The sequence below is a fragment of the Geodermatophilus africanus genome (assembly GCF_900107105.1).
Taxonomy (GTDB): Bacteria; Actinomycetota; Actinomycetes; order Mycobacteriales; family Geodermatophilaceae; genus Geodermatophilus; species Geodermatophilus africanus.
Genome location: NZ_FNOT01000007.1, coordinates 109,402 through 167,072, shown reverse-complemented (window position 1 = coordinate 167,072; position 57,671 = coordinate 109,402). Strand labels below are relative to the sequence as shown.

Annotated in this window: 50 protein-coding genes and 1 tRNA gene (2 of these 51 only partly in view); 26 read left to right on the top strand and 25 right to left on the bottom strand. The window is 75.3% G+C overall.

Annotated features, from left to right (window positions below):
- The 5 genes from BLW63_RS14720 to clpB all read right to left on the bottom strand — a co-directional run.
- A protein-coding gene (locus tag BLW63_RS14720; RefSeq protein WP_091157772.1) for a fasciclin domain-containing protein crosses the window boundary here: on the bottom strand, positions 1–627 show its 5' portion. Its footprint begins 30 nt before the window's first position; the window shows 627 of its 657 coding nt (coding positions 1–627); it begins with the start codon at positions 625–627; its stop codon lies beyond the left edge, outside the window.
- Positions 628–779: 152 nt separating this feature from the next.
- Positions 780–1,463, bottom strand: a complete 684-nt coding sequence (locus BLW63_RS14715) for a fasciclin domain-containing protein (protein WP_211517119.1) — start codon at positions 1,461–1,463, stop codon at positions 780–782.
- Positions 1,464–1,563: 100 nt separating this feature from the next.
- Entirely contained in the window at positions 1,564–3,225 is a 1,662-nt protein-coding gene (locus BLW63_RS14710; protein ID WP_091157766.1) for a molybdopterin-dependent oxidoreductase, read from the bottom strand.
- Between the two features lie 65 nt (positions 3,226–3,290).
- Positions 3,291–4,043, bottom strand: coding sequence for a hypothetical protein (locus BLW63_RS26865; RefSeq protein ID WP_091157763.1), 753 nt, complete (start codon positions 4,041–4,043; stop codon positions 3,291–3,293).
- 297 nt (positions 4,044–4,340) lie between these two features.
- Positions 4,341–6,926: an ATP-dependent chaperone ClpB gene (gene clpB, locus BLW63_RS14700; protein WP_091157761.1), complete on the bottom strand. Its 2,586-nt coding sequence runs from the start codon at positions 6,924–6,926 to the stop codon at positions 4,341–4,343.
- Between the two features lie 203 nt (positions 6,927–7,129).
- Here clpB and BLW63_RS14695 point away from each other — a divergent pair, with 203 nt between their 5' ends.
- Together BLW63_RS14695 and BLW63_RS14690 are read left to right on the top strand one after the other, a co-directional pair.
- On the top strand, positions 7,130–7,573 hold the full coding sequence (locus BLW63_RS14695; RefSeq protein ID WP_091157757.1) for a MarR family winged helix-turn-helix transcriptional regulator: 444 nt from the start codon (positions 7,130–7,132) through the stop codon (positions 7,571–7,573).
- Between the two features lie 72 nt (positions 7,574–7,645).
- The gene (locus tag BLW63_RS14690) at positions 7,646–8,083 is read left to right on the top strand and encodes an OsmC family peroxiredoxin (protein WP_091157752.1); all 438 of its coding nucleotides are present in this window, start codon (positions 7,646–7,648) and stop codon (positions 8,081–8,083) included.
- 114 nt (positions 8,084–8,197) lie between these two features.
- Here the strand turns inward: BLW63_RS14690 and BLW63_RS14685 are convergent, their stop codons facing one another.
- From BLW63_RS14685 to BLW63_RS14670, 4 genes are all read right to left on the bottom strand, one after another.
- On the bottom strand, positions 8,198–9,124 hold the full coding sequence (locus BLW63_RS14685; protein WP_091157748.1) for a diacylglycerol/lipid kinase family protein: 927 nt from the start codon (positions 9,122–9,124) through the stop codon (positions 8,198–8,200).
- Between the two features lie 58 nt (positions 9,125–9,182).
- Complete coding sequence (locus BLW63_RS14680; RefSeq protein WP_091157744.1) at positions 9,183–10,790, bottom strand: MDR family MFS transporter; 1,608 nt, start codon at positions 10,788–10,790, stop codon at positions 9,183–9,185.
- A gap of 53 nt (positions 10,791–10,843) precedes the next feature.
- Positions 10,844–11,305 carry a MarR family winged helix-turn-helix transcriptional regulator gene (locus BLW63_RS14675; protein ID WP_091157740.1) on the bottom strand — a complete coding sequence of 154 codons (462 nt, stop codon included), beginning with the start codon at positions 11,303–11,305 and terminating at the stop codon, positions 10,844–10,846.
- 93 nt (positions 11,306–11,398) lie between these two features.
- Positions 11,399–12,175: an IclR family transcriptional regulator gene (locus BLW63_RS14670; RefSeq protein WP_091157737.1), complete on the bottom strand. Its 777-nt coding sequence runs from the start codon at positions 12,173–12,175 to the stop codon at positions 11,399–11,401.
- 119 nt (positions 12,176–12,294) lie between these two features.
- Here BLW63_RS14670 and BLW63_RS14665 point away from each other — a divergent pair, with 119 nt between their 5' ends.
- The 5 genes from BLW63_RS14665 to BLW63_RS14645 all read left to right on the top strand — a co-directional run bounded on the left by BLW63_RS14665 (position 12,295) and on the right by BLW63_RS14645 (position 18,849).
- On the top strand, positions 12,295–12,513 hold the full coding sequence (locus BLW63_RS14665; RefSeq protein ID WP_091157733.1) for a hypothetical protein: 219 nt from the start codon (positions 12,295–12,297) through the stop codon (positions 12,511–12,513).
- A 40-nt stretch (positions 12,514–12,553) separates the two neighbouring features.
- Positions 12,554–14,041: an FAD-linked oxidase C-terminal domain-containing protein gene (locus tag BLW63_RS14660; protein WP_091157728.1), complete on the top strand. Its 1,488-nt coding sequence runs from the start codon at positions 12,554–12,556 to the stop codon at positions 14,039–14,041.
- A gap of 76 nt (positions 14,042–14,117) precedes the next feature.
- Positions 14,118–15,305, top strand: coding sequence for an FAD-binding oxidoreductase (locus tag BLW63_RS14655; protein ID WP_091157725.1), 1,188 nt, complete (start codon positions 14,118–14,120; stop codon positions 15,303–15,305).
- Entirely contained in the window at positions 15,306–16,937 is a 1,632-nt protein-coding gene (locus BLW63_RS14650) for a (Fe-S)-binding protein (protein WP_170856785.1), read from the top strand.
- 124 nt (positions 16,938–17,061) lie between these two features.
- Complete coding sequence (locus tag BLW63_RS14645; RefSeq protein WP_091157722.1) at positions 17,062–18,849, top strand: L-lactate permease; 1,788 nt, start codon at positions 17,062–17,064, stop codon at positions 18,847–18,849.
- A gap of 185 nt (positions 18,850–19,034) precedes the next feature.
- On the opposite strand, the gene BLW63_RS14640 is transcribed toward BLW63_RS14645, so the two are convergent.
- The 9 genes from BLW63_RS14640 to BLW63_RS14600 are packed head-to-tail and all read right to left on the bottom strand — an operon-like array spanning position 19,035 to position 28,734.
- On the bottom strand, positions 19,035–20,510 hold the full coding sequence (locus BLW63_RS14640; RefSeq protein WP_091157719.1) for a dihydroorotase: 1,476 nt from the start codon (positions 20,508–20,510) through the stop codon (positions 19,035–19,037).
- Positions 20,507–21,925 carry an FAD-dependent oxidoreductase gene (locus BLW63_RS14635; RefSeq protein ID WP_091157715.1) on the bottom strand — a complete coding sequence of 473 codons (1,419 nt, stop codon included), beginning with the start codon at positions 21,923–21,925 and terminating at the stop codon, positions 20,507–20,509. The genes BLW63_RS14640 and BLW63_RS14635 overlap by 4 nt, the downstream gene beginning before the upstream one ends.
- Positions 21,922–22,563 carry an aspartate/glutamate racemase family protein gene (locus tag BLW63_RS14630; protein ID WP_091157710.1) on the bottom strand — a complete coding sequence of 214 codons (642 nt, stop codon included), beginning with the start codon at positions 22,561–22,563 and terminating at the stop codon, positions 21,922–21,924. The genes BLW63_RS14635 and BLW63_RS14630 overlap by 4 nt, the downstream gene beginning before the upstream one ends.
- Positions 22,564–22,585: 22 nt before the next feature.
- Positions 22,586–23,950 (bottom strand): MmgE/PrpD family protein, encoded by a 1,365-nt coding sequence (locus BLW63_RS14625; RefSeq protein WP_091157707.1) that lies wholly within the window; start codon positions 23,948–23,950, stop codon positions 22,586–22,588.
- A 7-nt stretch (positions 23,951–23,957) separates the two neighbouring features.
- Complete coding sequence (locus BLW63_RS14620; RefSeq protein WP_091157704.1) at positions 23,958–24,662, bottom strand: ABC transporter ATP-binding protein; 705 nt, start codon at positions 24,660–24,662, stop codon at positions 23,958–23,960.
- A complete protein-coding gene (locus BLW63_RS14615; RefSeq protein ID WP_091157700.1) occupies positions 24,649–25,383 on the bottom strand; it encodes an ABC transporter ATP-binding protein in 735 nt (244 codons plus the stop codon). Before BLW63_RS14615 ends, BLW63_RS14620 begins: the two co-directional genes overlap by 14 nt.
- Complete coding sequence (locus tag BLW63_RS14610) at positions 25,380–26,438, bottom strand: branched-chain amino acid ABC transporter permease (protein ID WP_091157696.1); 1,059 nt, start codon at positions 26,436–26,438, stop codon at positions 25,380–25,382. The genes BLW63_RS14615 and BLW63_RS14610 overlap by 4 nt, the downstream gene beginning before the upstream one ends.
- Entirely contained in the window at positions 26,435–27,439 is a 1,005-nt protein-coding gene (locus BLW63_RS14605; protein ID WP_091157997.1) for a branched-chain amino acid ABC transporter permease, read from the bottom strand. The genes BLW63_RS14610 and BLW63_RS14605 overlap by 4 nt, the downstream gene beginning before the upstream one ends.
- Before the next feature lie 47 nt (positions 27,440–27,486).
- Entirely contained in the window at positions 27,487–28,734 is a 1,248-nt protein-coding gene (locus tag BLW63_RS14600; RefSeq protein ID WP_091157692.1) for an ABC transporter substrate-binding protein, read from the bottom strand.
- A gap of 222 nt (positions 28,735–28,956) precedes the next feature.
- Between BLW63_RS14600 and BLW63_RS14595 the strand changes: the two genes are divergently transcribed.
- From BLW63_RS14595 to BLW63_RS14545, 12 genes are all read left to right on the top strand, one after another.
- Entirely contained in the window at positions 28,957–29,754 is a 798-nt protein-coding gene (locus BLW63_RS14595; protein ID WP_091157688.1) for an IclR family transcriptional regulator, read from the top strand.
- The gene (locus BLW63_RS14590) at positions 29,751–30,935 is read left to right on the top strand and encodes a CaiB/BaiF CoA transferase family protein (RefSeq protein ID WP_091157685.1); all 1,185 of its coding nucleotides are present in this window, start codon (positions 29,751–29,753) and stop codon (positions 30,933–30,935) included. The genes BLW63_RS14595 and BLW63_RS14590 overlap by 4 nt, the downstream gene beginning before the upstream one ends.
- On the top strand, positions 30,932–31,819 hold the full coding sequence (locus BLW63_RS14585) for an HpcH/HpaI aldolase/citrate lyase family protein (protein WP_091157682.1): 888 nt from the start codon (positions 30,932–30,934) through the stop codon (positions 31,817–31,819). The genes BLW63_RS14590 and BLW63_RS14585 overlap by 4 nt, the downstream gene beginning before the upstream one ends.
- Positions 31,816–32,667 (top strand): cyclase family protein, encoded by an 852-nt coding sequence (locus BLW63_RS14580; RefSeq protein ID WP_091157678.1) that lies wholly within the window; start codon positions 31,816–31,818, stop codon positions 32,665–32,667. The genes BLW63_RS14585 and BLW63_RS14580 overlap by 4 nt, the downstream gene beginning before the upstream one ends.
- A 5-nt stretch (positions 32,668–32,672) precedes the next feature.
- The gene (locus BLW63_RS14575) at positions 32,673–34,079 is read left to right on the top strand and encodes an MmgE/PrpD family protein (RefSeq protein WP_211517117.1); all 1,407 of its coding nucleotides are present in this window, start codon (positions 32,673–32,675) and stop codon (positions 34,077–34,079) included.
- Positions 34,076–35,458: an MmgE/PrpD family protein gene (locus tag BLW63_RS14570; RefSeq protein ID WP_091157671.1), complete on the top strand. Its 1,383-nt coding sequence runs from the start codon at positions 34,076–34,078 to the stop codon at positions 35,456–35,458. The genes BLW63_RS14575 and BLW63_RS14570 overlap by 4 nt, the downstream gene beginning before the upstream one ends.
- Positions 35,455–36,336, top strand: a complete 882-nt coding sequence (locus BLW63_RS14565; RefSeq protein WP_091157667.1) for a DUF3891 family protein — start codon at positions 35,455–35,457, stop codon at positions 36,334–36,336. Before BLW63_RS14570 ends, BLW63_RS14565 begins: the two co-directional genes overlap by 4 nt.
- Positions 36,333–36,896 carry a hypothetical protein gene (locus BLW63_RS14560; RefSeq protein WP_091157663.1) on the top strand — a complete coding sequence of 188 codons (564 nt, stop codon included), beginning with the start codon at positions 36,333–36,335 and terminating at the stop codon, positions 36,894–36,896. The genes BLW63_RS14565 and BLW63_RS14560 overlap by 4 nt, the downstream gene beginning before the upstream one ends.
- On the top strand, positions 36,893–37,246 hold the full coding sequence (locus tag BLW63_RS14555) for an EthD domain-containing protein (protein ID WP_091157661.1): 354 nt from the start codon (positions 36,893–36,895) through the stop codon (positions 37,244–37,246). Before BLW63_RS14560 ends, BLW63_RS14555 begins: the two co-directional genes overlap by 4 nt.
- Before the next feature lie 86 nt (positions 37,247–37,332).
- On the top strand, positions 37,333–37,944 hold the full coding sequence (locus BLW63_RS26860) for a hypothetical protein (protein WP_170856784.1): 612 nt from the start codon (positions 37,333–37,335) through the stop codon (positions 37,942–37,944).
- Positions 37,941–38,906, top strand: coding sequence for an LLM class flavin-dependent oxidoreductase (locus BLW63_RS26855; protein ID WP_170856783.1), 966 nt, complete (start codon positions 37,941–37,943; stop codon positions 38,904–38,906). The genes BLW63_RS26860 and BLW63_RS26855 overlap by 4 nt, the downstream gene beginning before the upstream one ends.
- Entirely contained in the window at positions 38,903–40,273 is a 1,371-nt protein-coding gene (locus BLW63_RS14545; RefSeq protein WP_091157654.1) for an MmgE/PrpD family protein, read from the top strand. The genes BLW63_RS26855 and BLW63_RS14545 overlap by 4 nt, the downstream gene beginning before the upstream one ends.
- Before the next feature lie 33 nt (positions 40,274–40,306).
- Here the strand turns inward: BLW63_RS14545 and BLW63_RS14540 are convergent, their stop codons facing one another.
- From BLW63_RS14540 to BLW63_RS14515, 6 genes are all read right to left on the bottom strand, one after another.
- Entirely contained in the window at positions 40,307–40,801 is a 495-nt protein-coding gene (locus BLW63_RS14540; protein ID WP_244522586.1) for a MarR family winged helix-turn-helix transcriptional regulator, read from the bottom strand.
- Positions 40,798–41,256, bottom strand: coding sequence for a heat shock protein transcriptional repressor HspR (locus BLW63_RS14535; RefSeq protein WP_091157650.1), 459 nt, complete (start codon positions 41,254–41,256; stop codon positions 40,798–40,800). Before BLW63_RS14535 ends, BLW63_RS14540 begins: the two co-directional genes overlap by 4 nt.
- A complete protein-coding gene (dnaJ, locus tag BLW63_RS14530) occupies positions 41,253–42,467 on the bottom strand; it encodes a molecular chaperone DnaJ (RefSeq protein ID WP_091157646.1) in 1,215 nt (404 codons plus the stop codon). Before dnaJ ends, BLW63_RS14535 begins: the two co-directional genes overlap by 4 nt.
- A gap of 19 nt (positions 42,468–42,486) precedes the next feature.
- Positions 42,487–43,164 (bottom strand): nucleotide exchange factor GrpE, encoded by a 678-nt coding sequence (grpE, locus tag BLW63_RS14525; protein ID WP_091157642.1) that lies wholly within the window; start codon positions 43,162–43,164, stop codon positions 42,487–42,489.
- A complete protein-coding gene (dnaK, locus tag BLW63_RS14520; protein ID WP_091157639.1) occupies positions 43,161–45,044 on the bottom strand; it encodes a molecular chaperone DnaK in 1,884 nt (627 codons plus the stop codon). The genes grpE and dnaK overlap by 4 nt, the downstream gene beginning before the upstream one ends.
- A gap of 259 nt (positions 45,045–45,303) precedes the next feature.
- Positions 45,304–46,302, bottom strand: a complete 999-nt coding sequence (locus BLW63_RS14515; RefSeq protein WP_244522585.1) for a type IV toxin-antitoxin system AbiEi family antitoxin domain-containing protein — start codon at positions 46,300–46,302, stop codon at positions 45,304–45,306.
- Between the two features lie 338 nt (positions 46,303–46,640).
- On the opposite strand from BLW63_RS14515, the gene BLW63_RS14510 reads away from it, so the two are divergent.
- Both BLW63_RS14510 and BLW63_RS14505 read left to right on the top strand, forming a co-directional pair.
- Entirely contained in the window at positions 46,641–48,932 is a 2,292-nt protein-coding gene (locus tag BLW63_RS14510; protein WP_091157633.1) for a (Fe-S)-binding protein, read from the top strand.
- A 127-nt stretch (positions 48,933–49,059) separates the two neighbouring features.
- Positions 49,060–50,328 carry an MFS transporter gene (locus BLW63_RS14505; RefSeq protein ID WP_091157628.1) on the top strand — a complete coding sequence of 423 codons (1,269 nt, stop codon included), beginning with the start codon at positions 49,060–49,062 and terminating at the stop codon, positions 50,326–50,328.
- Here the strand turns inward: BLW63_RS14505 and dcd are convergent.
- Positions 50,294–50,884: a dCTP deaminase gene (dcd, locus tag BLW63_RS14500; RefSeq protein WP_091157623.1), complete on the bottom strand. Its 591-nt coding sequence runs from the start codon at positions 50,882–50,884 to the stop codon at positions 50,294–50,296. The genes BLW63_RS14505 and dcd overlap by 35 nt on opposite strands.
- Positions 50,885–51,078: 194 nt before the next feature.
- Here dcd and BLW63_RS14495 point away from each other — a divergent pair, with 194 nt between their 5' ends.
- The 5 genes from BLW63_RS14495 to BLW63_RS14480 form a co-directional block, all read left to right on the top strand.
- Positions 51,079–53,841 (top strand): S8 family serine peptidase, encoded by a 2,763-nt coding sequence (locus BLW63_RS14495; RefSeq protein WP_139263545.1) that lies wholly within the window; start codon positions 51,079–51,081, stop codon positions 53,839–53,841.
- 66 nt (positions 53,842–53,907) lie between these two features.
- The gene (locus BLW63_RS26850) at positions 53,908–54,045 is read left to right on the top strand and encodes a hypothetical protein (protein WP_170856782.1); all 138 of its coding nucleotides are present in this window, start codon (positions 53,908–53,910) and stop codon (positions 54,043–54,045) included.
- A gap of 116 nt (positions 54,046–54,161) precedes the next feature.
- On the top strand, positions 54,162–56,885 hold the full coding sequence (locus BLW63_RS14490; RefSeq protein ID WP_244522584.1) for an ATP-binding protein: 2,724 nt from the start codon (positions 54,162–54,164) through the stop codon (positions 56,883–56,885).
- A 16-nt stretch (positions 56,886–56,901) separates the two neighbouring features.
- Positions 56,902–56,972: transfer RNA gene (locus BLW63_RS14485), tRNA-Gly, on the top strand.
- A 261-nt stretch (positions 56,973–57,233) separates the two neighbouring features.
- On the top strand, positions 57,234–57,671 hold the 5' portion of the coding sequence (locus BLW63_RS14480) for a hypothetical protein (RefSeq protein WP_091157613.1). Its footprint extends 210 nt past the window's final position; 438 of the gene's 648 nt are visible here — the first part of the coding sequence; it begins with the start codon at positions 57,234–57,236; the stop codon falls past the right edge of the window.

Here is a 57,671-nt window from a genome sequence, read left to right as displayed (position 1 = left end):
GACGTACACGGTGGCGTTGAGAGTCGGCAGGTTGCCGCAGATCACGGTCGCGTCCGCGGCGCCCAGCAGGGTCTGGTCGGCGCTGATCGTGTAGGCCTCGCCGGCGCCGTCGATGGTCACCTGGCCGCCGTGGAGCGTGGTGTGCGTGCCGGCCAGCTCGCCGGGCGCCAGGCGGCCGGCGATCACGTGGTGGGTGACCAGGGCGGTCAGCCGCGGGGTGTCGGCCAGCAGCGGGTCGAGCGTGGCGGGCGGGACGGCGGCGAAGGCCTCGTTGACCGGGGCCAGCACGGTGAGGTCCGGAGTCGCGTCGAGGGAGGCGGCGAGCGCGGCCGCGTGCACGGTGACCACCGTGTTGGTCAGACCGGGGATCGTCGACATCGCGGTCGCCGCGGGGGCGGCGGCGAGGGCGGCCGGGCTGCCGGGGCCCTCGGCCGGAAGGGCGGCGCAGCCGGCGCCGAACGGGCCGGTCGGCGCCGGCGGGGCGGCCGCGCTCGCTGCGGTCGTCGCTGGAGCGCTGCTCGCCGCGGCGACGTCGTCCGCCGGCTCGTCGGCACCGCAGCCGGCCAGCGGCAGCGCCAGCACGGCTGCGGCGCCGAGCAGGGCGCGTCGGGTCGGGGTGCGGGTCACGGGGTGGGGGCTCCTTCGTCGGGGGCACCGCCATCATCCCCGGCGCGAGCCGCGACTGCACGTAACCGCGCGGCTGCCGTCCGACACACGGCTGCGGGCCGCCGTCCGGTCGGACGACGGCCCGCAGCCCACCCCTGGAAGGGGGTCCTCGCTCAAGCGCCGGCCGGGGCGAGCACCTGGTCGACGATGTAGACGGTGGCGTTCGCCGTCTGGACGTTGCCGCAGATGACCGAGGCCGGGGTGCCGGTCACGGTCTGGGCGACGGTGAAGTCCTCGCCGGAGCCCTCGATGGTGATCTCGTCGCCGCCCAGGGTGGTGTGCGTGCCGGCCAGCTCGTCGGGGGCCAGGCGGCCCTCGATGACGTGGTGGCTGAGGATGGCGGTCAGCTGGGCGTTGTCGGCCAGCACCGCCTGCAGCGCGTCCGGCGGGACGGCCTCGAAGGCCGGGTTGGCCGGGGCGATGACGGTGATGTCCTGGGCGCTGTTGAGGGTGTCCACCAGGTTGGCCTGCAGAACGACCTGCACCAGCGTCGACAGCACCGGGTTGTTGCTGGCGGCGGTGGCGACGGGGTCGTCGGTCATGCCGGTGAAGGAGCCCTCGCCGTCGGCGGGGACGGCGGTGCAGCCCTCGCCGAAGGGCTCCTCGGTGGACGTGGCGCTGTCGCCGGAGGGCGCCGACGAGCCGCCGTCCATGGCGTCCTCGGCGGCGCTGCTGGCCGCGCTGCCGGCGCTGTCGGCGGCGTCGGACGCGGTGTCCTCGGCGCCGCAGGCGGTGATGCTCAGCGCTAGGGCCGAGGCGCCGGTCAGCAGGGCGGTGCGGGTGAGGGTGCGCTTCACGGGGATCTCCTTGGTCGTCGTCGTGCGGGGTTGCCGGCCCCGCCCTGGCTGGGACGGGGGCGCGCCTGCGGCCGGCGGCCGAGACGAGTCCTGGGGTGGGTCAGGTCGCGGTTACCCGGATGGAGTGCAGGCCGCTCGACCCGGCGGGGAACGGAGCGGCCCGCTCCTCGGTCTGCGCCTCGCCGTCGGCGCTGGTCGCGCGGACGGTCAGCTGGTACGAGCCGGGAGCGAAGTCGTGGGGCAGCACCCACTGCCGCCACAGGTCGGCGTCCACCTGCGGCGAGAGCTCCGCGGGCAGCCACGGGCCGTCGTCGACCCGGACCTCGACCGCACCGATGCCGCGGGTCTGCGCCCAGGCCACGCCGGCGATCGGACGGCGGCCGGCCGGGAACCGACGCAGCGGGGCGGGGGTGTCGATGCGGGAGGCGAGCTTGATCGGCGCCTGGGCGGCCCAGTCGCGCTCGGTCCAGTAGGCGTCGTAGGCGTCGTAGGTGGCGGCCTCGATGCCGGTCACCCACTTGCAGGCCGAGACGTAGCCGTAGAGGCCGGGGATCAGCATGCGGACCGGGAAGCCGTGCTCCACGGGGAGCGGCTCGCCGTTCATGCCGAAGGCGAGCATCGCGTCCTCGACCTCGAGCGCCGACCGGGTCGGGGCGCCGATGGTCATCCCGTCGACCGAGCGGCACACGAGCTGGTCGGAACCGGGCTGGATCCCGTTGTCGCGGAGCAGGGCGCCCAGCGGCACGCCGAGCCAGCGCGCCGTCCCGGCCAGCCGGCCGCCGACCTCGTTGGAGACGCAGGTCAGGGTGACGTCGCGCTCGATCACGTCGTCGCGGCCGAGCAGGTCGTCGAGCGTGTAGGTGCGGGGGGCGTCGAACATCCCGCGGAGGGTCAGCCGGTACTCCGCCGGGTCGACCTGCGGCACGGTGATCGCGGTGTCCACCCGGTAGAACTCGCGGTTCGGGGTGAACAGCGGGGTCAGACCCTCGACCCGCTCGGCGAGGTCGGCGCCGGCCGGCAGCGGCGCGGCCGGGGAGGCAGGCGCCGGGAGGGTGAGGGCCGCCCGGGCGCCGCCGACGTCGAAGCGGCTCAGGAGCAGTCGTCCGCCGCCCCCCGTGACGAGGGCGGCGCCCAGGGCGGCCCCGCTCGTGAGGAAGAAGCGCCGGCGATCGAGGCCGACGCCCTTGCGATCGCCGGAGCCGAGGGCGGTGCGCAGCCGCTCGGCGAGTGGGGCCCCGTCGGCGGGGGCGTGCGGGCTGCCGGTGGCCGGCGCGGTGAGCGGGGCCAGCAGCGCGAGCAGCGCCGCGGCGCCCATGAGCGCGCCGGCCAGGGCCGGCAACGCGTCGAGCGGCCCGCCGGCGGGGCCGGTGACCGCCGCGGCCGCGCCGACCAGGCCGAACAGCGCGATCCCGCCGATCCCGACCGCCCGGCGGCGCAGCGCCAGGACGCCGAGGACCGCGGCGTACACCGCGACGAGCACCAGCGTGCCGCCGACGAGGGCGGTCTTGTCGTCCTCGCCGAAGGTCTCGATCGCGAAGGCCTTGACCGGCTCCGGGACGAGGGTGATGACCGTGTCGCCCACGGCGACGACCGGCGAGGACTGCGGACCGATGAGCCCGGCGACGATCTCGGCCCCGCCCAGCGCGACGCCGGCGGAGAGCAACCCGGCCACGGCGGCGAGCGGACGGCGGCCTCGCCGCCGCCCGCCGCCCTGCCCGTCCGGCGCGCTCGCCGCGGCCGGGGCCTGCTCGGTGGTGGTCACGACTGGTCTTCGCGACCAGCCGCCCTACGGGTTCACCACCTCGGTAACAGTTCCGTAACGGATGGTCAGCGGAGCCCGGCCTGCCTGCGGGCGGTCATCGCCCGGTACCACTCGGTGGAGGGCCGCAGCGCCAGCGCGACGACCCCCACGATGGTCAGCAGCAGGGAGAAGACCGACAGCGAGTCGAGGAAACCGGACCCCGCGACGCCGCCACCGGCGCCGGCCAGGGCGCTGAGACCAAAGAGCACCGAGATGCCGCCGAGCACCAGGAGCACGATGCGCGCCCAGTTGCGCCCCTTCCAGGCGAACCAGATGAACAGCGCCTGGAGGGCGGTCAGCAGCAGGCCGATGACCGCGCCGACGACGATCCCCGCTCGGATCACGTCCTGCGTGACCGCCGGGTCGTTCGCGACCGCCACGGCCTGTGCGACCAGGCCGTCGATGTCGGAGAACTGCACGAGGGAGGAGATGATCCCGAGGATCAGCGTGGCCATGAAGGCCCCGACCCCCACACGCACCGTCGTCGGCCGCTCGGGTGCCTCCGAGGGGAACTGGTAGCCGGGCGCCGAGGGCGCGGCGCCGTAGCCGTAGGGCGGCTGACCCTGCCAGCCCTGCTGCGGGTCCTGCCAACCCTGTTGCGGGTCCTGCCAGCCTTGCTGCGGCCCCTGCCAGCCGCCCTGCTGCGGGGCCGGCGGGTTCTGCCAGCCCTGCTGCGGCGGCGGGTTCTGCCAGCCCTGCCCCGGCGGGCCCTGCCCGCCCGGCTGGCCCTGCGGCGGCTGGCCCTGCTGGGGCTCCTGCCCGCCCTGTCCTGACGTCATGCCACGCTCCCTCGTCGTCCCGCGGGTTCCTGGCCCCGATGATCACGGACCCGCGCGAGGCGGGCCAGTACCGGTGGGCGATCGAGACCGGATCGATGACACCGCGGCCGCGGCGTCCGCGTCGCCGAGGTGCGGCCGGCGGCTGTTCCGGACCCCACGGGACGCACCCACGGCGGTCCCCGTCGCACGAGGGCCCGCCGTCCCGGGTGGGACGGCGGGCCCGGTGACGCACGGGAACGGCCACCCTCCAGGGACCCGCGCCGAGCCTGCGAGGCGTGGGGAAAGGGTGGTCCCCCTTCAGCCGCGGCGGACGCTCAGGCCCGCCTCGGCGAGGTCCTCCGGCGCGTCGACGACGACCTCGTCGCCGTCCCGGATCTCGCCGGCCAGCAGCGCCCTGGCCAGCTGGTCGCCGATCGCCGACTGCACCAGCCGGCGCAGCGGGCGGGCGCCGTACACCGGGTCGAACCCGTTGAGCGCCAGCCACTCGCGGGCGGCGTCGGTGACCTGCAGCGTCAGCCGGCGGGCGGCCAGCCGGCGGGCGAGGACGCCGACCTGGATGTCGACGATGCCGGCCAGCTCCTCGCTGCCCAGGGCGTGGAACACCACGACGTCGTCCAGCCGGTTGAGGAACTCCGGCTTGAAGTGCTGCCGGACCACGTCCATGACCGCCTGGCGGCGACGCTCCTCCGGGATCGACTGGTCGGCGATCAGGTGCGAGCCGAGGTTCGACGTCAGGATCAGGATGGTGTTCCGGAAGTCCACCGTCCGGCCCTGGCCGTCGGTCAGCCGGCCGTCGTCCAGCACCTGCAGCAGGACGTCGAACACGTCCTGGTGGGCCTTCTCCACCTCGTCGAACAGCACGACGGTGTAGGGCCTCCGCCGCACCGCCTCGGTGAGCTGGCCGCCGGACTCGTAGCCGACGTAGCCGGGCGGCGCGCCGACCAGGCGGGCCACCGAATGCTTCTCGGAGTACTCGCTCATGTCGATGCGGACCATCGCCCGCTCGTCGTCGAACAGGAACTCCGCCAGCGCCTTCGCCAGCTCGGTCTTGCCGACGCCGGTCGGGCCGAGGAAGAGGAACGACCCCGTCGGCCGGTTCGGGTCGGCCACCCCGGAGCGCGCGCGGCGGACGGCGTCGGACACCGCCCGCACGGCGTCGGGCTGGCCGACGACGCGCCGGCCGAGCTCGTCCTCCATCCGCAGCAGCTTCTGGGTCTCCCCCTCGAGCAGCCGCCCGGCGGGGATCCCGGTCCAGGCCTGGACGACCTCGGCGATGTCGTCGGGGCCGACCTCCTCCTTGAGCATGGAGTCCCCGGTCTCGACCGAGGCCTCGGCGTCGGCGAGCGCCTTCTCCAGCTGCGGGATCCGGCCGTAGCGGAGCTCGGCCACACGGGCGAGCTCGCCGTCGCGCTCGAAGCGCTCGGCCTCCTGGCGCACCCGCTCCAGCTCCTCCTTGATCTGCTGGATGCGGACGATCGCGCTCTTGTCCTGCTGCCAGCGGGCGGTCAGCTCGTCGAGCTGCTGGCGCTTGTCGGCCAGGTCCGCGCGCAGCGCGGCCAGCCGCTCGACCGAGGAGGGGTCGTCCTCCTTGGCCAGCGCCATCTCCTCGATCTCCAGCCGGCGGACGGCGCGCTCGACCTCGTCGACCTCGACCGGCCGGCTGTCGATCTCCATCCGCAGCCGGCTGGCCGCCTCGTCGACCAGGTCGATCGCCTTGTCCGGCAGGAACCGGGCGGTGACGTATCGGTCCGACAGCGTGGCGGCGGCGACGATGGCCGCGTCGGTGATCCGGACGCCGTGGTGGACCTCGTAGCGCTCCTTGAGGCCGCGCAGGATGCCGATCGTGTCCTCGACCGAGGGCTCGCCGACGAAGACCTGCTGGAAGCGGCGCTCGAGCGCCGGGTCCTTCTCGATGTGCTCGCGGTACTCGTCGAGGGTGGTCGCGCCGACCATCCGCAGCTCGCCGCGGGCCAGCATCGGCTTGATCATGTTGCCGGCGTCCATGGCCGAGTCGCCGGTGGCACCGGCGCCGACGATGGTGTGCAGCTCGTCGATGAAGGTGACGACCTCGCCCTCGGACTCGGCGATCTCCTGCAGGACGGCCTTGAGCCGCTCCTCGAACTCACCGCGGTACTTGGCGCCGGCGACCATGCTGGCCAGGTCGAGCGCCATGAGCCGCTTGCCCTTGAGGCTCTCGGGGACGTCGCCGGCCACGATGCGCTGGGCCAGGCCCTCGACGATCGCCGTCTTGCCGACGCCGGGCTCGCCGATCAGCACCGGGTTGTTCTTGGTGCGGCGGGACAGCACCTGGACGACGCGGCGGATCTCGGTGTCCCGGCCGACGACCGGGTCGATCTTGCCCTCGCGGGCGCGCTCGGTCAGGTCGACGGCGTACTTCTGCAGCGCCTGGAAGGTGGCCTCGGGGTCGGCGGTGGTCACCTTCCGGTTGCCCCGCACGGTGCGGAAGGCCGCCAGCAGCGCGTCGCGGGTCGCGCCGGCGCTGGTGAGCACAGCCGCCGACTCGCCGTCGGCGCTGGCCAGGCCGACCAGCAGGTGCTCGGTGGACACGAACTCGTCACCCAGCGCGCTGGCCTGCTCCCCGGCGGCGTTCAGCACACGGAGCAGCTCACGTGACGGGGAGGGGGCGGGCACGGTCGCGCCGCTCACGCTCGGCATCCGCCGCATCGCGGCCTCGGTCTTGGCCCGGACGTCGGTGACGTCGGCTCCCACGGCCTTGAGCAGCGGGCCGGCGATGCCGTCGGTCTGCTCGAGCAGCGCGGCGAGCAGGTGCAGGGGCTCGAGCGCGGCCTGGCCGCGGTCGACCGCCAGCCGCTGGGCGGCCGTGATCGCCTCCTGCGAGCGGGTGGTCAGCTTGCTCTGCATGGTCTGTGGGGTCGGTCCTCTCGGGTGGGGCCGGCGTTCCGGCCGGGTGTCGTCCTCGCGAGGTCCAACGACGACAGGGTTGAGTCTGTTCCACTCAACCTGACCTCGTCCAGCCGCCGGGGGAAGGTGCCGCGCCACCACTGTGGTGCACGTCCGGGCGCAAGCCCCGGTACCGCCCCGCACGGGGGCCCTAGAATCGGAGAATGACGCGTCTACCGGCTCCGAGCGCAGTCCTCGAGGACCAGTTGTGCTTCGCGCTCTACGCCGCCTCGCGGGCGATGACCGCGCGGTACCGTCCGCTGCTCGACGCCATCGGACTCACGTATCCCCAGTACCTGGTGATGATGCTGCTGTGGGAGGAGGACAACCAGACCGTCGGCCAGCTGGGGTCCCGCCTCTCGCTGGACAGCGGCACCCTCTCCCCGCTGCTCAAGCGGCTCACGACCGCCGGCCTGGTCAGCCGGCACCGTCGCGTGGAGGACGAGCGCTCGGTCGCCATCTCGCTGACCGACGCCGGCCGGGCGCTGCGCGACAAGGCCGACGCGATCTCCGAGGAGATCATCTGCGCGCTGGACCTCGACCGCGCGGAGTTCGCCGACCTCAAGGCCAAGCTGAACCTGGTCGCGGAGCGCGTCACCACCAACTGAGCCACAGTCCGGTTGTCCACGACGGACCGGGGTAGCGAACCCGCGACACACCCCGTCCGACGAGGAGGACCCATGCCCACCCGTACCGCCCGCACCGCCTGGAACGGCACCCTGCAGGAGGGCTCGGGACAGGTCGAGCTGTCCAGCTCGAAGGTCGGCACCTACGAGGTGTCGTTCCCGAAGCGCGCGGCCGAGGAAGCCGACGGCACGACCAGCCCGGAGGAGCTCATCGCGGCGGCGCACTCGTCGTGCTTCGCGATGGCGCTGTCCAGCGAGATCGCCAAGGCCGGCGGCACCCCGCAGTCCCTCGAGGTCTCGGCCGACGTCACGCTCGGCCAGAAGGACGGCGGGCCGCACATCACGAAGATCGCGATCACCGTCCGCGGCGAGGTCGAGGGCCTCGACGCCGCCGGGTTCGAGCAGGCCGCGCAGGCGGCCAAGGCCGGCTGCCCGGTGAGCAAGGCGCTGGCCGGCGTCGACGAGATCAGCCTGGACGCCGCCCTCGAGTAGGAGGGCCTCCTCCCCATCCCTCGTGGGAGGAGACCCCCCGCCCCCCACTGCTCGCAGGCCGCGCGGCGGGACCCTGCAGGGGGCCAGCGGGCCCCTGGAGGCCGTTCCCGTTGGTCACCGGGACGGCGGCACGAGCACCGACCAGCCGTGCCGCCGCACCCGCCAGGTCCGGGCGGGGACGCCCTCCTCGACCTCGCCGTCCGCGTCGAGGTCGACCGGGCCCCCGGTGACCACCACCCGGCGGCCGCGCAGCACCAGGACGTCGGGCCGGTCGACGTGCTCGCCGGCCGTCAGCGCCGTGGCGAAGGCGGCGCGGGCGACCGGGCCGGTCGCGACCGAGACCACCACGTCGGCCAGCCCGTCGTCGGGCTCGGCGCCCGGGGCCAGCGGCGTCCCGCCGCCGATCGACCGGCCCGTGCAGACGCCCAGCATCAGGACCTCGCGCGTGCCGTCGGCCGCCCAGCCCTCCCCCGGGTGGGTCGCGACGCGCCCGTCGACCTCGACCCGCAGCGGCCAGCCCGCGCTGCTCACCCCGGCCAGCGCCGCACCCACCGGGTAGGCGACCACGCCCAGCCGCTCCTTGAGCCGGTCGGCCTGTGCGCCGGCCCGGGCGCCGACCCCGGCGTGCACCGCGTTGACCACCAGGCCGCCGACGTCGTCCTCGAGGAGGTCCAGCGGCCGCGGTCGCCCGGCGAGGACGGCGGCCGCCCCCGCGTCCGGCTCCAGCGGCAGGCCCAGGGTCCGCGCCAGGTCGTTGCCCGTGCCCCGGGCGATGACGCCCACCGGCTCGGCGGCGTCCAGCGCACCGACGCGGTCCAGAGCCCGCGCCACGGCGTGCACCGACCCGTCACCGCCCAGCACCACGACGCGGCGACCGTCCCGGCCGGCGAGGGCGTCGTCCAGCTCGGCCGGCGACCCGGTGGCGACCACCGCGACGTCGGCCGCGGCGCGCAGCGTCCGCAGCGCGACCTCGACCTCGCCGTCGCCCGCCGAGCCGGCGGCCCGGTTGACGACCAGCAGCAGCCGAGGTGTCCCGCTCACCGCCGCACCGTAGCCCGCGGCCCCCTCAGCGCCGCCCGGCCGAGCAGGGCGTCACCCCTCAGTGGGACTCGGCGCGCAGCCGCTCGTCGCCGCTCTCGGTCCGCAGCGCCACCTCGCGGATGAGGACGACGGCCACCACGGCGATCGCGGCCACCACGGCCGAGACCGCGAAGACCCGCCCGGTCGCGTCCCCGTAGGCGGCCGCGATCAGCGCCCGCACCGCGGGCGGCGCCTCCGCCAGGTCGGCCAGCCCGGCCCCACCGGCGCCCGGCACGCCGGCCAGGCCCTGCGCGACGAGTTCGCCGACGCGCGAGTCGAGCACCGCGCCGAGGACGGCGACGCCGATGGTGCCGCCCAGGCTGCGGAAGAACGCGACCGCCGAGCTGGCCGCGCCGAGGTCGCGGGCGGCGACGGTGTTCTGCACGGCCAGGACGAGGTTCTGCATCGTCATGCCGATGCCCACGCCGAGCACGAACAGGAAGGCGCTCAGCAGCACCATGTCCGTCTCGTGGTCGACCGTGCCGAGCAGCGCGAAGCCCAGGACGACGAGCAGCGAGCCCGCGACCAGGTAGCCCTTCCACCGGCCGGAGCGGGTGATCAGGATGCCCGACACGGTCGACGACAGCAGCAGCCCGCCGACCATCGGCAGGGTCAGCAGGCCGGCCGCGGTCGGCGAGTAGCCGCGCGAAATCTGCAGGTACTGGCCCAGGAAGACCGACGAGCCGAACATCGCCACACCGATCGCGATGCTGGCCAGGACCGCCAGCGTCGTCGTCCGGTCGCGGAACAGCCGCAGCGGGACGACCGGCTCGGCGGCGCGCAGCTCGGTGACGACGAACGCGGCCACGGCCAGCAGCCCGCCCCCGACGAACAGCGCCGTCTCGGCCGACGCCCAGGCGAAGGTGTCGCCGGCCAGGGTGACCCAGATGAGCAGCGCCGAGACGCCGGCGGCCAGGAAGGCCGCCCCCAGGTAGTCGATGCGGACGGCGCGCCGGGTCACCGGCAGGTGCAGCGTGCGCTGCAGCAGCACCAGCGCGACGACGGCGAACGGCACGCCGACGTAGAAGCACCAGCGCCAGCCCAGCCAGCTGGTGTCGACGAGCAGGCCGCCGACGAGCGGCCCGCCCACCGTGGCCGCCGCCATGACCGCGCCGATGAGACCGGAGTACCGGCCCCGCTCCCGGGGGCTGATCATCGCCGCCATCGCGATCTGCACGAGCGCCTGGATGCCGCCGAGGCCGAGGCCCTGCAGCACCCGCCAGGCGATCAGCGTCTCCACCGACTGCGCCAGGCCGGCCAGCATCGAGCCGACGACGAAGACCACGATCGAGACCTGGATCAGCAGCTTCTTGCTGTAGAGGTCGGCGAGCTTGCCCCAGATCGGCGTCGAGGCGGTCGAGGCCAGCAGCGTCGCGGTGACCACCCACGTGTACTGGCCCTGCGTGCCGCGCAGCTCGGTGATGATCGTCGGGAGGGCGTTCGAGACGACGGTCGAGGACAGGAACGCCACGAACATCGCCAGCAACATCCCGGACAGCGCCGAGAGGATCTGCTGGTGGGTCATCCTCCCCTGCTGCTCGGCGGGAGCGAGGGCGCCGGGGGTGGCGTCGGCGGGCGCCGGGGTGGTGACGGCCGCGGTGCGGTCGTCCCGGGTGGTGGTGGCCACGGTTCTCCTGGGCTGGCGGGTGCGGGCAAGCGGCGGTGCGAGCCGGCCGGGGCTCACGGGACGGCGGCGGGGACGGCGGTGGGCGCCCGGTCCAGCCCGGTCGCCGGCCGCTCCAGGAGCCCCGACAGCAACCGGGCGTCGTCCTCGTCCCAGTCGGCCAGCGCGGTGCCGGCCCACCGGGCGCGGGTGAAGGCCAGGGCCCGGGCCCCCTCGTCGGTGAGCTGCACGAGGCTCGCCCGACCGTTCTGCGGGTCGGGGCGGCGCCGGACGCAGCCGGAGCGCTCGAGTGCCGCAAGCCGCCGGCTGGCGACCGAGACGTCGACGCCGGCCCGCGCGGCGAGGGCGCTGCAGCGCTGCTCGCCGTCCTGCTCCAGGGGTACGAGCAGCGCCCCGCCGGAGGAGGGCAGGTCGCCGTCGAGGGAGTCCGCGGCACGCACGCTCAGGTGACGGCCGCTGCGGACGACCCGGGCCAGGCCGGAGGCGAGCCGGTCGAGGGTCTGCGGGGAGATGAGCACGTCGCCGTCCTCGACAGGGATTGTTTGCGTGCTGCAACCATAGGATCGGTTGGTTGCTCTAGGCAACTTGTCAGCCCGTGAGAGCGGCCACCCTCAGGAGTCGAGCCGGTCGCCGTCCCGCCCGAGCTCGGTGGCCAGCGCGGCGGCCTCGGACTGCAACAGCGGCACCACGCGGGGCACCGAGTCCAGCGCGAGCCGACCGGCCGGGCCGGAGACCGAGATCGCGCCGGCCGCGAGGCCGCCGGGCACGGGGACCGCCACGCAGCGGACGCCGGCCTCCTGCTCGCCGTCGTCGACGGCGTAGCCCTGGGTGACGATGGCCGGCAACTGGGCCAGCAGCTCGTCGGGATCGGTCACGGTGCGGTCGGTCCGGGCCGGCATGCCGCCCTGGGCCAGCAGCCGGCGCGCCCGCTCGGGCGGCATCTGCGCCAGCAGCACCTTGCCCACGCCGGTGCAGTGCAGGTGCACCCGCCGCCCGACCTCGGTGAACATCCGCATGGAGTGCCGGGAGGGCACCTGGGCGGCGTAGACCACCCGGTCGCCGTCGAGCATCGCCATGTTCGCGGTCTCGCCGATGGTGTCGACGAGCCGGGAGAGGTGCGGCTGGGCCCACGTGGCCAGCACGCGCGACGAGCACTCCCCCAGGTGGATCAGCCGGGGCCCGAGCACGTAGCGCCGCGAGGGCAGCTGTCGCACGTACCCCCGCGTCACGAGCGTCCGCACCAGCCGGTGGATGGTCGACACGGCCAGGCCGCTGTCGGCGGCCAGCCGGCTGATCGCCACCTCGCCGTCGGCGTCGGCCATGAGCTCGAGCAGCTGGAAGGCGCGGTCCAGCGACTGCACGCCGTCCGCCGACCTCGCAGCGCCCATCCCCGCCCGCTCCCTCCGTTCCGACCGGTCGGGTTCCGGACGGCGGCGCACTCGAGTTGACCCGGGTGACCCACCCCACTACTTTTCCAGTAACCAGACACCGCGTTCCGCGATGCGGAATGACGGTACTCCGACCCACCGCTCTGCGGAATCGGCCGGCGCCGCTGCACAGCGACTCCAGGGAGAACCATGACCACCATGGCAGGCATCTCCCGGGCCCGCGGCGAGCCTTCGCCGCCGGCCGCTGGGACGACGCCCGCGCGCTGTTCCTGGAGATGGCCGTGTCGGACGAGTACAGCGACTTCCTGACCCTGCCGGCCTACGAGCGCATGCCGTGACCGGCCTGCCGACCCATCGAGCGAATGCCCTGAGGACCCCATGACCGCCATCGCCGAACCGGTAGTCTCCGACCGCACCGCCGCGCTGGCCGAACGGCTCCGCAGCGCGGTCGGCGTCGAGCGGGTGCTGACCGACCGCACCCAGGTGCGCACCTACGAGTGCGACGGGCTGGCCAACTTCAAGGTCACCCCGGCGATCGTGGTGCTGGCCGAGAGCCGGCAGCACGTCGTCGACACCGTCCGGCTGTGCGCCGAGGCCGGCGTCCCCTTCGTGGCGCGCGGCTCGGGCACCGGCCTGTCCGGCGGCGCGCTCCCGAGTGCCGACGGCGTGCTGCTGGTGCTGTCGCGGCTGCGGAAGCTGTTCCCGGTCGACGCGGACAACCGCCAGGTCACCGTCGAGCCCGGGGTCATCAACCTGTGGGTCACCCGCGACGCGGCGCCGCACGACCTAGCTTACGCACCCGACCCGTCGTCCCAGCTGGTCTGCTCGATCGGCGGCAACGTGGCCGAGAACGCCGGCGGCGCCCACTGCCTCAAGTACGGCTTCACGGTCAACCACGTCCTCGGCGCCGAGGTGGTGCTGCCCGACGGCGAGGTCGTGCACCTCGGCGGGCGCGCTCCCGAGCACCCGGGCTACGACCTGCTGGGCGCCTTCATCGGCAGCGAGGGGACCCTGGGTGTGGCCACCGAGCTGACCCTGCGGCTGATCCGGGTGCCGGAGGCGGTGCAGACCATGCTGGTCGGCTACTCCTCGGTCGAGGACGCCGCCGGCACGGTCAGCGACATCATCGCCGCCGGGATCCTGCCGGCCGCCGTCGAGATGATGGACGCGCTGGCCATCGAGGCCGCCGAGGCCGCGGTGAGCTGCGGCTACCCCGCGGGCGCGGTGGCGGTGCTGGTCATCGAGCTCGACGGCCCGCAGGTCGAGGTCGAGGCCCAGTTCAAGCAGGTCGAGGAGATCGCCCGGGCCCGCAACGCCTTCGAGACCCGCATCGCGGCCGACGACGCGGAGCGGGCGCTGATGTGGAAGGGCCGCAAGTCGGCGTTCGCGGCGGTCGGCCGGATCAGCCCGAGCTACTTCGTGCAGGACGGCGTCATCCCCCGTACCAAGCTGCCCGAGGTGCTGGCCGAGATGAAGCGGATGGCCGACGAGAAGGGGCTGCGCGTCGCCAACGTCTTCCACGCCGGCGACGGCAACCTGCACCCGTTGGTGCTCTTCGACGACGCGGTGGAGGGCCAGGCCCACGAGGCCGAGGAGCTGGCCGGCGACATCCTCGAGCTCTGCGTCACCTCCGGCGGCTCCATCACCGGCGAGCACGGGGTGGGCAGCGAGAAGCGCATGAAGATGGCCAAGCAGTTCACGCCCGAGGACCTCGACACCATGCAGCTGCTGCGGTGCGCCTTCGACCCCGACGGCATCGCCAACCCGGGCAAAGTCTTCCCGACCCCGCGGCTGTGCGGCGAGCGGCCCGGCGTCCGGAAGGGCGAGCACCCGGTGCAGGCCGCCGGTCTGGGCGAGGTGTTCTAGTGAGCGAGCGTGCGAGCTCACCGATGAATAGGGCACCGTCGGGCACGCGGCCGACGAGCGCCAGCGAGGAGGACTCGTGACCGCTGCCACCGACACCCGCCGGCCCGGGGGCCCCGACGACGCGGTCGGCGGCGTCGTCCCCCGCGAGGTGGTCCAGCCGGACACGATAGACCAGGTCGCCGTGGTGCTGCGGGCCGCGGCGGCCGACGGGCGGACCGTCGTCCCGGTCGGCGGGCGGAGCAAGCTGACGTGGGCGCGGCCACCGGAGTCCTGCGACCTCCTGCTCGACCTCACCGGCCTCGACCGGGTCGTCGAGCACGTGGCGGGCGACCTCACCGTCGTGGCCGAGGCGGGGGTGCGGCTGGCCGACCTGCAGGAGCAGGTCGGCCGGGCCGGTCAGCTGCTCGCCCTGGACCCGCCCGAGGAGGGCGCCACGCTGGGCGGCCTGGTGAGCGCCAACGCGTCGGGGCCGCGCCGGCTGCGGTACGGCACCACCCGCGACCTGCTCATCGGCATCACCGTCGTCCTCGCCGACGGCACCGTGGCGCACGCCGGCGGCAAGGTCGTCAAGAACGTCGCCGGGTACGACCTCGGCAAGCTGTTCACCGGGGCCCATGGCACGCTCGGCGTCGTCGCCTCGACCACCTGGCGGCTGCACCCGGTGCCGCCCGCGCGCCGGGTGGTCACCCTCGAGCTCCCGGACGCCGCGGCCGCCGGGCCGCTGTCCGTGGCGCTGGCCCGCTCGACGCTCACCCCGTCGGCCGTCGAACTGATCGCCGGGGCCGACGGCACCGCCCGGCTGGTCGTGCTGTTCGAGTCGATCGCCGAGTCGGTGGCCGGGCAGGCCGGGGCGGCCGTCGACCTGCTGGGCGGCGGCGAGGAGTCCGAGGACCTGCCCGACGACCTCGGCCGGCACCCCGGCGGTGCGGACGACGTCCTGCTGCGGCTGGCCTACGCGCCGGCGTCGCTCGCTGCGGTGCTGGACGCGCTCCCGACCGGTACGGCGGTGACCGCGCACGCCGCCACGGGGGTGTCCTACGCGGCGGTCCCGGCCGGGCAGGCGGTCGACGCGCTGCCCCGGCTGCGGACCGCGCTGGCCCCGCACGACGGGAGCGCGGTGGTCCTGCGGGCCCCGGACGCCGTCCGGGACGCCTTGGACCACTGGGGTCCGGTCGGCGACTCGCTGGACCTGATGCGGCGGGTCAAGGAGAGGTTCGACCCCGAGCGGCGGATGTCGCCGGGCCGGTTCGTCGGAGGGTTGTAGATGACGGAGATCACGCCGGGCAGCCACGGCCAGGGCGACGCGCCACCGCCCGGGTCCCCGGGGGCCTCCCCCAACGTCGGCCCGGTGCGCGACTCGGTCGCCGACCTGCCGCCCGGCGAGCCCACGGGTGCCGTCCGGGGGGCCGACGAGGCACCGGCCGCGGTCGTCGGGGCGCGCCGCCCGCTCGACATCGGCCAGGACATCGACCTGCCCGCCGGCACGGGGGCCGCCACCGTGGGCACCCCGACCCTGCTGGGCACACCCACGACCCGGCAGGCGGTGCAGCCGGCGTTCGACGAGCACCACCCGCCGGACCCGGCGCTCATCGGCGACTGCGTGCACTGCGGGTTCTGCCTGCCGACCTGCCCCACGTACGTGCTGTGGGGCGAGGAGATGGACAGCCCCCGCGGGCGCATCTACCTCATGAAGGAGGCGCTGGAGGGCGAGCCGCTCGACGACTCGATGGTGCGGCACTTCGACCAGTGCCTGGGCTGCATGGCCTGCGTCACCGCGTGCCCGTCCGGCGTGCAGTACGACAAGCTCATCGAGGCCACCCGCCCGCAGATCGAGCGGCGCTACCAGCGGTCGCGGGCCGAGAAGCTCTACCGCGACCTCATCTACAACCTGTTCCCCTACCCGAAGCGGCTGCGCGCGCTGCGCGGGCCGCTGCGCGCCTACCAGGCCAGTCGGCTCGGCAGCCTGCTGACCCGCACCGGACTGATGAGCAAGCTGCCGGGCCCGCTGATGGCCATGGAGTCGCTGGCGCCCAAGCTCGGCCCGGTCGAGCGCGTCCCCGAGCGGACGCCGGCCGTGGGGCAGCGGCGGGCGGTCGTCGGGCTGCTCGCCGGCTGCGTGCAGGGGACGTTCTTCCCCGACGTCAACGCCGCGACCGTGCGGGTGCTCGCCGCCGAGGGCTGCGACGTCATCGTGCCGCGGGGCCAGGACTGCTGCGGGGCCCTGCCCGGCCACGGCGGACGGGAGGAGCAGGCCCTCGGCTTCGCCAAGCGGACGATCGAGACCTTCGAGCGGGCCGGCGTCGACTACGTCATCCTCAACGCCGCCGGCTGTGGCTCGAACGTCAAGGAGTACGGCCACCAGCTGCGCGACGAGCCGGAGTGGGCCGAGCGCGCCGAGGCGCTCGCGAAGAAGGCCCGGGACATCAGCGAGTTCATCGTCGAGATCGGCCCGGTCGCCGAGCGGCACCCGCTGCCCATGACCGTGGCCTACCAGGACGCGTGCCACCTGGCCCACGCGCAGGGCATCCGCGAGGAGCCGCGGAAGGTGCTGCGCGGGATCCCGGGCATCGAGCTCAAGCAGCTCACGGAGGCCGAGCTGTGCTGCGGCAGCGCCGGCACCTACAACATGCTGCAGCCGGAACCGGCCCGGGAGCTCGGCGAGCGCAAGGCGGCCGCCGTCCTCGCCACCGGCGCGGACCTGATGGTGACCGCAAACCCCGGCTGCTGGATGCAGGTGGCGACGACGCTGGCCCGGATGGGGAAGCGGATGCCCGTCGCGCACACCGTCCAGGTGCTGGACGCCTCGATCCGCGGGGTGCCCGTCGAGGAGCTGCTCGACCGGGCGCTCAACGGCCCCGGCACCGCCCTGGCCCGGCCCGCCGCCACGGACGGGTGAAAAAGGAGCCCCCTGCCCCCCGCTGCTCGCGAGCTCGCAGCGGGGGGGCCGGCGCTGCCCCACACTGAGCCGCCGCACGTCTCCCACCCAGCCTCGCGCCTCGCCGCCGAGGGAAGGAGCCCCGTTGTTCGAGCAGGTCGTCGACCCCGTCGGTGGGTCACTCGCACTGAGCGCCCTGGTGGCGGCGATACCACTGGTCACGCTGTTCGTGCTGCTCGGGGCGCTGCGAGTCAAGGCCTGGATGGCCGGGCTCATCTCCCTGGCCGTCGCTCTGGTCCTCGCCATCGTGGCGTTCCGCATGCCGGTCGGGCAGGCGGTCCTGTCGGCGACGGAGGGCGCGGCCTTCGGGTTCTTCCCGATCCTGTGGGTCGTCATCAACGCGATCTGGGTCTACAACCTCACGGTCGCCACCGGGCACTTCGACGTCCTGCGCCGCTCGTTCGAGAAGGTCAGCCCCGACCTGCGGGTGCAGGCGATCATCGTCGCCTTCTGCTTCGGCGCCCTCCTCGAGGCGCTGGCCGGCTTCGGGACGCCGGTCGCGATCAGCGTCGTCATGCTCATGACGCTGGGCTTCCAGCCGATCAAGGCCGCCGCGGTGGCCCTCATCGCCAACACCGCACCGGTCGCCTTCGGCGCCCTGGCCACGCCGATCGTCACGCTCGCCACGGTGACCTCCGGCGTCAGCGACGACGCCCGGCTCACCGTGGACACCCTCGGCGCCATGGCCGGCCGGCAGACGCCGATCCTGGCCGCGTTCGTGCCGCTGGTGCTGGTCCTCGTCGTCGACGGCAAGCGCGGGGTCAAGGACACGTGGCTGGAGGCGGTCGTTGCCGGCGTCTCCTTCGGGGTCGCCCAGTTCATCGCCGCGAACTACATCTCGGTGCCGCTGACCGACATCATCGCCGCGCTCGTGTCCGCGGCCGCCGTCGTCGCCGTCGTCCGCATGCGCAAGGCCGCCTACGAGCCGGTCACCGCGGCCACCCTGGCCGGTGGCGGCACCGGACCCGGCACCGTGGCCGCCGGGTCCGGCTCCCGCGGCCGCGGCGGCGTCGGCGCGACCGCCGGTGAGGAGCTCGGCGACGCTCCCGGTGACCAGCGCCCGCGCGACCCGCACGCCCCCGCCGTCGGCGGCGGGGACCGGCCCGCGGTCGACGACAACCGTTCGGAGGTCGTCAGGGCGTATGCGCCGTACGGGATCATCATCGTGGTCTTCGCCCTGGCCAACCTGGGCCCGGTGAAGGCGGCACTGGCCCAGGCGCCGTGGACCCTCAGCTTCCCGTGGCCGGGCCTCAACGTGTTCGCGGCCGGCTCGACCGAGGAGCTGGCGTCGACGACCTTCAGCTTCGGCTGGCTGCCCACCGCCGGTACCTTGATGATCTTGGCCGGCATCCTCACCATGCTGGTGCTGCGCGTCTCGCCGGGACGGGCGCTGAAGGCCTACATCGACACCTATCGCGAGCTCAAGTGGGCCATCGTCACCGTCATGGCGGTGCTCGCGCTGGCCTACGTGCTCAACCAGTCCGGCATGACCGGCCACCTCGGCCGGCTGCTGGCCGAGACCGGCGGCTTCTTCGCCTTCCTCTCCCCCATCCTGGGCTGGATCGGCGTCGCGGTGACCGGATCGGACACCTCCGCCAACGCGTTGTTCGGCGCGCTGCAGGTGCAGGCGGCGACCAACGCCGGCCTCGACCCGGTGCTGCTGGCCGCGGCCAACTCCTCCGGCGGCGTCATGGGGAAGATGGTCAGCCCGCAGAACCTGGCCATCGCGGCCGCCGCGGTCGGCATGGCCGGCCGGGAGGGCGAGCTGTTCCGGAAGGTGTTCGGCTGGAGCATCCTGCTCCTGCTGCTCATGTGCCTGATCGTGGTCCTGCAGGCCTCTCCGGTGCTCGGCTGGATGGTCCCGGGGTCGTGACCTGACCCGCCCACAAGACGGCGCCCCCCGTACCCGGCCGGGTACGGGGGGCGCCGTCTTGTGCGGTAGGCAGCCCGGAACGGCTCCTCCGCAGGGCCCCGCCGCGAGCCCGGTGACGTGCTGGAACCGCCCCGTCCCGGGCCCCGCCCCTGAGCCTGCGAAGGGCGGGGAGGACGGGGTCCTCTTCAGCGGTTGCCCGGGCGGTGCAGGTAGCGCCCGACGGGCGCCCCGGTGACGACGCCGTCCTCGAGCACGCGGTGGCCGCGCACCCAGGTGTCGGTCACCCTCGCGCCCAGCTCGAAGCCCTCGAACGGCGTGTACTCCTGCGTGGACTCCGACTGGTCGGCGTGCACGGTCCAGGTCGCCGAGGGGTCGACCAGGCAGAGGTCGGCGTCGTACCCGACGCCGATCGTGCCCTTGGCGGGGAGCCCGTACCGCTGCGCCGGGTTCCACGAGGTGAGCTCGGCGATCCGGCGGAGGGAGAGCCCGCGCCGGCGGCCCTCGCTCACCAGGCCCGGCAGCAGGTACTCCGCGCCGCCGAAGCCGGACTTGGCGGCGAAGACGTCGTCGCGCGGGTCGCCGAACTTCTTCTCGTCCTTGCAGCAGGCGTGGTCGCTGACCACCCAGTCGACGTCGCCGGCCAGGAGGTGCTCCCACAGCGCCTCGACGTCCTCGCGCGGCCGCAGCGGCGGGTTGACCTTGCCGCCCAGCCCCTGCGCGGTGTCGATGTCGGCCAGCAGGTGGCCGATCGTGACCTCGCGACGGAAGTCCACGTGCGGGAACACCTGCGCCATGCGCAGCGCCGCGGTCAGCGCCTTGCGGGAGGACAGGTGCAGCAGGTTGATGCTCGGCAGCCCGGTCTCGTCGGCCAGGAACGAGGCGATGGTGACCGCGAGGCCCTCCGAGTGCGGCGGCCGGGAGGCGCTGTAGGCGGCCAGGCCCTTCAGCGCGCCCTCCTCCTGCACCAGCTTCGTGTAGGCGGTCATGATCTCGGCGGTCTCGCAGTGCAGCGACAGCGAGACGTGCGGCGCGAGGTCGGGCAGCTGCTCGCGCGCCGCCTGCACCCCGCGCATGACGAACTCGAAGTGGGCGAGGTCGTAGCGCTCGTCCGGCGGGATCATCAGGAACGAGCTCTGGTCGCTCGAGGCGCCGTGCAGGCCGTGCCCGCCGTAGAACATGAAGATCTTGAACGAGGTGACCCCGAAGTCCTGGATCAGCGCCGGGATCTCGCCGATGTGCTCCCGGGACATCGGCGCCAGGTGGAAGGCGTAGTCGACGTAGGAGCGCCCCTCGGAGGCGGCGAGCACCTGCGGGAAGAAGTCGCGGTAGGGGCCGCCGCGGTGGAGGTAGTACTGGCCGGTCCGCATGTAGGTCAGCCCGGTCGTGACACCGCCCTGGGCGCTGGCCCGGCTCTCGGTCTCGGTGTCCTCCTCCAGCGGGTTGTAGATGCCCCAGTGCTGGTGGGCGTCGACCACGCCGGGGAAGGCCAGCCGGCCGCGGCCGTCGACGACGACCTCGGCGTCCTCGGCGGGGATGTCGCGCTCCACCCGCACGAAGCGGCCGTCGCTGATCCCGAGGTCCAGCTCCTCCCCGTCGTCGGCCCCGGGGACGTCGGGGCGGACGACGGTGACGTTCTTCAGCAGCGTCTGCAGGCGGGTCATGGAGTTCCTTCCTCCTCGGGAGCGGCCGGGCGCGCCGTCGCGCCCGCCGCGTGGTCGGCGGCCACGTGTTCGGCGGCGAGGTGCGCCAGGCCCAGGGCGGGCAGCAGGCCGTTGCCGGCCAGGTAGCCGGCGGCGCCGTGGCCGGAGATGCCGGCGGCCGCGCCGCCGGAGGCGTAGAGCCCGCGGACCAGCGACCCGTCGGGGCGGGTGACCCGCGCGTGCTCGTCGACGATCAGGCCGCCCTGGGTGTGGAACAGCGCCGGGACGACGCGGACGGCGGCGAGCGGCGGGGTCAGCTCGGCCTCGAAGGCCCCCCGGCCGAAGCGGTCCCGGCCCTCTCCCCGCGCGTGGGCGGCGGTCTCGGCCAGCTCCTCGGCCAGCGGGCCGGCCGGCAGGCCGGTGGCCGCCGCCAGCCCCTCGACGTCGTCGGCCCAGACGAGGGCGTTGCTCTCGACGGTCTGCCGGAAGTCGGTGAAGGGCAGGCAGGCGTCGTGGATCCGCCGGTCCAGCACGATCCAGCCGGTGGCGTCCGGCTGCCCGGCGATGACCGCGGCGTACTCGGAGTAGCCGGTGGTCTCGTCGCCGAAGCGCCGGCCGTCGCGGTTGACGATCACCGCGCCGTGCATGACCGTCGCCCAGCCGACGAGGGTGGCCGAGCGCGCCGCCAGCGCGCCGTGCCCCTGGTAGGCGTCGAGGTAGCCGCTGGCCGCGCCCAGCCGGTCGCCGATCCGCAGGGCGTCGCCTCGCGAGGCCTCGCTGCCGTGGTAGGCGGCCGCGGCGATCTCGGGCAGGTGCCGGGCCACCATGTCGCGGTCGGCGCCGTAGCCGTTGGTGGCCAGCAGCACCGCCGGCGTCGGGACCTCCTCGGTGGCGCCGTCCGGCGTCTGGAGGACGGCCGCGCGGACCGCGCCGTCGTCCCCGACCCGCACGTCGACCAGCCGCGCCGGGACCAGGACGTCGATCCGCTCCTCGGCCTGCACCCGGCCGACCAGGTGGTCGAGCAGCACGGTGCCGTGCCGGCCCTCGATGGTGTGGCAGCGGTCGACGCTGTGCCCGGGGTAGTGGAAGTCGGTGACGACGTCGAGCGGCAGCTCGAGGTCGTCGGCCAGCCACTCGACCAGCCGGGCGCTGTGCCCGGTCAGTGCCCGCGCCAGCCGCTCGTCGGCCTGCCCCTTGGTCTTGCGCATCACGTCGGCGAGGAAGAGCTCCGGGGAGTCCTCGATCCCGGCCGCGCGCTGGAACCGCGACCCGGCGCCGGGGATCATCGCGGTGGACATCGAGGTGTTGTTGCCGCGCCGGTAGTGCTCGCTGGCCTCGACGACGAGCACGTCGAGGCCGAGCTGCGCGGCCCGGAGCGCGCCGACCAGGCCGCCGCCCGCGCCGGCGACGACGAGGTCGGGACCCTCCGCGCTCACGCCGCCTCCCCCGCCGCGACCAGGCGCAGGGTCAGCGCCGTCGGGTCGACCACCCGCACCGGCCAGCCGGCCGCCTCCGCGGGGAGGTCGACCGCGCTGCAGCCGTTGACCAGGTCGCCGGCGCCGGCGCGGGCGCTGCGGTCGACCACGTCACGGAGGGCGGCGGCCCAGCGATCGGCCTGGTGGATGGCGTCGACGTCGAGGTCGAGCACCTGGACCCCGGTGAAGGAGGAGTCCAGGCCGTGCGCGGCGACCTGCCGGCACAGCTCGTCGGCGATGGCCTGGTTGCGGGTCACGGCGCCGGCCGAGCGCCCGGCTGCGCGGCTCCAGCCGAGGCTGGTGCGCAGCAGCCCGAACACCGGGCGGCCCACCCGGCCGGAGAGGGCGGCCACCCCGGGGTCGAGGACGCAGTCGGGCATCAGCGCGTCGGCGTCGTCGGGCGCCTGCCGCAGCGCCTCGGTGACCAGGCCCTCGCTGTCGTGCACCTGCTGCGCGGTGTCCAGGGCCCGAGGGGCCTGCTCGCCGATGTCGACCAGGCGGACCCGCAGGCCGGCCGGCGAGAGCGCGTCGTAGCGGGCCTGCCGGCGGGCCAGCTCGTCGGGTGGGACGTGGATGGGGGTGACGGCGTGGATCAGCACCGGGGGCTCCAGGGGTGGGCGGTCATCGGGCCAGCTCGCGCAGCAGGGCGCCCGCGTCGGCGGCGGCCGGCAGTCCGGCGGCGACGGTGCGGACCGCGGCCACGGTGGCGTCGTCGTCGAGCCAGCCGGACAGCAGGTCGAGCACCTCGGCCTCGCCGAGCGGGTGGTGGTCGGCGTCCCCGACCGGGTTGGGCACCTCCCGCACGTGCTCGCGGCCGGCGGCCCGGACGACGACCCGGGCGGCGCGCTCGGCCGGGAGCCGGGCGTCGAGGTCGGCCGCGGTCCGCACCCGCACCCGCTGCGCGAGCCGGGTCAGCCGCGGGTCGTCGCGCGCCGGCTCGGCCGAGACGCCCGGGCCGACCGACCCGTGGACGACGGCGGCGGCGACGACGAACGGGGTGCTGAACAGCGCCCCGAGCCGGGAGTCCCAGGAGGTGCGGGCCAGGCCCGACCCGAGCGAGTGGGTCTCGACCACGACCTCCTCGACCTGGTCGGGGTCGGCCGGCAGGTCCGGGCGCAGGTCGAGCACGGCGTCGGCGACCGGGTGGGTGAACGAGCAGGAGGCGTGGCGCTTGAAGTAGCCGTGCCGGACGTCCCAGCGCGTGCCCAGGTCGGCGGTCAGCTCGGCGGCGTCGAAGGTGCCGAGCAGCCCGCCCAGCGAGCCGGCCGCGGTGCCGGTGGTGCGGGCGAGCCCGGCGGCGGCCATCCGCGCCGCCGCCAGCCCGGAGAGGTTGGCCGCGCCCAGCCACGCGTCGCGCACCGGGTTGCCGTCGAGCGCGGAGGCGAACGCGCCGGCGACCGGCAGCCCGGCGCCGGTGTCGACGGCGGCGGCCACCTGCCCGGCGGAGAGGCCCAGCAGCCGGGCGCAGCCGGCCGCGCCGCCGGCGACGCCCCAGCTGCCGTGCGGATGCGCCCCGGCCCGCAGCGTGGTCGCCCGGCCGAAGCGGGCGGCCACCTCGTAGGCCACCAGCAGCGCGGCCGCGGTGTCGGCGCCGTCGGCGCCCAGGTCGGCGGCCAGCGCCAGGACCGCGGGCAGCCCGTGCGCGCCGGGGTGCCCGCGGGCGTACTTGTGCCCCTCGTCGAGCTCGAGGCGGACCAGGGCGGTGGCGTTGAGCCAGGCGGCGGCCTCCACGGTCGTCGTCCGCCTGCCGCCGACCAAGGGAGCCGGGCCGGGGGCCGGGCGCCAGGCGGCCACGAGGGCAGCCTGCTCGGGCTGGCGGGCACCGAGCGCTGTGACGCCGAGGGAGTCCAGGAGGACCAGCTGCAGTCGCTCCCGGGCGTCGGCCGGCACGTCGTCCCAGCGCAGGCCGGCGGCCCAGGCGCCGAGCGCCTCGGTCGCCTCGCGGGCCGCGCGCTGGGCGTCGTCCCGGTCGCCGTCGGCGCTCATCGGCCGCTCACAGCCCCAGGTACGCGGCGCGCACGCGGTCGTCGTCGGCCAGCTCCGGACCGGGGCCGGACAGCGCGCAGCTGCCGCTCTCCAGGACGTAGGCCCGGTCGGCCATCCGCAGCGCCTGCGCGGCGTTCTGCTCGACGAGCAGGACGGCCACGCCGCGGTCGCGGATGGTGCGCACCGCGTCGAGCACGGCCCAGGTCAGCTTCGGCGACAGGCCGGTGGAGGGCTCGTCGAGCATGAGCAGCTTGGGGCGGGCCATGAGGGCGCGGCCGATGGCCAGCATCTGCTGCTGACCGCCGCTGAACGTCTCCGCCGCCTGGCGCCGCCGCTCGGCGAGGATCGGGAAGAGGTCGAAGACCTCGGCCAGGGCGGCCTCCTCGTTCCCGCCGCGCCGCTGCGTCCAGGAGCCCATCCGGAGGTTCTCCTCCACGGTGAGCGGCCCGAACAGGGCACGCTCCTCGGGCACCTGGACCAGACCGCGGGCGACCAGCTCGGCGGTGCGCACGCCGTCGGCGCGCCGTCCGTCGAAGGTGATCGAGCCACTACTGGAGCGGATGAGCCCGGAGACGGCACGCAGGGTCGTCGTCTTCCCCGCCCCGTTGGCACCGACGAGGGCCACGATCTCGCCGGCGTCGACCCGCAGGTCCAGCTCGTGCAGGATCTGCAACCCGTGGTACCCGGCGCACAGGCCGTCAAGGACCAGCAACGGTCGGCTCCTCTCCGAGGTAGGCCTCGATCACCCGGGGGTCCTGGGTCACCTGGTGCGGTTCGCCCGAGGTGAGCACCCGGCCCTGGTCGAGCACGAGCACCGAGTCCGACAGCCGCATGACCGCGGCCATGATGTGCTCGACGAACACGAGCGTGATCCCGTCGTCGCGGCGCAGGGTCTCCAGCAGCTCCATGACCGGGGTGCGCTCGGCGGGCACCAGCCCGGCCAGCACCTCGTCGAGCAGCAGCACCCGCGGCCGGCTGGCGAGCGCACGGGCCAGCTCGAGCCGCTTGAGCCCGGCGGTGGGCAGGCCCTCGCTGCGCGCGTCGCGCCAGCGCGTGAGCCCCACCCGGTCGACGACGTCGGCCGCCTCCGCCGGGGCGCGGCGCCGCGAGGCCCCCGCGGCCATCCGGGCGACCGCCACGTTCTCCAGGACGCTGAGGCTCCCGAACGGCTTCATCAGCTGGAAGGTGCGGGCCATGCCCGCGTGGGAGATCCGGTGCGGCTTGGCCCCGGTGACGTCGGTCCCGGCCAGGCGCACCGACCCGGTGTCGGGGGGCAGCGCGCCGGCCACCAGGTTGAACAGCGTCGTCTTGCCGGCGCCGTTGGGCCCGATGATGCCGAGGATGCTGCCCTCCTCGACGGTGAACGAGACGTCGTCCACCGCCCGCAGCCCCCGGAAGGACTTGCTGACGGACTCGACCTCGAGCAGCGTCATGCCGGTCGCCTCCCCGCACGTCGTCGCTGGACCCGGTCGCGGATCGCGCCGTAGACCCCCTGGGGCAGCAGCAGCACGATGAGGATCAGCAGCAGGGCGTAGAGGACGACGTCCAGCCCGGCCCGGCCCTGCAGGAAGTCCAGCGCCGGCGGTGGGTTGCGGAGCACCGTGGCGGTGACGTCGTTGAGCGGACCGAGGACCGCGGCGCCGATGACGGGACCCCAGATCGTCGCCACGCCCCCGATGACCGCCGGCAGGATCGCCTGGATCGAGACGCTGTTGCCGAAGGCGACGTCGGGGTCGACGAAGAAGTAGTACTGGACGTAGAACGTCCCGGCCACCGACGTGATCGCGCCGGACAGCGCGATGGTGATCAGCTTGGTGCGCATCACCGGGATGCCCAGGGCCGCGGCGGCGTCCTCGTCGTCCCGGACCGCGACGGTGAACCGCCCCTGCCGCGAGCGCAGGAAGAGGATGGTGACGACCAGCGCGACCACCGTCAGGGCCAGGGCGATCCAGAAGTAGTTCGCCGAGCCGGGCTCGAACTGCATGTACGCCCAGGAGGGCTCCGACCGCAGCGGCACGTTGTAGCCCACCGCCCGGTTGACCAGGTCGCTGTTGATGGCGATCAGCCGGAGCATCTCGGCGAAGGCGAAGGTCGCCAGCGCGAAGTAGGCGCCCTTGAGCCGGTAGCGCAGCGCCAGGAAGCCGATGAGCGCGGCGAAGGCCCCCGCCACGACCATCCCGACCAGCATCCCGATCCACGGCGAGATGCCGCGCTCCACCAGCAGCCAGACGCTGACGTAGGCGCCGAGGCCGAAGTAGGCGGCGTGGCCGAAGCTGAACATGCCGCCGAAGCCGCTCATCACGTTCCAGCCGATGGCCAGGATCGCGAAGACCAGCACGCGCACGGCCACCGACTGCTGCGCGGCCGGCAGCACCAGCGGCAGCGGCACGAGGACGACGGCCAGGACGGCGACGGCGACGAGGTGCCGGCCCCACGCGGGGCGGGGCAGGGGCGCCGCCGCGGCCTCCCGCTCGGCGGTCGCGGTCATGCCTTGCTCCCGAACAGGCCCTGCGGACGCAGGAAGAGGACGAGGACGAAGACGACGAACACCGCCAGCAGCGGGCTCTGGCCCGGCAGGTACAGCGCCCCGAGCTGCTCGGTGAGCCCGATGAGCAGGCCACCGACGAGCGCACCGACGACGTTGCCCATCCCGCCGAGCACGACGACGACGAAGGCGATGATGTTGAACAGCTCGCCCGTGGTCGGCTCGATGGTGACCAGCGGTGAGACCAGGACCCCCGCCGCTCCCGCGCACGCGGTCCCGATGGCGAAGGTGAGCATGTAGATCCGCCGGGTGTCGATGCCCACCAGCTGCGCGCCGGTGTCGTTGGCCGCCACCGCACGGATCGCGGTGCCGAGCCGGGTCCGCTGGAGCAGCAGGTAGAGCAGGGCGGCGAGCACCAGCGCCACGCCGAACGCCAGCAGGCGGGAGACGGTCGCGACCGCGCCGAGGATCTCGACGCCGCTGTCGCCGGGCAGCGCGACCGACCGCGGGTTGGGGCCGAAGACCAGCAGGAGCAGGTTGTCGATCAGCAGGGCCAGGCCGAGCGTGATCAGCAGCTGATTCTCCAGCGGCTGGCCGATCGAGAAGGACAGGATGCCCCGCTGCACCGCCGCCCCGAGCAGGAACATCACCGGCACGGCGACGAGCAGCGCCAGGTAGGGGTGGACGCCGAACCGTCCCGTCATCTCCACGGTGACGTAGAGGGCGACGGCGAGGAAGGCGCCGTGCGCGAAGTTCACGATGTCGAGGACGCCGAAGATGAGGGTGAGCCCCATGGCGACCAGCCCGTACACGCCGCCGATGAGGATCCCCGTGACGACGGCCTGGCTGACGACCACCCCGCTGCCCGAGCGCCAGTAGGCGAGGGCGACGGCGAGGACGGCCAGGAGGAGCACCAGCGCGGTGCGGCCCACCGCGCCGCGCCACCACGCGCGTCCTCCGGTGGCGGCGACGGGGGTGTCCGTCGCCGGGTCCGCGGCGGTCACGGCGCCCCCGTCCTCCGCGGGGGCGCCGTGCGCCGTGGTCGGCCGGGTCACAGCCCCGGCGGCGCCGGGTACACCGGCGGGGTCTCGGCGTACTCCTCGGGGTACACCTGGCGGACGTTGCCGTCGAGGACCTGCATGAGGATCGGGGTCGCGTTCTCGTTCTCACCGGTCTCGGTGAAGGCGATCGGTCCGGACTGGGCCATCAGCGACTCCAGCTGGGTCTCGGCGATCGCGTCGCGCAGCGCGGCCGGGTCGGTGTCCCCCGCTCGCTCCAGGGCGTCGGCGACGACCCGCACGGCTTCGTGGGAGAGCACCGCCGCGGTGCGCATCTGGTCGCCGTGGGTCTGCTCGTAGAGCTCGGCCAGCTCCTGGGTCTCCGGGTTGGTGATGTCGAGCCGGTAGTTGGCGTCGAAGACGCCCTCGCCGGCCGCGCCGACCTCGCCGGGGAACTGCGGGGTGTCGAACGCGCCGTTGGCCACGCCGTAGACGGCGTCGAGCTCCGGACCGACGGTCTGCACCGCGTTCGCGACCAGCACGCCGTCGCGGTAGTAGCCGGCCACCATGAGGACGTCGGCGCCGGACTCCTGCACCGTGGTGATCTGGGTGGTGAAGTCCGAGACGTTGGCCGCGTCGTAGGTGATGACCTCACCCACCGTCATCCCGAGCTGCTCCGCCTGGGCGCGGAAGCTCTCGGTGATGGCGGTGCCGAAGGGCCCCTGCTCGTGCAGCACGGCCACCGTCTGCGCGGGGGCGCCTGCGGCCTCCGAGACCTGGGCGAGGTACTCGGCGCCGCGCTGCCCCAGGACCTCGGCACTGGGCTGCAGCCGGAACGTGTACGTGTAGCCCTGCTGCAGGATCTCGTCTGCGCTGGAGACGTCGATGACGAAGGGCACCTGGTTGCGCTCGGCGGTCGCCGCGACGTTCTGGCTCACCGCGCTCTGGTAGGTGCCCACCAGCGCGACCGCGCCTTCCTGGATCAGCCGCTGCGCCTCGCTCTGGCCGACCTCGGGCGCACCCTGGGTGTCCGCGCTGGCCAGCTCCAGCTGCGCGCCGCCCAGGGACTCGATGCCGCCGGCCTCGTTGATGGCGTCGACGGCGAGCTGCGCGCCGTTGTCCATCTGCTGCCCGTCGGCCGCGGCGGCGCCGCTGAGCGGGTGCAGCGAGCCGATGACGATCGTGTCGCCGGTCCCCCCGCCCTCGTCGCTCCCTGTTGCTCCGGGTGGTGCCGACCCGCCACAGGCGGCGAGCACCACGGGCAGGGCGACCGCCAGGGCGGGGGTCCAGCGCTTTCGCATGTCGTCTCCCGGCTCCGACCGTTCCTCCTAGCGGAACGGCGTGTGGCAGACCACTCTGACAGCAGCCTCCCGACCGGTCAACACATCGACAGGGAGATACAAGGCCGCTACATTCTCGCAGCACAGCGGCTCGGGGTTCCTGTCGATCACGGCGACGGGCTATCGTTCCGCCCAGCGGTACACCGGGGGACGCCGGCGGGGTCGGTGGTGGAGGGAGCAGGGATGGCCGACAGCACGGGCAACGAGGGGGCCGGTCGCGTGGCCGACGTCCTGCTGGCCTTCCTGGACGGCCCCCGGCGACTGGGCGTCTCTGCGGTGGCCCGCGAGCTCGGGCTGTCCAAGGCCGTGGTGCACCGCATCCTGCAGACGCTGGTGAACCGGGGGCTGCTGCTGCCCGACGTCGACACCCGGGAGTACCACCTCGGCCCGGCCGCCGCCGCGATCGGCGCCCGCGCGCTGCGCGAGTCCGACCTGCGCACGATCGCCCTCCCGGTGCTCCGCGAGCTGCAGCAGGCGACCGGCGAGACGACCACGGTCTCCGCCCGGGTGCCCGGCGGCCGGGTCTACCTCGACCAGGTCGAGAGCGCCCGGGAGATCAAGATGACCGTGGAGCTGGGCCGGCGGTTCCCGCTGCACGCCGGCGGCTCGAGCACCTGCATCCTCGCCTTCCTGCCCGACGACGAGGTCGAGGCGGTGCTGGCCGGCCCGCTGGACCGGCTCACCGACCGCACGATCGTCGACGCCACCGGGTTGCGCCGGCGCCTCGACGACATCCGCCGGCGCGGGTACGCCTGCACCGACGGCGAGCGCCAGGAGGGCGCCGGGTCCGTCGCCGCGCCGGTCTTCGGCGTCGACGGCTGGGCACAGGGCGCGATCTCCGTGTGCGGCCCCGCCGCACGGGTCGACCCCGCGGCCCGCGAACGTTTCGTCCCCCTCGTCACCGCCGCCGCCGACCGCATCTCGCGGGGCATGGGCTGGCGCGGCGGGATCCCGTCCCCGGAAGGACGTGCCATCGCATGACCGCAGCCCTCGCCGGACTCCGCGTCCTCGACGTCTCCACGCTGTTCGCCGGCCCGATGGCGGCGACGATGCTCGGGGACTTCGGCGCCGACGTCGTCAAGGTCGAGCACCCCCGGGGCGACCCGGTCCGCACCCACGGCGCGAGCAAGGACGGCGTCGGCCTGTGGGGCAAGGTCGTCGGCCGCAACAAGCGCGGCGTCACGCTCAACCTCTCCGACGCCGCGGGCCAGGAGGTCTTCCGCCGGCTGGCGGCCGGCGCCGACGTGGTCATCGAGAACTTCCGTCCCGGCACCCTGGAGCGCTGGGGTCTCGGCTACGAGGAGCTGTCGCGGGACAACCCCGGCCTGGTGCTGGTGCGGGTGACCGGGTTCGGCCAGTTCGGCCCCTACTCCTCCCGCCCGGGCTTCGGCACCCTCGCCGAGGCGATGAGCGGGTTCGCCGCCATCACCGGCGAGCCCGACGGCCCGCCGACGCTGCCCCCGTTCGGCCTGGCCGACGGCATCTCCGCGCTCACCGCCGCGTACGCCACGCTGGCGGCGCTGAGGGCGCGGGACGCCACCGGCCGCGGCCAGGTCGTCGACCTGGCGATCATCGAGCCGATCCTCACCGTCGTCGGGCCGCAGCCGACCGTCTACGACGCGACCGGGCAGGTGCAGCAGCGGACCGGCAACCGCTCGGCCAACAACGCCCCCCGCAACACCTACCGGACCCGCGACGGCCGGTGGGTGGCCATCTCCACCAGCTCGCAGAACATCGCCGAGCGGGTGGTGCGGCTGGTCGGGCACCCCGAGTACGTCGACGAGCCCTGGTTCGCCTCCGGGGCCGAGCGCGCCCGGCACGCCGACGAACTCGACGAGGCGGTCGGCTCCTGGGTCGCCGAGCGGGACCGCGACGAGGTCGTGCGCGCCTTCGAGGAGGCCCAGGCGGCGGTGGCCCCCATCTACGACGTCCGGGACGTCGTCGACGACCCGCAGTTCGCGGCGCTGGGCACGCTGGTGCGGGTGCCCGACCCGGAGCTGGGGTCGGTGCTCATGCAGAACGTGCTCTTCCGGCTGTCGGACACGCCTGGAGAGATCCGCAGCGCCGGTCCCCGCCTGGGCGAGCACACCGAGCAGGTGCTGGGCGAGCTGGGCTACGGCGCCGACGAGGTCGCCGACCTGCGCCGCCGGGGCGCGCTGTGACGGCACCCGCGGCGCCCCGGTCGTGGCTGTACGTGCCGGGCCACCGGCCGGAGCGGGTGACCAAAGCGCTGGCGGCCGGCGCGGACGCGGTCGTCGTCGACCTGGAGGACGCCGTCCCCGCGGCGCAGAAGGACGCGGCCCGGGAGCTGACCGTCGCGCTGGTCGCCGAGCGCGCGGGGGACGTCGGCGGGCCGCCGCTGTGGGTGCGGGTGAACCCGCCGGAAACCGACGCCGGCCGGCGCGACGTCGCCGCCCTGGCCGGCGCGCCGGTCGCCGGGCTGCGCGTCCCGCGCGCCGAGGATCCCGACGCCGTCCGCGAGGTGGCCGAGCGCACCGGCGCCCGCCTGCAGGTCCTGCTGGAGAGCGCCCGCGGCCTGGCCCGCGCCGCCGAGCTGGCCGCCGCCTCCGAGCTGGTCTGCGGGCTGGGGCTCGGCGAAGCCGACCTGGCCGCCGACCTCCTGGTCGACCGGGACGAGGGGCTGCGCTGGGCGCGCGGCGCTGTGGTCGTCGCCGCGCGCGCCGCCGGGCTGCCCGCGCCGGTGCAGAGCGTGTGGACCGACGTCGCCGACCTCGACGGGCTGCGGGACAGCAGCCGCGCCGGCCGCGCCACCGGCTTCTGGGGGCGGTCGGTCGTCCACCCCCGGCAGATCGCCGTCGTCCACGAGGTCTACACCCCCTCCGACGAGGAGGTGCGCGCCGCCGAGCAGGTCCTGGCCGCGGCCGAGGAGGCCGCCGGCCGCGGCGAGTCCGCCGTCCTGGACCCCGACGGCCGCTTCGTCGACCCCGCCGTCGTCGCCCGCGCCCGCGTCGTCCTCTCGCGGGTCCCCCGGCCCGCACCGTCCGCCGTCCCCACCCCCGCCTCGCCCCCTGGAGGTCCTCGATGACCAGCCCGCGAGCCACCTCCCCGGTGGCCGGCACCGGGACCGACGCCCTGCTCGCCGCCGTCCGCGGCGGCGTGCGGCTCGTCGAACTGGGCCACCCCCACTTCACCGGCATGCCGTGCTCGCCCAACCACCCCGGCTTCCGGATGACGCTCATCCGGCGGCACGGCGACATGGTGCGCCCCGACGGCGGGTCGGCGGCCAACGAGATCATCGTGACCGGCGGCCACGTCGGCACCCACGTCGACGCGCTCTCCCACGTCAGCCACGACGGCCTGATGCACGGCGGGGTCGACGCCGCCGCGGCGCAGACCGGCGGGGTGTTCCGCGAGCTGGGCGCCGAGCACACGCCGGCGCTGCTGACCCGCGGGGTGCTGCTCGACGTGGCCGCGGCCCGCGGCGTCGACGTCCTGCCGGCCGGCTACGGCGTCACCGCCGACGACCTCGAGGCCGCCGCCGAGCGGGCCGGCGCCCGGCCCGGCCCGGGGGACGTCGCGCTGGTGCGGACCGGCTGGGCCCGTCACTTCGACAACCCGTCGGTGTACCTGGGCCAGCAGGACGGCGTCCCCGGCGCCACCCCCGAGGCCGGCCGCTGGCTGGCCGAGGCCGGGGTCGTGGCCGCCGGCGCGGACACCACCGCGTTCGAGCAGATCCAGCCCGGAGCCGGGCACTCGGTGCTGCCGGTGCACCGGATCCTGCTGGTCGAGGCGGGCATCCACATCCTCGAGCACCTCGCCCTGGAGACCGCCGCGGCCGAGGGGCTCACCGAGTTCACCTTCGTCATGGCGCCGCTGCGGATCGTCGGCGGCACCGGCTCCCCGATCCGGCCCGTCGCCGCGGTCGCGGCATGAGCGGCATGAGCCGCCCCACCGTCGTCGCCCGGCTCGCCGAGCTGGCCGCGCACACCCGCGAGGAGGGCCTCCCGGAGGGACTGCGGGAGGACGTCGCCCGCCGGGTCCTGGACCTGCTCGGCAACAGCCTGGCCGCCAGCGGGGAGGTCTCCGCCACGGCCGTGACCGCCGTCGTGCGCGAGTGGGGCGGCACCCCGCAGGCCACCGCCATCGGCACGGGGCTGAAGGTCCCCGCGGCCTCGGCCGCGCTGGTCAACGGCACGCTGGCGCACTCGCTGGACTTCGACGACACCCACCTGCCGTCGGTGCTGCACCCCTCCTCCCCGGTCGTGCCGGCCGCCCTGGCCGTCGCCGAGGCTCGCGGCGCCACGGGGGCGGCACTGCTCGACGCCGCCGGGGTGGGCATCGAGGTGGCCGTCCGGCTGGGCATGGGCGGGTACGACGAGGCGCTGGGCAACAGCGAGTTCTTCGAGCGCGGCCAGCACGCCACCTCGATCTGCGGCGCGGTCGGGGCGGCCGTCGCCGCGGCCACGGTCGGCGGGCTCGACGCCGAGGGCATCGCGCACGCGGCCGGGATCGCCGCCTCGATGGGCGCCGGGCTGCTCGAGGCCAACCGGACCGGCGGCACCGTCAAGCGGGTGCACGGCGGCTGGGCCGCGCACGCCGGGGTCGCCGCCGCCGACCTGGCGCGGCACGGGCTCACCGGCCCACCCACCGTGGTCGAGGGCCGGTTCGGCTTCCTGCACGCGTTCTGCGGGGAGCGGGCCGACGTCGACGCGGTGGTCGACCGGCTCGGCGAGCACTGGGAACTGCCCGGCATCTTCTTCAAGCCCTACCCCTGCAACCACTTCACCCACGCGGGCATCGACGCGGCCCTGCAGCTGCGCGCCCAGGGGGTGCGGCCGCAGGACGTGACCGAGATCGAGCTGGGCGCGCCGACCGCGGTGCTGCGCACGATCGGCGCCCCGCCCGAGGAGAAGGCCCGCCCCCGGTCGGGCTACCACGCGGCGTTCAGCGGGCCCTACACGGTGGCCGCCGCGCTGACCGGGGGCGGCGGCCTGGGCGTCTTCCACGAGGACTTCACCGACGCCGCGGCAGCCGACCCCGAGCGGCTGGCCCTGGCCGCGCTGGTCCGCTGCGTCCCCGACGCCCGTTGCGACGAGATCTTCCCGCACCAGTTCCCGGCGGTGCTGCGGGTGACCACCCGCGACGGCACCCGGCACGAGGTGCGGGTCGACGCCAACCGCGGCGGGCCGCAGAACCCGCTGAGCTCGGCCGAGCTGGCCGAGAAGTTCCGGCTCAACGCCGCCCGCGTGCTCGACGCCGACGCCGCGCAGGCCGTCGCCACCGCGGCCCTCGACCTGCCCGCCGCCCCCGGCCTCGACCAGCTCATGGCGGGCGTGCGGGCATGAGCACCGGCGGGGACGGCGCCGACCCGGTCCCCGGGCTGGCCGGCGCGGTCTCGGCCACCTCGTGGGAGCGGGCGCCCGCCGCCGTCCGGGACCGGGTCGTCGACCTGGTCGCCGACACGGTCGCGGTCGCCGCACTCGGGTCGGCCCGCCCCGAGCTGCGGTCCCTCGCGGCGGTCCACGCGGCCACGGCCCCGGAGGGGGCGGCCACCGCGGTCGGCTCCGCGCGCGGGTGGCCCGCGGCCACGGCGGCGCTGCTCGACGGCGCCGCGGTCGCCGCCGACCAGCTTCAGGACGGGCACCGCGAGGCCCGCGGGCACCCGGCCTCGCACATCGTGCCCGCGGTGCTGGCGCTCGCCGGGGAGCGCGACACCGGCGGGGCCGAGACGCTGTCCGCCGTCCTCGCGGGCTACGAGGCCGGCGTGCGGGTGGGCCGGGCCATGGGCGGCACCCCCGACGGCGTGCACGACATCGGCACCTGGGGCGCCCTGGCCGCCGCCGCAGGTGTCGCCCGGCTGCTGGCCCCCGGCGACGCCGCGGCCGCGCGCCGGGCGCTGGAACTGGGCGCGGCGGCCGTGCTCCTGACCGACGCGGGGACCGTGTTCGCCGGCACTCCCGGCTCGCACGCGTTCCTCGGCGTCTCGGCCCAGCTGGGCCTCTCCCTGGGGCTGGCTGCCGTCGCCGGGCTCGAGCCCGCGCCGGGGTCGCTGGACCGGCACCTGCGCCGGGTCGCCGCGCGGGCGTGGGACCCGGCCGCCCTGGCCGTCGACGGCGGCTGGCCGCGGTTCGAGGTGCTGGCCGGCTACGTCAAGGCCCACCCCACCTGCGCCCACCTGCACGGGGTCAACGACGCCGTCGCCGACCTGGTGGCGCGCGGGGTGCGGGCCGGGGACGTCGCGGAGGTGGAGGTGCGGGTGGGGGCCGGCGCGGCCGCATTCGCCGGGGTCGCCGACGGCGAGCTGGCCGCCCGGTTCAGCGTGCCGACGTCGGTGGCCGTCGCCCTGGTCACCGGCCGGCTGGACGAGGTGGTGATGGACGGCGCCACCGTCACCTCGGCCCCGGTGCGGGCCCTGGCCGGGCGGGTGCGGGTGGTGCACGACCCGGCGCTGGACGCCGGGTACCCCGCCGGGCGGCCGGCCCGTGTCCGGGTCTCGCTGGCCGCCGGCGGGCAGCTGACCGCCACGGCCGACCGCCCGCGCGGTGACGCCGACCGCGCCTTCGACCGCGCGGAGCTGGCCGCCAAGGCCACCCGGCTGCTCACCCGCCGCTTCGGTCCCGCCGCCGCTCCCGACGTGCTGGCCGCCGTGCACGCCCTCGCCGACGGCGGGACGGCCCGCGAGCTGGGGACCGCACTGCGCCGGGCCGCCGGGGGTGCGCGGTGATCCTCAGCCGGGAGGACGGCGCCCTGCGGCTGGTGCGGCAGGTGGAGCACGGCCGGGTGGCCGGCGAGCTGGCCGCCGCGTGGGGCAACGAGGACTTCGAGCTGGGCGGTGCCCGCGCCGCCGTCGTCACCGCCGCCGCCCGGCACGACGAGGGCTGGCGCTTCGAGGACGCCCGGGTGCTCTACGCCGAGGCGGCCCGCCGGCCGCTGCACTTCCTCGAGATCGGCACCGCCGACCACGTCCGCCTCTACCGGCGCGGCGTCGAGAAGGTCGCCGCGCTGGACGTCTACGCCGGCCTGCTGGTCGGGATGCACTGGACCGGGCTGTACCGCGGCCGCTGGTCCTCCCCGGGCACCGCCGGCAGGCTGGCCCGCACCGAGCACGACCGGCGGCTGCAGGACGAGGTGGTCCGCGACGAGGAGCAGCGCTGGATCGACGCTCGCCGGCAGGCGTGGGACGACGACGAGCCGCGCAGCGTCTTCGAGACCCGGCTGTGGCACCACTTCGACCTGCTGCAGTTCTGGGACCTGCTCTCGCTCTACCTCGCGGTCAGCCCCCGCGAGCCGGGTGCGGCCGGGCCGGCCGAGTCCTGGGGGCCGCAGCTGCGCGACCTCGAGCACCGGCCGCGGACCGTGCGGCTGCCGGCGGTGGCCTCCCGGCCGGGCGGCGAGCGCACCGAGGTCACCGCCGCGGTCACCGCACCCGCCCGGGTCACCCTCGACCCGTTCCCGCTCGCCGCGGCGATCCGGGTGGACCTCGAGGTCGCGGTGCTGCCGGACCGCGGGTGGGGGCGCGACGAGGTGGCCGAGCGGGTGCGCACCACGCCGCCGTCGGTCGTGTCCTGGGAGCTCGTGCCACCGGCCGGGAGCCCCCGGTGAGCGGGCCGGGCGAGGACGCCGACCTGGCGGCGGCCCGCGTCGCGGCACAGGCCTTCGTCCGGGAGGAGGCCGGGTTCGCCCAGGTGACCTCCATCGACCGGGCCGGCTTCCCCGTCGGGCGGACCATGACCGCGTTCCTGGAGCCGGACTGGTCGGTGGCCCTGGTGCAGCGGCGCACCCACGCCCGGCTGACCCAGCTGCGGCGCGACCCGCACGTGCTGGTCGCCTGGGTCGGGTCCCCCGCGCCGGGGGCGACCAACGAGCGGCCGCACGTCTTCGACCTCGGCCGGCTGCCGCCGCGGGCGGTGTTCGTCCGCGGCACCGCCGTCTTCGCGCCCGACGACTGGACCGTCGAGCGCTACCTGCGAGCGGTCACCGCCCAGCGCGCCGCCGGGCACACCCGGGCGCCGCTGCGCACGCCGGAACAGGTGGTCGCCGACCTGGCCGGCGTCCTCGTCCGGCCGTACCGCGTGCGGCTGGAGGGCTTCGCCGAGGGGGCGCGGTCCTTCGACTGGACCGTCGACCCGCCACCCGACCCCGCACCGATGGGAGCAGCATGACGATCAAGACCATCCTGGGCTACGAGATCGTGCCGGGGGTCAGCCCCGAGGAGTACGAGCAGTGGCTGTTCGAGGTGCACGCGCCGGACCTGCTGGCCAACCCGCACCTGGACCGCATCGTGTTCAACAAGGTGCTGCGCCCGGTGCGCCAGGCCTCGGGCGGCACCGCCGACGTGCCGGAGGGCCTGACGTTCTACCGGATCGCCGAGATGCACTACGCCGACGAGGCCGCCTACCAGGCCTACCTGGACTGGTTCACCGAGCACCCCATCCCCGCCGAGCGCGGTCCGGCCGGGCGGACCGACTTCCGGTTCTACCTGGTCACCGAGAGCACGGAGGTCACCCGCTGACCGGCGGGCCCGCCGAGCCGCTGCGCCGGCTGGCGGCCCTGGCGTCCGCCCCGCCGCCGGCCGAGCTGAGGCCGTGGGCGGGGTCGGTGGCCGCCGAGGGCGGCGCGCTGCCGCTGCTGGGCACCGGCCGGCGCGCGGACCCGTACCCGGCGCTGCAGTGGAACGGCGCCCTGCTGCGCCGCGCGGCCGCCCCCGCCGACGACGGCCTGGTCCTCGTCGCGCTGGCCGCGGCGCCGCCCGGTGCCACCCTGGCCGACGTCGCGCGCGGCCTGGCCGCGGGCCGGGCGGTCGACGCGGACCTGCCGCCCTTCGACGGCGCGCCGGCCGTGCCGACCCTGCGGGTCCTCGCCGCGGCGGCGTGTGCGGCGGTCACCGCCGGCGCCGACCCGGCCGGCCTGGCCGAGCTGCTCGACCTCGCCGCCACGCTGCTCGTCGTGACGCCGCCGGGTGGCGGCACCGCGGTGGAGGAGGACCTGTGGGCCGGCGCCGCGCTGGCCGCGGGCTGGCTGGCACCGGTGCTGGCGGGCGCCGGGCTGACTCCCTCGCCGGACGCCGCGGCGACGACGCTCGCCGCCGTCCTCGGGGCCGGGCCGGTGCGGCCGCCGCGGCCCCCGGAGCCGGCGCCAGCCTCCGGGGAGACCCCGGCGTCCGGTGCCGGGGACACCCAGGTGTCCGAGCTGCTGGCGGCCCTCGGGTGAGCCGGCCGCCCGCGGTGCTGCTCAACGTGGCCGCTCCCTGGGACGGCCCGGACCCGGTCGACGTCGCCGCGCGGGCCACGGCGGCCGGGCTGGACGGCGTCGGCCTGGTCGACAGCCCCCGGCTGTTCCGCGACGGCCTGGTGGAGAGCGCGCGGGTGCTCGCCGCGACCCCGGCACGGCTGGCCGGGCCCTGCGTGACCAGCCTGGGCCTGCGCCACCCGGCGACCGTGGCCGGCGCGCTGCGCACCCTCGAGGAGCACGCGCCGGGCCGCGTGCTCGCCGTGCTCGGCCGTGGCGAGAGCTCGGTGCGCAACGAGGGCCTGCCGCTGCCGTCGCTGGCGGAGTACACCGCCGCGCTGGAGGCGGTCCGCGCGTCGCTCGGGGACTGCCTGGCGGCCGGCAGCGGCCGGCTGCTCGGGGCGGCGTCGGGCCCCCGCACCCTCGCGGTCACCGCACGTGCGCTGGGCGGGGTGCTGGTCGACGTCGGGGTCGACCCCGACGTGGTGACGCGGGCGGTGGCGGTGGCCCGCGCGGAGGAGCCCGCCACCGCGGTGTGGCTGTTCCTGCGGGCCGCGCTGACCGCCTCGGAGGAGGCCGCGGCGGCCGCCGCCGAGCCGACCCTCGGCTCGTGCGCGGTGCGGGTGACCTCGGCGCCGGAGTGGTACGGGGTGTCCGGCGCCGAGCTGGACGCCGTCCGCACGCTCGCCGCATTCCACGACTACGCCCGGCACGGCACCGCCGGCGCCCGCGGCGGCCGGCACGGCGAGGCGGACCGGTCCGTCCGGGACCGCTTCTTCCTCACCGGCTCGGCCGACGACGTCGCCGCGCGGCTGCGCCCGCTGGCCGGCCTCGGCGTGGCCGGGGTGGTGCTCGCCGGCGCGGTGCCCGGGGTGGGGGACCGGCCGGCCGAGCTGGCCGGTGCCGTCCGGGGCGGGCTCGCGGGACCGGGAGGCGGGGCGTGACCGCACTGGACGACGAGCGGGCGGCCGCCCTCGGCGCGTTCGCCACGGGGCTGCGACTCGAGGACGTCCCCGGCGAGGTGACGGACTTCGCCCGGCTGCTCCTGCTCGACACCCTCGGGGCGCTGCTCGGCGGGCTGCGCTACCCCGCCGTCCGGCGGCTGGCACGTGCGCTGCCCTCCGGCGGGTCGCTGCCGTCGGGCCGGCTGCTCACCCTGGGTGCGGCCGCGACCTGGCTCGACGCCGACTCCGGGGGCTCGGCCCACCCGCAGGGCGGCCGGCTGCCCCCGGTGCCGACGGCACACCCCGCACCGCACGTGCTCCCGGTGCTGCTGGACGCCGCGGCGAGGGGTCCGGTCGGGGACCGGCGGCTGCTCGAGGCGTTCCTGGCCGCGACCGAGGTGGGGATGCGGGCGGGCGGAGCCTCGTCGCTGCGACCCGGGCTGCACCCGCACGGCGTGCACGGGCCGGGGTCGGCGGCGCTGGCTGCGGTCCTCCTCGACGGCGGGACGGCGGCGGAGGCGACGAGCGCGTTCCTGCTGGGCTCGTCGCAGCCGGTGGCCGCGACCCTCGCCGTTCCGATGGGCGGCGGCACGGTCCGCAACGCGTGGACCGGCCTGGGCGTGTGCGCCGGCGTGCTGGCCGCGCGGCGCGCCCAGCAGGGCGTCGTCGTGCGGCCCGGCACGTTCTCGGCCCTCTTCGACGGCGCGGTCTGCACGGACCTGTCCCCCGCGCTGCTGGCCGACGACCTCGGCCGGCGGTGGGAGGTCGTCGACAGCTACCTCAAGCCGTACGCCTGCGCGCGGTGGCTGCACCCGGCCCTCGACGCGGTGCGCGCGGCGCTGGCCGGGACGGGCGCGGACGCCGGGGACATCGCCGCCGTCGAGGTGGCGACCTTCGCGTTCGCGGCCTCCCTGTCCGACGCGGAGGTGCGCTCGGACATGCACGCCCGCTTCTCGCTGCCCTGGTGCGTGGCGACGCTGCTGGTCGACGGCGGGGTCGACGCGGCCTCGTTCCTCCCGGAGGGGCTGGCCCGGCCCGCGGTGGGCGAGCTGGCCCGGCGGGTGGCCGTCACCGAGGAGCCGGCGTACTCCGCAGCGCTGCCAGATGAGCGGCCCACCCGGGTGACCGTGCGGCTGCGCGACGGCTCGGTGCACACCGCGGAGGTGCGCAACGCACGCGGCAACCCGGCCGACCCGCTCTCCGGGGCCGAGGTCGCGGCGAAGTTCGCGCGGAACGTCGGCGACCTGGTCCCGGCCCCGCTGGTGGAGCGGGCCGTGGCGGCGCTGTCGCGCGGGCCTGCCGCCGGGGACGACGACGTCCTGGCCCGGCTGACCCGCGGAGTGCTCGCCGACCTCGAGGCCGGCTGACCGGCGCGATCGCGTGGCCGGCGGGGTCCGCCCTCAGCGGCTGGACTCGGCCTCCCGGGCCTCACCGATCCGGTTGAGCCGGGCCAGCAGCTCGCCGAGCGTGTCGACGTCCTCCGCGGGCCAGTCCGCGAGGTCGGCCTCCCAGCGGGCCCGCCGGGCGTCCCGGATGCGGGAGAGCCGGGCCGCCCCCTCCGGGGAGGTGCGCAGCACCTGCGCGCGGCCGTCGGCCGGGTCGGCCTCGCGGGTGACCAGGCCCAGCGCGACCAGCGTGGACACCTGGCGGCTGACCGTGCTCTTGTCGAGCCCCAGTCGGGCCACCAGGTCGCTGGCGCGCAACGGCCCGGTGTCCTGCAGCAGCGCGAGCAGCCCGTAGGCGGCGCCGTCCAGGTCGGGGTGCAGCTCCCGGGACAGGCGGGCGGAGATGGCGCGGGAGCGGCGCAGCAGCAGCCCGATCTCCCGCTCCACCCGCACGTAGGCCTGGTGGGCGTCGATCGGCGTCTCGACGTCGCCGGAACGCCGCTCGGTCACCGGTCGTCCCGTGGCCGCCAGACGACCAGCGCCGAGGTGGCCGGCCGCAGCGGCACCAGGTCGCGACCGTAGCCGGCACGGACCGCGGACTCGGCCGCGATCGCCCGGCTCTCGGCGAGCTCCAGCTCGGTGAGGAGCTCCTGCACCCGCTGCTGCAGCGCCCCGACCTGCGACTCCAGGTCGATGATCCGCTTGATGCCGGCCAGGTTGACGCCGTCCTCCTGGGAGAGCCGCTGCACCTCGCGCAGCAGCGCGACGTCGCGCGGGCTGTACCGCCGGCCGCCACCCCGCGTCCGGCCAGGGCTGACCAGCCCCAGCCGGTCGTACTGGCGCAGCGTCTGGGCGTGCATGCCGGCCAGCTCGGCGGCGACCGAGATGACGAAGACCGGCGCGTCCTCGGCGACGGCGCGCGCGGCGCCGGCGTGCTCGCGGGAGCCGTCGGCCGGGAGACTCACCGCGCACTCCCCTGCTGCACCGCGGCGGTGATCCGCGGCCGCGGGTCGCCGAGCTCGGCCTCGAGCACCTTGACGGCCTCCTCCGCCGCGGGCGTGAGCCGCTTGGGCACCGCCACCTCGACGGTCACCAGCAGGTCGCCGGCCCGGCCCCGGCCCGGGACGCCGCGGCCGCGCACCCGCAGCGTCTGCCCGCTCGCCGTCCCCGCGGGGACCTTGAGCGTGACGTTGCCGTCGAGCGTGGGCACGGTCAGCGTCGCCCCGAGGGTGGCCTCGGCGAAGGTGATCGGCACGGTCAGAGTGAGGTCGTTGCCCTTGCGGCCGAACAGCTCGTGGTCGGACACGTGGACGACGACGAAGAGGTCGCCGGCCGGGCCGCCGCGCCGCCCGGGCGCGCCCTTGCCGGCCAGCCGGATCCGCTGGCCGTCCTTGACGCCCGCCGGGATCCGCACGGTGATGGTGCGGGTCTGGTTGGTGACGCCGTTGCCCGCGCAGGTCGGGCAGGGGTCGTCGACGACCTGGCCGGTGCCGCGGCAGTTGCGGCACGGCTCGGAGAAGGCGAACGCCCCCTGGCTGCGGCTGGTCACCCCGGCGCCCTGGCACACCGGGCAGGTGTGCGGGCTGGTGCCCGGCCGGGCGCCGCTGCCGTGACAGGTCGGACAGGTGCCCGGGCTCTGCATGCGCAGCGGCACCGTCACGCCGAGGACGGCCTCCTCGAAGGAGAGCGTCGCCTCGGTCTCGACGTCCTGGCCGCGCGCCGGCCCGGACGCCGCCTGGCTGCGCGCCCGGGCCGAGCCCGTCCCGGCACCGCCGCCCCCGAAGAGGCCGCCGAACAGGTCGCCGAGCCCCCCGGCACCGCCGCCGGCCCGCGTGCCGCCCGTGGCGCCGAAGAGGTCGCCGAGGTCGAACGGCTGGCCGCCGCCGGCCCCACCGGGGAACCCGCCGGGGAACCCGGCCCGCGCGCCCGCGCCACCGGCCCCGAACAGCCGGCGGGCCTCGTCGTACTCGGCCCGCCGCTTGGGGTCGGAGAGGACGTCGTAGGCCTCGGAGACCTCCTTGAACCGCGCCTCCGCGTCCGCGTTGCCCGGGTTCTTGTCCGGGTGCAGGTCGCGGGCCAGCTGGCGGTAGGCCTTCTTGACGGCCGCCGCGTCGGCGTCCTGGGCGACGCCCAGAGCGGCGTAGTAGTCCTTCTCGATGAAGTCCCGGGTGCTCATCGGGCGCCCCCTCTCCGGCTCAGTCGGCCGCCGGGCCCTCGCCCGGCTGCGCGGGGGCGATCCCGTCGGCGGGTGCGGCCGCCACCGGGGTCTCCGGGTCGGTGACCGCGACCATCGCCGTCCGCAGCACGCGGTCGCCGCGGCGGAAACCCTGCCGCAGCACCGTCGTCGCGGTCGGGACGTCGACCTCGGCCGAGGTGTCGTGGATGACCGCCTCGTGCAGCGCCGGGTCGAACGGGTCGCCGGCCACGCCGAAGGCCGCGACGCCCAGGCCGTCGAGCAGCCCCAGCACACGGTCGGCCACGACCTTGAACGCGCCGCTCAGGTCGCCGTGGTCCCGGGCCCGCTCGATGTCGTCGACGATCGGGAACAGCTGGGTGGCGAACCGCTCGGCGGCCTGGTCCACCACGAGCTGACGGTCCCGGTCCACCCGCCGCCGGTAGTTCGCATACTCGGCGGTGACCCGCTGGAGGTCCTCGGTCCGTTCCGCCAGCTGGCGGGTCAGGTCGTCGTCCACCACCATCGGCTGCGCGCCGTCGGCGGCCTCGTGCTCGCTCATCTGCTCCCCTGCTGGGTGTACGCCCGTGCGGGCGCCGGCCGGCTGCTCACCGGCCGGCACCCGCACGGTGCCGCTGGTCGGGTCGATGCGCCGCTTGTCGCGGATGACGACCCGCGGCTCCTCTTCCCTGTCCGTCATCGGCGGTCGTTGTCCTCGTCGATGATCTCGGCGTCGACCACGTCGTCGTCCGACGCGGTGGCACCGGTCGCGCCACCGGGCGTGCCGGCGTCGCCGGCACCCGCGCCGGGCGCACCCGCGGCACCGGCTCCCGCCTCGGCCTGCTGGGCGTAGAGCGCCCCGCCGACCTCCTGGGAGACCCGGGCGACCTTCTCCTGGGCCGCCTTGATCGCCGCGATGTCCGAGCCGCCGAGGGCCGAGCGCAGCTCGGTGAGGGCCTCGCCGAGCTCCTCCTTCTTGTCGGCCGGGATCTTGTCACCGTTCTCGGCCAGGAACTTCTCGGTCTGGTACTGCAGCGACTCGGCGAGGTTGCGGGTCTCGGCCTCCTCGCGGCGGCGCTTGTCCTCCTCGGCGTGCGCCTCGGCGTCCTTCATCATCCGCTCGATGTCCTCCTTGGGGAGGGCCGAGCCACCGGTGATGGTCATCGACTGCTCCTTGCCCGTGCCGAGGTCCTTGGCGTGGACGTGGACGATGCCGTTGGCGTCGATGTCGAAGGCCACCTCGATCTGCGGCACGCCGCGCGGCGCCGGGGGCAGACCGGTCAGCTCGAACATGCCGAGCTTCTTGTTGTACATGGCCATCTCGCGCTCGCCCTGGAAGACCTGGATCTGCACGGACGGCTGGTTGTCGTCGGCCGTCGTGAAGATCTCCGAGCGCTTGGTCGGGATCGTGGTGTTGCGCTCGATGAGCTTGGTCATGATCCCGCCCTTGGTCTCGATGCCCAGGGACAGCGGGGTGACGTCGAGCAGCAGGACGTCCTTGACCTCGCCGCGGAGGACACCGGCCTGCAGGGCGGCACCGATGGCCACGACCTCGTCCGGGTTGACGCCCTTGTTGGGCTCCTTGCCGCCGGTCATCTCCCGGACGAGGTCCGTGACGGCAGGCATGCGGGTCGAGCCACCGACGAGGACGACGTGGTCGATCTCGCCGACGGAGATGCCGGCGTCCCGGATCGCCTGGTTGAACGGCGCGCGGGTGCGCTCGAGCAGGTCCTGCGTCAGCCGCTGGAACTCGGCCCGGGTCATCGTGACGTCCAGGTGCAGCGGGCCCTCGGCGCCGGCAGTGATGTAGGGCAGGTTAACGTTCGTCGACTGCGCGCCGGACAGCTCGATCTTGGCCTTCTCGGCGGCCTCGCGGAGCCGCTGCATGGCCAGCTTGTCCTTGGACAGGTCGATGCCGTTCTGGGCGTTGAACGTCTGCACCAGGTGCTTGACGACCCGCTCGTCCCAGTCGTCGCCACCGAGGTGGTTGTCACCGGCGGTGGCCTTCACCTCGATGACGCCCTCGCCGATCTCCAGCAGGGACACGTCGAAGGTGCCACCACCGAGGTCGAAGACGAGGATGGTCTGCTCGGTCTCGCCCTTGTCCAGGCCGTAGGCCAGCGCGGCCGCGGTCGGCTCGTTGACGATGCGCAGGACGTTGAGGCCCGCGATCTCACCGGCCTCCTTGGTGGCCTGGCGCTGCGCGTCCTCGAAGTAGGCGGGGACGGTGATGACCGCGTCGGTCACCGGCTCGCCGAGGTAGGTCTCGGCGTCCCGCTTGAGCTTCTGCAGGACGCGGGCGCTGATCTCCTGCGGGGTGTAGCGCTTGCCGTCGATCTCCGGCGACTTCCAGTCGGTGCCCATCTCGCGCTTCACGCTGCGGATGGTGCGGTCGACGTTGGTGACCGCCTGGTTCTTGGCCGACTGGCCGACGAGGACCTCGCCGTTCCGGGCGAAGGCGACGACCGACGGCGTGGTGCGCGAGCCCTCGGAGTTCGCGATGACCGTCGGCTCGCCGCCCTCGAGGACGGTGACGACGGAGTTCGTGGTGCCGAGGTCGATACCGACCGCTCGAGCCATGGAGCTGGCCTCTCTTCCGTGTGTTCCGGGGTGGTGCTTCGTCCGTGTGGGGAGCTGGTGTCCGCCTTGCGCGGGGTCCACTCAACTTTCCTACACACCCTAACGGCACCCGCGGCGGACGTGTTCCCGGGTGTCGGAGTCTCTTCCCACCGCCGCTGCCGGGTCGCCGATGATCAGCTCAGCTGATCGTCGCGGGTCCGAGCTCACTACCGGAGCTGAGCCAGGACCCGTGGTGGCGAGCCTGGACACCAGGATGACGTCAGGCCGACCGCCACGACGGCACGGAGTCGCGGACGACGACGAAGCGGCGCGGCCCGATCAGCGGCGTCGCCAGCAGAGCACCGAGACGGGCGCCCACCCGCTTCCACGCGGGCCCCAGGTCTGCTCGGACGACCCGCTGGACCCGGATGTCGAGGTCACGCAGCCGGTCTTCGCGACGCTTCTCCTCCCACAGCACCCGCGCCGGCGAACGGCCGTCCCGAGGCGCCTCGTACTTGACCAGCCCGTCGAACTCCACCGCGACAGCCGCCTCCTCGTACCAGGCGTCCACCCGCGCGACGAAGCCCCGGGCGTCACGGATCTCCACCTGCAGCTCGGGCGCGGGCAGGCCGCTCGCCAGGATGCGCAGTCGCCCGAGCGTCTCGAGCGGGGACTCGGCGCGGGCGTCGGCCAGGTTCGCCGCTCGTGCTGCGTCGCCGATCCCGGCCCAGTGCCGCTGCGCCAGCACCGCGTCCGTGAGGTCCGCGTGCGACGACAGCCCGGCGTTGAGGGCGGCGTCAATCGCCACGACGGCGTCCTCCAGCGGCCACTCGCGCGCACAGTCGACCAGCGTGCGGGCGGACGCAGTGATCCTGAAGGCGCCCAGCGCACGGACGTCGAAGGGCAGCAGCGTGGCGCGGGCGACCTCGTAGCCCCGCCCGCGTCGCCACTGGACCTCATCAGTGAGGCGGACGACCTCCGGGGCGGACGACGGGACGACGATGCCGCTCAGCCGTGCGGCCGACGCATGGCTGACCACGGGTCGCCCGCGGAGCCGGACCAGCACCGCCGCGCACTCCAGCCGGTGCCTGCCCATCGGGTCCGCGTCCACCGCTGCCAGGACGGCCCGCTCGGCGTACACGCCGCGCCGCAGCCGGACCCAGCGACCTCGCGAGACCTCTGACTGCACCTCCTCGGGGGTGTATCCGGCTCGGATGGCGTCCTCGGAGGCGAAGGCGCCGAATTGACGGTCGGCCACGACGCGCAGGGCTGGATGCACGGAAGGACTCTCGATCAGCCGTGGCGGCCGCGGAACAGGCACCGGACATCTGTGGACAGCGCCCTCCTGACTCAGCTGATCGGATCCTGGCTCAGCACCAGAGTTGAGGCAGGACCCACGATGACCAGCTCAGCTGATCATCGTGAACAGCCGGCATCCGGCGTGCCGGGCGCGGCGGCAATGGGGTTACCGACGAGTAGCCTGGAGGGCCGACAGCTATCGTCCGACGCGCACGGGCGCCGGTGCCCGCGCACGGCCCTCGACGGCGGCGAGTCCACCCGCCGTCGTGGCGGGCGGGGGATCGACCGACGCCTCCTGGCGTCCGGGAGGGATGTTCGATGGGCCCCTTGCAGATCGTCCTCGGGACGATCAGCGTGCTCTTCCTGGTCGTGTCGGTGGTGCTCGCCTACCGGGCGGTCCGGGCCATGGTCCGCATCATCCGGACCGGCCAGCCCGACAGCACCCGCAACGGCCCGGTGGGCCCGCGGTTGAAGACGCTGGTCGTGGAGTCGCTCGGGCACACCCGGATGCTCAAGTGGTCGTCGATCGGCGTCGCCCACTGGTTCGTGTTCCTCGGCTTCTACGGCCTCTTCCTAACCCTCGTCGAGGCCTTCGGCGAGGTCTGGGACCCGGCCTTCCACCTGCCGCTCATCGGCGAGTGGGGCCTGTGGAACCTCTTCGCCGACGTGATCGGCACCGGCACGATCATCGGGATCCTCTACCTGATCTACCGGCGCCAGAAGGACCACCCGCGCCGGCAGGGCCGGGCCAGCCGCTTCGCCGGCTCCAACGAGGGCCGCGGCTACTTCGTCGAGGCCGTCGTCCTGACCGTCGGCGTGTGCATCCTGCTGATCCGCGCGCTGAAGATCTCCTCAGGCCTCACCGACGCCCCGGCCTGGTCGCACCCCGTCTCCGGCCTGCTGGCCACCGTGCTGCCCGACAGCCCGGACCTGCTGAGCGTCGTCGCCTTCGTCAAGATCGTCGTCTCGCTGACCTGGCTCGTCGTCATCAGCCGGATCCTCAACATGGGCGTCGCCTGGCACCGGTTCAGCGCGTTCTTCAACATCTACTTCAAGCGCGACCCGGACGGCGCCCCGGCGCTGGGCCCGCTGCAGCCGATGACCTCCGGTGGCGAGCCCATCGACTTCGAGGACCCCGACGAGGACGCGACCTTCGGCCGCGGCAAGATCGAGGACTTCACCTGGAAGGGGATGCTCGACTTCACCACCTGCACCGAGTGCGGGCGGTGCCAGAGCCAGTGCCCGGCGTGGAACACGGGCAAGCCGCTCAGCCCCAAGATGGTGATCATGGACCTGCGGGACCACCTGTACGCCAAGGCCCCGTACCTGCTGGGTCAGCAGGCCGCGTCCGAGACCGCCCCGGACTACGACGTCCTCAAGCCCAGCGACGAGCAGGTCTGGACGTCGGGCTACGCCCGCATCGAGGGCACCAACGACGCGCAGGCCCACCGCCCGCTGGTCGGCACCCTCGAGGAGGGCGGGGTCATCGACCCCGACGTGCTGTGGAGCTGCACCAACTGCGGCGCCTGCGTCGAGCAGTGCCCGGTCGACATCGAGCACGTCGACCACATCGAGGACATGCGCCGCTACCAGGTGCTCATCGAGTCCAACTTCCCCTCCGAGGCCGGCGTGATGCTGCGCAACCTGGAGAACCGGGGCAACCCGTGGGGCGTCCAGGCCAGCACCCGCGAGGACTGGATGAAGGAGCTGGACTTCGAGGTCCGGCAGGCCGACGGCCCGCTGCCCCTCGACGTCGAGTACCTGTTCTGGGTCGGCTGCGCCGGCGCCATCGACGACCGCGCCAAGAAGGTCACCAAGGCCGTCGCGGAACTGCTGCACACGGCCGGCGTCGAGTTCGCCGTCCTCGGCTCGGGCGAGACCTGCTCGGGCGACCCGGCCCGCCGCATGGGCAACGAGTTCGTCTTCCAGATGCTCGCCCAGGAGAACGTGGCCACGCTCGACGGCGTCTTCGAGGGACGCGTGCCGGGGATGCGCAAGATCGTGACCACCTGCCCACACTGCTTCAACTCGCTGGGCCGCGAGTACCCGCAGGTCGGCGGAGAGTACGAGGTCGTCCACCACACCCAGCTGCTCAACCAGCTGGTGGCCGACGGCCGGCTGACCCCGGTCACGCCGGTCGACCGGAAGGTCACCTACCACGACCCGTGCTTCCTCGGCCGGCACAACAAGGTCTACACGCCGCCGCGGGAGATCCTCGGGTCCGTCCAGGGCCTGTCCACCCAGGAGATGCACCGCTGCAAGGACCGCGGCTTCTGCTGCGGCGCCGGCGGCGCCCGCATGTGGATGGAGGAGAAGATCGGCAAGCGGATCAACGTGGAGCGCACCGAGGAGGCGCTCGGCCTCGATCCGGACGTCATCTCCACCGCGTGCCCGTTCTGCATCACGATGCTCAGCGACGCGCTGACGTCGAAGAAGCAGGCCGGCGAGGCCGCCGAGCACGTCGAGGTCCTCGACGTCAGCCAGATCCTGCTGCGCTCGCTCGCGCCGGTCGGCACGCCCGGCACGGAGCACGGCGCGGAGGTCGGCACGAAGGGCGACGACGTGGCCGGCACCGGCTCGGCGGCGACGGAGCACGGCGCCCAGCACTGAGAAACACCCCCTGCCCCCACCACTCGCAAGCTCGCGGCCGGGCCCTGCAGGGGGCTCATCGTCCCGCGCGCTCTCCGGCCGGCGACCCCCCGGACGGCGGCCGGGGAGGCCGGGGGACCATCGTCGGGTGACCCGCGCCGACGCCCTCGCCCCCGCCGGCGGGGCCCGCCGGGGGCTGGTCCTCGTCGGGACGGCGATCGTGCTCACCGGGCTGAACCTGCGGACGGCGGTCAGCAGCGTCGGCCCGGTGCTGCAGGAGATCCAGGCCGGGCTGGGCATCTCCAGCGGTCTCACCGGGCTGGTGACCAGCCTGCCGCTGATCTGCTTCGCCGCTATCGGCTTCGCCGGGCCCCCGCTGAGCGCGCGGTTCCGCGACGGGCACGTGCTGGCCGGTGCGCTGCTGGCCATGGCCGCGGGCCTGGTCCTGCGGGCGGTGGCCGGGGCGTTCTGGCTGTTCGTCGCCGGCACCGTGCTGGCGATGGCCGGCGGCGCGCTGGGCAACGTGCTGCTCCCCAGCCTGGTCAAGCGGTACTTCCCGGCGCGGACCGGGCTGCTCGTGGGCGCCTACGGCACCGCGATGTCCGCGGGCGGGGCGGTGGCCTCGGTGTCGGCCGCGCCGATCGCGCGGGCCGCCGGGGACGCCGGCTGGCGCTGGGCCCTCGCGGTGTGGGCGGTGCCCGCTCTGCTGGCCGCGCTGCCGTGGCTCGCCGTGCGGCCCCGGGCGGGCGCCTCGCGCGCGACGCACGCGGCGCTGCCGATGCGCGCGCTGGTGCGCAGCCCCACGGCGGTCGCGCTGGCGGCCTACTTCGGCCTCCAGGCGATGCAGGCCTACGTCATCCTCGGCTGGACGGCGCAGTACCTGCGCGACACCGGGCTGGACGCCGCGACGGCCGGACTGCTGCTCGGGCTGAACACCGTGGTCTCCGTGCCGCTGAACGCGATCGTCCCACCGCTGTCGGTGCGCCCGCGGCTGCAGCGGCCGCTGCTGGTGTTCTTCGCCGCCTGCTACCTCGCCGGCTGGCTGGGGCTGATGCTGGCCCCGCTCACGGTGCCGTGGCTGTGGATGACCCTGCTCGCGGTCGGCATGAGCACCTTCGCGATGGTGCTCGCGCTCATCGGCCTGCGCGCCCGCACGCCGGAGACCACCGCGGCCTTGTCCACCGTCGTCCAGGGGTGGGGGTACGTGCTGGCCGGGGCCGGGCCGCTGCTGGTCGGCGTCCTGCTCGGCGCCACCGGCAGCTACGCCGGCATGTTCGTCCTCGCGTTCGCCGGCGTCGCGGCGCTGACGGCCACCGGCTGGCTGGCCACCCGGGCGCGGTACGTGGACGACGAGGTGGCGGCCCGCGCGGCGGTCGCCCCGGTCAGGGAGCCGGACGCCGCGTCTCGGCGCGGGTGAAGTTGCGGAACGACCGCGAGGGCGTCGGGCCGCGCTGGTCCTGGTAGCGGGAGCCGTAGACCGCCGAGCCGTACGGGTGCTCGGCCGGGGTGGTCAGCCGGAACAGGCACAACTGGCCGATCTTCATGCCGGGCCAGAGCGTGATCGGCAGGTTGGCCACGTTGGACAGCTCCAGCGTGATGTGTCCGGAGAAACCCGGGTCGACGAAACCCGCGGTGGAGTGGGTCAGCAGGCCCAGCCTCCCGAGCGAGCTCTTCCCTTCGAGCCTCGCTGCCATGTCGTCCGGGATGGTGACGACCTCCAGCGTCGAGCCGAGCACGAACTCGCCCGGGTGCAGCACGAACGGTTCGTCGCCGTCGGGCTCCACGAGCGTGGTCAGGTCGTCCTGCTGCTGGGCCGGGTCGATGTGGGTGTAGCGCGCGTTGTTGAAGACCCGGAAGAAGCGGTCCAGCCGGACGTCGATGCTCGAGGGCTGCACCAGCGCCTTGTCGTAAGGCTCGATGCCCAGGCGGCCCTCGGAGATCGCGGCGGTGATGTCGCGGTCGGACAGCAGCATGCGGCGGAGTGTAGGGACCCCCCTCCGGCCTGTCGGCCGGGCGGCGGAGTCCCGGGACCGCGCCCGCTCACCACTCCGGGCGAATCCGCACCGCACGCCCTCAACCGGACGCGCCGGGACGCCGATCCGAACCCGCCGGTCCTTCCCGACCGGCCGGAACCCGGGGCCCCGTGCCCCGGCGGAGTGGAGGGTCCGTGTCCCAGTCCCGAGGAGCGCCGCTGCGCCGCGGCGCCCTGGCGGTCGTGCTCGTCACCGCCTCGGTCGCCGGCTACGCCGGCGCCGCCGCCTACAGCGCACTCGCGTCCCCGGTCGTGCCGGTGGCCTCCGACTTCGGCCCCGACGACGGGCTCACCCGTTACGTGCTCACCGCCGGCGCGGGCGTGTCCCCCGCCGACCTGGTCCGCGCGGTCACCCCCGCCGACGGCGTCGTGAACGCCCAGCCGGTCGGCGACGATCGCGTCCTGGTGGCCACCGAGGGCCTGGCGCCGCACGACCTGGAGGCGCTGCCCGGCATCGCCGACGCCAGGTACTCGCCGCCGGTCCCCGTGGCCGCGGGGTCGGTCGCCGACCCGTACTGGCCGCAGTACGGGTGGAACCTGGAGAACACCGGCACGAACGCGCCCAACCAGGCCGCGGTGGCCGACGCCGACGGCGACGTGACCACCGGCTGGGAGGTCGGCACGGGCGAGGACGTCGTCGTCGCCGTGATCGACACCGGCTACGACTCCGACCACCCGGACCTGGCCGGCGCGCTGTGGACCAACCCGGCCGAACCCTGCGGTCCGGTCGACCGCGACGGCAACGGCAAGGCCGGCGACTGCCACGGCTGGAACTTCACGACCAACAGCGCGGACGTCGACAACGGCGCGGGCGGCACCCACGGCGCGAGCGTCGCCGGGGCGGTCGGCGCCCGCGCGGGCAACGGCCTGGGCACCGCCGGCGTGGCCCCGGACGTGACGATCATGCCGCTGGTCATCGGCAGCGGTGGCGGGGTCGACGTCGTCCTCGGCGCCGAGGCGATCCGCTACGCGGCCGACCACGGCGCCGACGTCGTCAACGCGTCGTGGGGCGGGGCCTTCGGCGGGTGGGCGCTGGACAACCTGCGCGCCGCCGTGGCCTACGCCGAGTCGAAGGGCGTGGTCGTGGTGGTCGCGGCCGGCAACGACGCCCGCGACCGGGACGCCGCCCCGGTGTACCCGGCCAGCCTGACCGAGCCCAACGTAGTGACCGTCGGGTCGTCGACCGCCGCGGACACCCGCAGCGACTTCTCGGCGTGGGGCGCCGGCTCGGTCGACCTCTTCGCGCCGGGCACGGTCGTCTTCACCACCTGGAACGACGGCGGCTACCGGCTGATCAACGGGACGTCGATCGCCGCGCCGCAGGTCGCCGGCGCGGTGGCGCTCTACCGACAGGCGATGCCGGGCGCGACACCGCGGCAGCTGCGCCAGGCCCTGCTCGAGGACGTCGACCCGGTCGGCGCGTTCGCCGGGCGGTCGGTCACCGGTGGCCGGCTCTCGCTGAGCCGCCTGCCGGCCCGCGCCGCGGACACCGTCTCCTACACCTTCACCTCGATGACCGCGCCCGCCGGCGTCGTCACCCCGCGCGTGGCCGCGGCGGGCCCGGCCGCGGCCGGCGAGTACGGCGTCACCCTCGGGCTCGGCATGGAGCACGAGGGCGAGATCTGGGCCGTCTCCGGCGTCGAGCTCACCGTCGGCGGCACCACGTTGGCGACCGACGACACCGGGACCGTGCACCTCCCACTCGGCCGGGCGACCGACCCGGCGGCGCTCGCCCTCTCCCCCACGGTGGAGCTCGGCGACGGCCGGTACGTCCTCACCGTCCAGCTCGACCGCGACGGTGCGGCCCTCGGCCGGACCCACGCCGCCCCGCTGCTGGTCGGGGCCGCGGCGGCGCCCGCGCCGGGCGGTGGCAGCTCGCCCGGCACCGGCACCGGCAGCGGGTCCGGCACCGGCGGCTCCGGCACGGGCACCGGCGGCACCGGGTCCGGCAACACCGGCACCGGCGGCTCCGGCACGGGCTCCGGCACCGGCACCGGCTCGGGCTCCGGCACCGGCGGCACCGGCACCGGCTCCGGCACCGGCACCGGCTCCGGCAGCGTCGGCTCGGGGAGCTCCGGCGGCAGCGGGACGGACCGGTCCACCTCGACCGGCGGCGGCTCCGGCAGCAGCGAAGCCGGCGGGTCCACGGGGACCGGCGCCGGCGGCAGCGGGTCGGGCGGCTCGGGCCGCAGCGACGCCGGCAGCGGGTCGGGGACCACCCCGGACGCGCCGTCCGGCGGCACCACGCCGACCGTCCCGGACGTGCCCTCGGGCACCCGGACCCCGACGACCCCCGAGGCCCCCGGCGGCTCGGGCGCCCCCATCCCCGGCGGCCAGAACGTCTACCCCTCCGTCGGCCCCTTCGGGATCACCTCGCTGAGCCCGGCCCGGGTGAGCACCGCCGGCGGGACGCTGGTGACCATCACCGGCACCGCGCTGCCGGCCGACCCGCGGGTCCGCATCGGCGACTCGGCGGCGGCCACCGTGGTCCGCGCGTCGGCCACCCAGGTCGTCGTCCGGGTCCCCGCCCGGGCGGCGGGCGTGTACGACGTGCACGTCTTCGCCCCGGACGGCCGGCAGTCGGTGCTCGTCGCGGCGCTGACCTATGCCGACCCCACCGGCGGGACGGCGCCGGGCGGCAGCGCGCCCGGCGGGACCGGCACCGGCGGCACGGGCGGCGGCTCCGGCACCGGTGGCACGGGCACCGGCGGGTCCTCCGGCGGCGGCACCGGCGGGTCCTCCGGCGGCGGCACCGGCGGCTCCGCGGGCGCCGGCGGGTCGGCCGACGTGCGCACCGGCCCGCACGGGCTCCGGCTGGTCCGCAGCCCGGTCTTCGCCGGACTCCGCACGGTCTGGTCGACCGACTGCTCGGGGACCTGCCGGGGCGTGCGGGTCTGACCCCTCCCGCGCCACCGGCCGGCCCCGCGTGGGCCGGCCGGGGGCGCGGACGCCGTTCCCGGCTCGGTGGCCGACGGGATCGCCGCCGTGGTCGACGGCTCGGCGTCCCTGGGCCCCGGCGGCCAGGACGTCACCGGGCTGTCCCAGCTGGCCGAGCGGCTGCGCTCGGAGGCGACCGGCTTCCTCGGGGAGATGCGCCGCTGAGGTCCGGGGTACCGTTCGGTCCCGGTGCCCGGCTGCTGCCGGGGCACCGGGACCGACGTGTGTCCGGGCCACGTCGGTGGGGCTCAGGAGACCAGCACGGGGAGGTGCGCCGGTACGTGAGCACAGGCGCCCGCCCGTCCCCGGCCCCGGGGGACGACGAGCTCTTCCGTGACGGTGGTGAGAACGGCCAGCTGATGGCCGCCTTCGACTGGTCCACCACGCCGGTGGGCCCGGTCGGGCAGTGGCCAGCCAGCCTGCGGCACGCCGTCCGCACAGTGCTGGTCTCCCGGTTCCCGATGATCCTGGCCTGGGGACCCGGGTACACCGAGTTCTACAACGACGCCTACGCGACGCTGATCGGCACCAAGCACCCCGGCGCCATCGGCGACGACCTGCGGGTGACCCTGGCCGAGGGCTGGGCGGCGCTGCAGGAGCCGGTGGAGCACGCGATGGCCGCCCGCGAGGCGTCCTGGCTCCCGCAGCTGCTGCTCCTGCTCGAGCGCGCCGGCTACCGCGAGGAGACCTACTTCACCGTCTCCCACGCCCCGGCCTACGGCGACGACGGCCGCGTCGCAGGCATGCACGCCGTGTGCACCGAGGTCACCGGGCAGGTGCTCGCCGAGCGCCGGCAGCGGCTGCTGCACGACGTCGCGACGTCGACCAGAGAGCTGGTCGACGAGGCCGCGACGGTCGCCGCGATGACCGCCGCGCTGGCCGGTGACCGGCTCGACGTGCCGTTCGCCGCCGTCTACCTCGCCGCCCCGGACGCGCCCGGACTGCGCCGCACCGCCGTGGTCGGCTGCACGCCCGAGCACCTGCCCGAGGTCGCCACGGCGCCGGGAGAGCTGCTCCCCCGGGACGTCGCCGCGCTCGGCGTCCCCAGCGGGCCCTTCGGCGACGCGGTGACCGAGGGCGTCGTCCTCCCGCTCGGCGGTCCGGACGGCGAGGCCGTGGGCGCGCTGGTGGTCGGGGTGAACCCCAACCGCGCGCTGGACGAGGAGTACCGCTCCTTCCACGAGCTGCTGGCCGGCCAGTTCACCGCCGCCGTCCGCAACGCCCGGGCCTACGCCGCGGAGCGCGCCCGCGCTGAGGCGCTGGCCGAGCTCGACCGGGCCAAGACGGCGTTCTTCGCCAACGTCAGCCACGAGCTGCGCACCCCGCTGACCCTGCTGCTCGGCCCGATCGCCGACACCCTCGCCGCGAACGGGCCCGGGCTGCCCGACGACGTCCGCGAGTCGCTGACCCTGGCGCTGCGCAACGGCCAGCGCCTGCAGCGGCTGGTCAACGACCTGCTGGAGTTCGTGAGCATCGAGGCCGGCCGGGCGTCGGCGGTGCGGGTGGAGACCGACGTCGCCGCGTTCACCGCCGAGCTGGCCGGGGTGCTGCGCGCCGCCGCCGAGCGCGCGGGCCTGCGGCTCACCGTCGCCTGCCCACCGCTGGACCGGCCCGCGCACGTGGACCCGCGGATGTGGGAGAAGATCGTCCTCAACCTGGTGTCCAACGCGGTGAAGTACACCTTCGTCGGCGGCATCGACGTCACGCTGCGGGCCGACGGCGACGACCTGGTGCTGATCGTGGCCGACACCGGGGTCGGCATCCCCGCCGCGGAGCTGCCGCACCTGTTCGAGCGCTTCCACCGCGGCGTGGGCACCGCCGCGCGCAGCCGGGAGGGCAGCGGGCTCGGCCTGGCTCTCGTGCGCGAGCTGGCCACCCTGCACGGGGGCGCCGTCAGCGCCACCAGCGAACCCGGCCGCGGCAGCAGCTTCACGGTGCGCGTCCCCCTCGGCGCGCCCGACGCCCCGACCGGCGCCCCCGCCGTCCCGTCGGCGTCCTCGCGCGGCGGGGTGGTCACGCCGTGGGAGGACGTCGCGGACGACACGGGCCCGCGGACCCCGGCCGCCACCCCGGGCACCAGCGTGCTGGTCGTCGACGACAACGCCGACATGCGCGCCTACCTGACCCGGCTGCTGTCCCCGATCTGGACGGTCCGGACGGCGATCAACGGGCAGGAGGCGCTGGCGAGCGTCGCGGCCGCGCGGCCCGACGTCGTGGTGACCGACGTGATGATGCCCGGGCTCGACGGCTTCGGGCTGCTCCGCGCGCTGCGGGCCGACCCGGCGGTGCGCGACGTCCCGGTCGTGATGCTCACCGCCCGGGCCGGCCAGGAGGCGGCGGTCGAGGGCTTCTACGCCGGGGTGGACGACTACCTGGCCAAGCCGTTCGAGTCCGCCGAGCTGATCGGCCGGCTGCGCGCGGTCCTGGAGCGCGCCGCCGGCCGCGCGGGGGTGGGGAGCCGTCCCGCGGCCCCCGGCCCGCAGCCGCCGACCGTCGCGGCGGACGGTGACGCGACCCCCACGGTGCCGCCCCGCCCGCGCCTCCCGGGGACCCCGCACGCGGCTGCGCCGTCGGCCGCCCCGGCGCCGGCCGCCTCCGTCGACACCGCCGTCCGCCGGCAGTGGCGCTTCCCGGCCGACACGAGGTCCATCCCGGCACTGCGGCGGCGGCTGTGGGCGCTGTTCGCCGAGGCCGGCCTGGACGAGGACCTCGCCTACGACCTGGTACTGGCGGCCTGCGAGGCGGCCACGAACGCCATCGAGCACGCGCAGGAGCCGGCCGAACCGGTCGTCGACATCGGCGCCGAGGTGGTCGCCGGCCGCGTCGAGGTGACCGTCCGCGACCACGGCCGGTGGCGGGAGCGGGTGCCGAGCATGGACCGGGGCCGCGGCTCGATGCTGATGAGCGCCGTCGGAGAGGTCACCGCGACGCCCAGCCCCGCGGGCACCACCGTCGTCATCCGCGCCGGCGGCCCCCCGCTCCCCTCCGACGGGGCGCTCCGGTAAGCTCGAACAGCACTCCGCGGGTGTAGTTCAATGGCAGAACATCAGCTTCCCAAGCTGACAGTGCGAGTTCGATTCTCGTCACCCGCTCTCCTTCCCGGGCTGCGGCACGCGCCAGGGCGGCTGGGTGCCGCACAGGTCGATCTCCTGGGGCCTGGCCACCCTCCTCGGCGCGGCCGACACGCTCGGCGGGGACGTGTGAACCGACGACCTCCGGCCCGTCGCGGGTGACCCCACGCGACCGAGCGCGTCCGCCCTGGTCGCACCGTCACCCGATCCGGTCACGCCCCGTTTGCCGTGCAGGCGACCGGGCACCGACCCCGGGCCCGGTGTCGTCCACGAGGAGACGGAATGAGCGAGCCCGACCGCACCCGCACCCGCACCGACCTCGACCCCCCGACCGCGGTGGCCGCCCCCACCGCGCCGGACGGGGCGCACGCCACCCGCGGCGCCGCCCGGGACGCCGTCGACGCCCAGCACGCCCGCTACGGCGGCATCAAGTGGGGCGCGGCGTTCTTCGGCTGGCTGTCGGCCAACGGCCTGGCCGTGCTGCTGCTGGCCATCCTCTCGGCGGCCGGGGTCGCCTTCGGCCTGACCCAGGTGGAGACCGCGGACGAGGCCGCCCGGCAGGCCACCACCATCGGCCTCACCGGCGGCATCGCCCTGCTGGTCGTGCTCTTCCTCGCCTACCTCGCGGGCGGCTACGTGGCCGGCCGGATGGCCCGCTTCGACGGCGCCCGGCAGGGCCTGGCCGTGTGGCTCATCGGCCTGGTCGTCGTCCTCGTGCTC

What these genes read in the sequence shown, in the direction of transcription:
- BLW63_RS26865 (WP_091157763.1), bottom strand. Translation starts at nt 4,043, where the DNA reads ATGACGTCAGGACAGGGCGGGCAGGAGCCCCAGCAGGGCCAGCCGCCG.
- clpB (WP_091157761.1), bottom strand. Translation starts at nt 6,926, where the DNA reads ATGCAGAGCAAGCTGACCACCCGCTCGCAGGAGGCGATCACGGCCGCC.
- BLW63_RS14695 (WP_091157757.1), top strand. Translation starts at nt 7,130, where the DNA reads ATGACGCGTCTACCGGCTCCGAGCGCAGTCCTCGAGGACCAGTTGTGC.
- BLW63_RS14690 (WP_091157752.1), top strand. Translation starts at nt 7,646, where the DNA reads ATGCCCACCCGTACCGCCCGCACCGCCTGGAACGGCACCCTGCAGGAG.
- BLW63_RS14670 (WP_091157737.1), bottom strand. Translation starts at nt 12,175, where the DNA reads ATGGGCGCTGCGAGGTCGGCGGACGGCGTGCAGTCGCTGGACCGCGCC.
- BLW63_RS14665 (WP_091157733.1), top strand. Translation starts at nt 12,295, where the DNA reads ATGACGGTACTCCGACCCACCGCTCTGCGGAATCGGCCGGCGCCGCTG.
- BLW63_RS14660 (WP_091157728.1), top strand. Translation starts at nt 12,554, where the DNA reads ATGACCGCCATCGCCGAACCGGTAGTCTCCGACCGCACCGCCGCGCTG.
- BLW63_RS14650 (WP_170856785.1), top strand. Translation starts at nt 15,306, where the DNA reads ATGACGGAGATCACGCCGGGCAGCCACGGCCAGGGCGACGCGCCACCG.
- BLW63_RS14640 (WP_091157719.1), bottom strand. Translation starts at nt 20,510, where the DNA reads ATGACCCGCCTGCAGACGCTGCTGAAGAACGTCACCGTCGTCCGCCCC.
- BLW63_RS14625 (WP_091157707.1), bottom strand. Translation starts at nt 23,950, where the DNA reads ATGAGCGCCGACGGCGACCGGGACGACGCCCAGCGCGCGGCCCGCGAG.
- BLW63_RS14615 (WP_091157700.1), bottom strand. Translation starts at nt 25,383, where the DNA reads ATGACGCTGCTCGAGGTCGAGTCCGTCAGCAAGTCCTTCCGGGGGCTG.
- BLW63_RS14610 (WP_091157696.1), bottom strand. Translation starts at nt 26,438, where the DNA reads ATGACCGCGACCGCCGAGCGGGAGGCCGCGGCGGCGCCCCTGCCCCGC.
- BLW63_RS14600 (WP_091157692.1), bottom strand. Translation starts at nt 28,734, where the DNA reads ATGCGAAAGCGCTGGACCCCCGCCCTGGCGGTCGCCCTGCCCGTGGTG.
- BLW63_RS14595 (WP_091157688.1), top strand. Translation starts at nt 28,957, where the DNA reads ATGGCCGACAGCACGGGCAACGAGGGGGCCGGTCGCGTGGCCGACGTC.
- BLW63_RS14590 (WP_091157685.1), top strand. Translation starts at nt 29,751, where the DNA reads ATGACCGCAGCCCTCGCCGGACTCCGCGTCCTCGACGTCTCCACGCTG.
- BLW63_RS14580 (WP_091157678.1), top strand. Translation starts at nt 31,816, where the DNA reads ATGACCAGCCCGCGAGCCACCTCCCCGGTGGCCGGCACCGGGACCGAC.
- BLW63_RS14575 (WP_211517117.1), top strand. Translation starts at nt 32,673, where the DNA reads ATGAGCCGCCCCACCGTCGTCGCCCGGCTCGCCGAGCTGGCCGCGCAC.
- BLW63_RS14570 (WP_091157671.1), top strand. Translation starts at nt 34,076, where the DNA reads ATGAGCACCGGCGGGGACGGCGCCGACCCGGTCCCCGGGCTGGCCGGC.
- BLW63_RS14555 (WP_091157661.1), top strand. Translation starts at nt 36,893, where the DNA reads ATGACGATCAAGACCATCCTGGGCTACGAGATCGTGCCGGGGGTCAGC.
- dnaJ (WP_091157646.1), bottom strand. Translation starts at nt 42,467, where the DNA reads ATGAGCACCCGGGACTTCATCGAGAAGGACTACTACGCCGCTCTGGGC.
- grpE (WP_091157642.1), bottom strand. Translation starts at nt 43,164, where the DNA reads ATGACGGACAGGGAAGAGGAGCCGCGGGTCGTCATCCGCGACAAGCGG.
- dnaK (WP_091157639.1), bottom strand. Translation starts at nt 45,044, where the DNA reads ATGGCTCGAGCGGTCGGTATCGACCTCGGCACCACGAACTCCGTCGTC.
- BLW63_RS14510 (WP_091157633.1), top strand. Translation starts at nt 46,641, where the DNA reads ATGGGCCCCTTGCAGATCGTCCTCGGGACGATCAGCGTGCTCTTCCTG.
- dcd (WP_091157623.1), bottom strand. Translation starts at nt 50,884, where the DNA reads ATGCTGCTGTCCGACCGCGACATCACCGCCGCGATCTCCGAGGGCCGC.